Raw genomic sequence first — 52,956 nt, forward strand, 5'->3', positions numbered from 1 at the left:
TGGACGGGCGCGGCGAGCGCGATGGTGCGCGCCGCCGACGCCAGCACCTTCGACGAGCTGGAAAGCGCCATCGTGACCGTGGACGAGGGGACCGACGCGGGCAAGACGTTCCGGCAGACGCAGGTGAACGGCGCCATCGGCACGAACAACGTCGTCTGGGCCAGCTTCGGCACCGGCGCCTCCCAGGCCACCGAGACCCTCAGCGGCATCGCGGAGATCGCCACCCAGGCCGAGACGGACGGCGGCGCCGACGACCTGCGGTTCATCACGGCCCTCAAGCTCAAGACCTCGGTCTGGGCGGCCCGGGGCTTTACCGTGCTGTTCGGCGACGGCAGCGCGACCCAGTACGACCTCTCGCACCTGCTGGGCGGCGAGGTGCAGGTGTCGGTCTACGAGGTGGCGACCGGCGAGTACGCCGACGTGCGCAAGCGGCGGGTGGACGCCAACACCATCCGCATCAACGCCACCCCGGCGCCCGCCACCAACTCCATGCGGGCCGTCGTCAGCCGAATCGGCGGCTGAGCGTGAGCCGGGACCGCTTTCCCCGCGTCCCGGTGCGCGTGACCGAGGCGCAGCTTCCCGGCGTGGCGGCGCTGCTGGGCGCGGACGACGGCGGGGCCTGGGTCGAGGTCACCGACGGCCCGTCGCCCGGCTGGCGCCGCTGGACCGGGACGGCGTTCGTCGCCGTCGCCGGGGGCACCAGCGCGCCCGCCCCCACCCTGATCACGGCGGCCGAGGCGCTCTCGGCCGGGGACCTGGTCGCCGTGCTCCCCGAGGGCGCGCGGCGGGCGAGCGCGGCGCAACTCGGGCGGGAGGCGGCGGGCTTCGTGCTCCAGGCGGCCGCCTCCGGCGCGCAGGCCGCCGTCTTTTTCCAGGGCGTCAACACGGCGGTGACCGGCCAGACGCCGGGACCGGCGTTCCTCGACCCTTACGCGCCCGGGCGGACCACATCCACGCCGCCCACGGCCGCCGGGCACCTCCTCCAGCCGGTCGGGTGGGCCTCCAGCGCCACCTCGCTGGTGTTTCAGCCCGGCCGCAGCACGATGCTGTGAGCTGACCCTCTCCGGGAGGCCTTTTGAACGTCGTCCAGCAGAAACACACCAACCTGATCTCCACGACCGCCTACACCTCGCACGCCGTCACGCTGGCCGCGCCCGCCACCGCAGGCAACCTGCTGTTCGCACTGATCAGCGTGGACAAGGGGCCGACGGCCATCGCCACCCCGAGCGGCTGGACCCTGCTGGAGGCCTACACCACGGCGAGCACCTCCGCCGCCCTGTGCTACCGGGTCGCGGCGGGCGGCGAGACCGGGCTGATTGTCACCTGGGACGTGGGCCGCCTCTCCTCGTCCCTGTTCCTGCTGGAGGCGAGCGGCCTGACCGCCACGCCCACCTTCACCAGCCTGAACAGCGGCGAGAACAACGTCAACGCCATCGACTTTCCCCCGATGAATCTCCCCGGCGCGGGCACGGCGCTCGTCGCCTACGTGAACGACAGTCACGGCGCGGTCATCCCCACCTCCACGGGCGGCATCACCCGGCTGTCCTCGACCGGGTCGGCGGAGGGGGACCGGACCGCCTCCATTCCCGAGTGTTTCGTGGGCTACCACGACGCCGCGGCAGCCGAGACGTTCGACGCGGCGGTGGGCTTCCCCAGCGCGGCCACAGATCAGTCCTACGGGGCCATCGTGTTCTTCCCCGCCTCGGCGGGCACCCCGGCCGCGACCCTGCGCTGGGCCTGGAGCGGCGTCGGCACCCAGACCGGGGGCACGGTCGTCGCCAAGACCTCGGCGGCGGCCAGCGTGCGGCTGCGCTACAGCACGGCCGCCGACCTCAGCGGGGCGCAGGACACGCCCGCGGTGACGACCGCCGCGCCGGACCTCACGGCGCGCTTCACCCCTGGCGGCCTGACGCCCGGCACCGTCTATCACTACGGGGTGGTCATCGACGGGGTGCTGCAAGCGGCCCGGGGCAAGTTCAAGACCGCGCCCGCCGCGCCCGCCAGCTTCACCCTGGTCGCCTCCAGCTGCGCGGCGACCGGCAGCACATCCACCGTGTTCGCCCGCATCGCCGCCCGCAACCCGGACGTCATGTTGCAGATGGGGGACCTGCACTACAGCGACATCTCCGGCAACGATCCTCCCCAGTACCGGGCGGCCTATGACAACTCCGTGGGGGTCAGTCAACAGCAGGCGCTGTACCGCCAGGTCGGGACCAGCTATGTCTGGTCCGACCACGATTTCGGCCCCAACAACTCCGACTCAACCTCGCCGGGCAAGCCAGCGGCGATGGCCGTCTACCGGACGCATGTGCCGTCGCTGCCCCTGCCCGCAGAGGGCGTGTATCACACGTTTACCTGGGGGCGCGTGCAGGTCATCGCCACCGACCAGCGGTATTTCGCCACGCCCGCCACAGCCACCGACAACGCCAGCAAGACCAAGCTGGGCGCAACTCAGAAGCAGTGGTTCAAGGACACTTGCCTCGCGGCCAAAGCCGCAGGGCGCGCCATCGTCTGGGTGAATCCCGAACCCTGGATCGGCGCGGCGGGCACGGGCGAGGACCACTGGGGTATGTATGCCACCGAGCGGGCCGAGCTGGCGACGTTCTTCCAGCAAAACGGCCTGAATGATCGCCTGGTGATCGTCTCGGGCGACATGCACGGCCTGGCGCTCGACGACGGCACCAACTCCAACTACGCCGCCGCGCCTGCCGGGAAAGGCCCGCCCGTCTATCAGGCGGGCAGCCTCGATCAGTCCGGCTCGGTCAAGGGTGGCCCGTATACGGGCGGCTCCCTGGCGGGACCCGGGCAGTACGGCCTGCTGATCGTCACCGACACGGGCGGGGCGACGCTGACCGTGCAGTTCCAGGGCATCAAGCCCGACGAGACGGTCTGGAACAGCCACACGGCGACCCTCAGCGTGCCGCCCGTGCAGGCGCCGTATATGACGGTCGAGAACGGGCAGCAGCGCCTGGTGCCGTTTCCCGCCCTGGGCGGAACACCCAGCCCTCACGCGGCCAGCCACGCCGAGGGAGGCACCGACCCGATCACCCCGGCGAGCATCGGGGCGGCGACTACCGGGCACGTCCATAATGCCGCGACCACCACCGTCCCCGGCTTCCTGTCGGCGGCAGACAAAAGCAAGCTCGACGGCCTGAGCAGCTACACCGACGAGCAGGCCCAGGACGCGGCGGCTTCCCTGCTGACGACCGGCACGCACAGCGGCATCACCTTCGCCTACGACGACGTGGCGGGCAAGCTGAACGCCAGCGTCTCCGTCAGCGGCGGCGTCACGACCAAGGCGATCACGGCGAATACGGCGGCCAACACCACCGTCACGCCCGCGACGATCACCGGCCTGGATTTTCCCCTGCTCGCCAGCACCACCTACGGGTTCGAGTTCATGATCCTGTTCCAGTCGGCCGCCCCGGCCACCGGCATCGCGCTGAACCTGCTCACCACCAACACGGCGCAGCTCGCGGCCAACGCGGATATCCCGGCAGCGGCAGACGGCACCGCAGGGACCTTCCACGGCTGGATCACCGCGAGTGCCGACAAGGTGATCGGCACGGGCGTCCAGGCGGCGACCACCACCTATGTCGCCTTGATCTACGGCGTCGTGCGGACCACGGCTTCGGCCGGGACCATCGTGCCGCAGTTCAGCTCGGAGGTCGCGGGGTCAGGCATCACGGTCATGGCCGAGAGCCACGGGCGACTGTGGGCCGTGCGCTAACACGCCTCGACGACTGGCGTACCCGGCAACGGGCGCGGCGCAGACGCTGACTTCAGGCCCCCTCCTGCTCTGGCTGCGCGCCGGGGCGGGAGGGGGCTTTTTTCTTTGGGATCAGAGGAGAGGACGCTGTTCAGGAAACGCTGTGCCGGAGGGCGCTACCATCCCGCAGTGACCGACTTCCGCCCCGGCCAGCCCCTCCCCGCCGATGACCGCAGCACGCAGGAGCGCCAGCTGTACCACGCCCAACTCAAGAGTGGAGAGTGGGCGACCATGACGCGCGAAGAGTCCACCTGGCAGTGGCGACGGCTGCGGGGTGAGGACGCGGACGGCTACGGGCGCGGGGGCTGGCGCGAGATGCAGAAGTGGTTGCTGGAATGAAGGAAGGCGACCCGGAGGCCGCCTTGATTTCTCCCCCAGCGCCCGATCCTCAGCCCTTGACGAGCTGCTTAGCGGGGACCTGGAACACCAGCGGGTCCCCTTCCCGGCCTGCCAGCTCTCGGGGCCTCGCGCCCAGGTCAGGGGCTGCCCGGCGGTCGTGCACGCCGCCAGGGGCGAGGTGACGCGCCGCCTTAATCTTTCGGGCTGACTTGTGGAAAACCCTGTGGATAACCCGTAATCTGCCGACACAGACGCAACCCCTGGTGGACGTGGGCGCCGCCTTGCAGGGTCAGAAAGTCAAGACCTGCCGCGAAAGCGGCGCTTTTTCGTTCTGAATCCACTGCCTGGAGTGTTCCCTATGTCCCGTGCGTCCCTGTCCCACCAAGACTTCGCCCAGCGCTGGCATGAGCGCGCCGCCAAGGGCAAAGAGTCTGCCGACTATCCGCTCCACTGGACCGACCTCTGCCGCCTGGTCGATCACCCGACGCCCCAGGAGGCTCCCCCGGAGTGGGACTACGGCTTCCAGCGGAGCGTGCGGAAGGTGGGGACCCGGGACCAGGGCTTCGCGGACGTGTTCAAGGCGGGGCACTTCATCGCGGAGTACAAGGGCTTCGGCAAGGACCTGGGCGCCGCGCTCCAGCAGGCCACGCTGTATGCCCGCGAGCTGGGCAGCCCGCCCCTGATCATCACCTCGGACATGAGCCGCATCGAGGTCAACACCGCCTTTACCGGCACCAGCCCCAAGACGTACCGGGTGACGCTCGACGACGTCGCCTCGAACCGCGTGATCGCCGGAAGTGATTTCCACGCGCTGGACGTGCTGCATTCGGCCCTCTGGAAACCCGAGACGCTCGACCCCAGGCTTCTGCGCGAGCGTGTCACGACGGACGCCACCCGGCGCATCGGGGCTGTGGCCCGCGCCCTGACGGCCCGGACGAACGACCGGACGCGGTCCGCCCACCTGATGATGCGGCTGGTGTTCGCCATGTTCGCCGAGGACGTGGGCCTGCTCGAACGGGGGCTGCTGAGTCAGATCCTGGAACGCGCCCGGCAGTACCCCGAGCGCAGCCTGACCTACTTCCAGGAACTGTTCACGGCGATGCAGCACGGCGGCGAGTTCTGGGGCAAGGACGTCCGGCACTTCAACGGCGGGCTGTTCGACAGTGGGGACGCGCTCGCCATCACGGCGCAGGACGCGGAGGCGCTGCTGGCCGCCGCTCAGCTGGACTGGGCCGAGGTGGAACCCAGCATCTTCGGCGCGCTCTTCGAGGACAGCCTGGACACGGCGGTGCGCAGCAAGCGCGGCGCGCATTACACCAGCGTCACCGACATCGAGCGCATTGTGGACCGGGTCGTCCTGGAGCCGCTGTGGCGCGAGTGGCACGAGGTCAAGACGGAGATCGCCGTCCTGAAAAGGCCGCACAAGCGCGTGGAGCGCCTGCTGACGTTCCAGCAGCGCCTGGCGCAGGTGCGGGTGCTCGACCCGGCATGTGGCAGCGGGAATTTCCTGTTCGTCGCCCTGAAGAAACTGCTCGATCTGGAGCACGAGGTCCGGGCAGCGGCGTTCGTGAACGAGGCGGGGCCGTTCGACATCCCGCCCCTGGTGCACCCCCGGCAGATGCTGGGGATCGAGATCGAGCCGTTCGCGCATGAGCTGGCGAGCATCACCCTCTGGATCGGGTACTTTCAGTGGAAGCGGGCGCACGGGGGAAACTGGGAGACGCCGGTCCTGCAACGCCTGGACGGCCTTCAACGGCGGGACGCCCTGCTCACGCCAGAAGGGACGGAAGCCGCCTGGCCCGCGGCGGAGTTCATCGTGGGGAATCCACCGTTTCTGGGGGACAAGTTCATGCGCCAGCGCCTGGGCGGGGAGTACACCTTGGCCCTGCGCGGCGTGTACGGTGACCGGCTCCCGGCCCAGAGCGACCTGGCCTGCTACTGGCCGGAGAAGGCCCGGGCGGCCATCGCCGCAGGCAGCAGCCAGCGCGCGGGCTTCGTGGCGACCAACAGCATCCGGGGCGGCAAGAACCGGACGGTGCTGGAGCGCATCAAGGCGACGGGGGACCTGTTCATGGCCTGGCCGGACGAGCCGTGGGCACAGGACGGGGCGGCCGTGCGGGTCAGTCTCTTCGCTTTCGATGGCGGCCAGGAGCAGCTCAGGACCCTCAACGGTCAGGCGACCCCGGACATCAATGCGGACCTGAGTGCGCGGGCCGATGTGAACCGGGCCGAGCCGCTCGTGGAGAACCGGGGCACCGCGTTCGTCGGCGCCATGAAAAAGGGCAAGTTCGATATCCCTGGCGCCTTGGCCCGGCAGTGGCTGCAGCTGCCCAATCCAGACGGCGCCTGCAATGGGGACGTGCTCAAGCCGTGGGTGAACGGCATGGACCTTACGCGCACGCCCAGTGATCGGTGGATCGTCGATTTCAACCTGATGACCCAGGCGGAAGCGGCGCGCTATCTGGCGCCCTACGAGTATGTCCGGACACAGGTCAAACCGGACCGTGACCGCGTCGCCAACCGGCTGGAGCGTGAGCGGTGGTGGCAGCACGCCCGGACCGCGCCGGATCTGCGGCAGGCGATTCAACCCCTGCCACGGTTCATCGGCATCCCACGGGTTGCCAAGCATCTGCTGCCCGTCTGGCTCACGCCTCCCCGGGTGGTCGACGGGCAGGTGGTCGTGGTGGCCCGCGACGACGACTTCACTTTCGGCGTGCTGGCGTCCAGCATCCACCGGACCTGGGCCAGGGCGCAGGGCACGTATATGGGGGTGGGCAACGACCTGCGCTACACTCCCTCCACCTGCTTCGAGACGTTCCCCTTCCCTCGCCCGGCTGGGGACCAGCGTGCGGAGGTCGAGAAGTGGGCACGCTACGTCGTGCAGCTGCGCGAACACCTGCTGGCTCAGGACGAGGGAGCGACCCTGACCGGCCTGTACAACGCCGTCGCCCAGCTGCGCGCCGAGCCGGACGCCTCGCATCCCGCCGCCGCCCTGGCGACCGCCCACGACCGCCTGGACGCTTCGGTTGCCGCCGCGTATGGCTGGGAGTGGTCCCTGAGCGAGGACGAGGTGCTGGCCCGGCTGCTGGCGCTCAACCTGGAGCGCGCATCTGCGGTCACGGCTCCCGCCTGAGCCGGGTACCCTGCTCCGCATGACGGACCGCGAGCGTCACGACGCTGCCAACGCCGAGCAGGTCCGGCTGCTGCGCGAAGCTCTCGCTGAAGCTCCGGCCGAACCGAGGCCAGAGGACACAGAGCGGCCACCTCCTCTGGTCGCCGTCTTCGCCTGCTTGTTTGCAGCCCTCGGGCTAGGCCTGAACCTGCTGGGATATGGCGGTGAGGTCGAGGCGTTGGTGCCTGCGCTATGGCTGGGCGGGATGGTCGTGCTGGGGCTGGCTTAGGCGGTGTAGGGGCGGCAAGCCTCGGACAACACGAGCCGTTTTGGCCCCCTCTCGCCCCAGCCGAAACCGAGAGGGTCGGTCGTTTTTTGCGCTTGAGACGATGTTTTACCATACGGTGGGCAAATATGTAAACTCACATTACGAACTGCGTTACTGTAGGAACATAATGGCTAGCCCACAGACAGGAATTGAATGGACAGACCGGACGTGGAACCCCACCACCGGCTGTAACAAGGTCAGCCCTGGCTGCCAGTTCTGTTACGCTGAGAGCGTAGCGCATCGGTTTACCAACCATTTTCCAACTGGCTTCGAGTTCAAAGTTCGCCGGGAACGCCTCAACCAGCCCAAGAGTTGGCGGGCCCCCAGCAGAATTTTTGTGGATTCTATGAGTGATCTATTTCATGAGTCCATGCCATTGGACTACCTTCAAGAGATTTTCGAGGTCATGAGGGAATGCCCACGACACGTCTTCCAAATTTTGACCAAGCGTGAAAAGAGACTGGCAGAGTTGGCTCCACGACTGACCTGGCCTGAGAACGTCTGGCTCGGGGTCTCCGTAGAGAACCAGAAGTACACCAGACGAATCGACGTTTTGCGGGAGGTCCCGGCCCACGTCCGCTTCCTTTCCTGCGAACCACTTCTTGGGCCGTTGGATCTCGATCTCACAGGCATCCAGTGGGTCATCACAGGGGGCGAGTCAGGTCGAAAGCATCGTCCTATCGAGGAGCAGTGGGTGCTGGATATTCGGGAGCAGTGTCGAGAGGCAGGGGTGGCCTTTTTCCACAAGCAATGGGGAGGCATCACCCCCAAGTCTCGTGGCCGACTGGTCGAAGGTCAGACCTACGACGAAATGCCGCTTGCATGGGCAGAACACCAAGCGCGGTTCATGCCTACCGCTTCAATCTGATCCTATCTTTCTCCTCGATCACGAGGCCGAGCTTCCGAATTCTGCCGGGCCTCGTGATCTCAATTCTGCCCTCTCGCTCCAGGTCTTGAAACACGCGTCGGATTTCTCCATCCCACGTCAGATTGTCCTCCCAACGTCGTTGCCAGATCTCTCCAGCAACAGTCAGAGCGTCCATCTCTCCACGGGATTGCAGTAGATCCAGAACTAGGTCAGATGTCGGGTCCTGCTGTGTCATCATAAAAAACAGGGGTTCAATAGTCCCCAGATTAACGCCCTTCAAAACGGCAGTAGCTCTACGCTTAACTGCTGTCTCCATTTCGAATCTCGCCTTTGGGCTAGTCGAAAGGTGAACAAGATGATATATGCTTGAGCCATTTTGATCTCCCTTAATACCAATTGGGAAAACGATCAGATTGTGAATTCCCTGTTCCTTAGCAGCCTTAAGAAGGTTGGTACAATAGAGACGCACTACCTTCTCCTGCGTTTTTTCGTCCTTAACCTCTGAAATATCACGCCATTCCGGTCCGCCAAAAACCTTATCGTTCAGCGCTGCTTTGCCATCCACGCTGAGAAACCGATTGATCCATGAACTCATGAAGGTAGCAAATGACTCCGTACGGGGCCTCTTAAGGATGCTAATAACAGTATCTATGTCTACGCCATCATATCCAAATGGATCAATGAAAACGAATGTTGGCTCCCCTGATGGAATGGCTTGCAAGATTGGGTCAATTTGATCTGCGAAGGACTTATTATAGAGATTGATTCGAATGCTAGGGCATTGGGGGCGGGCTTTAGTCACCTCCTGGCTGAGGGAAAGGTAATTTTCCGGCTCCAGTTCGACAGCGTAGACACGCAACCTGGCGTTGCCATTCGTAAAGCCGTACAGCTCTTCGCCTGTCCGCATGGCGATGATCGGTGAGCCCGGTTCCCCACCCTGATAGACCCCCCGGCCAGCGAAGCCGTCTACAAAGTGAAAAGTGGTGGGCTGCCTCCGCCCCTGAACTGCCATATATGCCTTGAGGTAGTGCTCCAGAATCTGGTGTTTGACCTCGGTCTGCCGCTTCATCATCCAGCGCTTCGGGTCGGTATTGTCCTTTGTCATGGCTTCTCCAGGAAGATAGAAAGCTCGCTAGGGCGGGAACAGATGGATTCGAAAACTGTACGGCACCCCAGGAAGATCTGCACACGAATGTGTGGTCTATACCCCCAACGCCTGCAAGAGCTACACGCGGGGGCGAGAAATCTATTAACCCGAACTGCCAAATTGCGTCAAAATGTACAAGCGACTGACGCTAACAAGCATGCCAGCCAGTCAGGGCGAAGGCGGATTCATGAGCGAATTTCTTCCTGGCAAGCCGCTACCCGACATTGACACTGTGAACCTGGAGGAACGGCGGCTCTACCACCATGTCACCCCCTCGGGGGTCGCCATCACCGTCTAACGGGAGGTGACGCTCTGGCGCTGGCGGCTTCTACGAGGTGTAGAAGCAGACGGTTACGGCGAGGGCAGTATGGAAGAGTTCAAGGCCTGGCTGGAGGGGCTTTAGCGACCACGTGAGTCGGAGGCTTGGCTGGCAAGGGGACAGGTTACCCACAGGGTTGCGACGCGCCCCCTGCATCCAGCTCGACTTCGCACCTCTCGTGTACAGCCCGCATGGCTCAGGGTACCCTTCCTCCATGCGCCCCGCCGACCTGACCCCTATCGAGATCGCGGACCTGCTCGACGCCGCCTACCGGCAGGACCTGGGCCTGCAGGACGGTGGCCCTGATCCCGAGAAGCGCGCTGCGCTGGCCGACTACCTCGGCTGCCACGAGGAGGCGCGCGACGAGGCCTGGGCCGCGTGGACAGATCTGCTGGAGAACGACCTGGAGATGGACGTCGGCGAGGCCGCCTACTGGCTGGACGTCGAGTTTGTGGAGCCGTGCCCGGAAAATCAGCCCTAAATCAAGGCCGGATCTGCTCTATCAACCCCGGGCTGACTGACGACTGTAGGAAGCAAGTCAGTGCGTATTCGCTAGCGTGCGGAAATGGCAAGACGCAGGAGACGCTCGAAAAAGGCGAAGAAGGATGAAGCGGCTGGTGGCGCCCTCTTGGTAGCGGCAGTGGGAATCTTCTGGATCGGCAGCTGGATAGCTAGCCTCTCGCTCTGGGTTTCCATCCCACTGGGCGTACTTGTGATCACAGCCGCAGTGCTAATCATCAAAGCCGTCCATGACCGCAACCGTAAACGCACGCTGGCACTTCAGGACCTGCGCGCGCTCAGTCCGCGAGAACTGGAGTTACATGTCGCTCAGGTTATTTCTGCGCTTCCAGGGTGGCGGGCGGATGCCACACGGGGCAGCAGCGACCAGGGTGCCGACGTCATCGCGGTGAGCCCCCGGGGAGCGCGAGTGGCCATTCAGGTCAAGCACTACACGGGCAACGTCGGAAATGCAGCGGTGCAGGAGATCGTCGCCTCGAAGGCCCTGTACCGCTGCGTCCACGCGGCCGTGGTCACGAGTGGGCCAGGCTACACCCGCGCGGCGCAGGAGTTAGCCCGGGCAAACAGTGTCGTCCTCTGGGGACCGGAGGCGCTCTTTCAGCTTCAGGCAGCAGCGCAAGCAGGGACGGCCCCAAGCCCGGCGGTGCTGCCCGGATGAGCACTTCCTGGCTCCTTCATCGCCCCGCATAAGGGGGCACTGCCCAGAACACCAAAGTCAGGGCCCACTCTCCAGCTTGGAGCGGGCCTCTTGAGTTCGCCTCAGCACCTTGGGAGGCTGCTGCTCCGCGTCGGCGTGGTTTGAGCATAAACGGGCGTTAAACCCGCTGCTGCACGCCTTTACGGAGTGTGAAGCCATCGCCGCCAGTCCCGCCCGAGTTGCCGCTGTTCAGTCTGACCGAACACACCGTCTAGGACGGTGTTTTTCCAATTTCGGAGACTTTACTTCCCGACCTCCGACCTTCAGACTGCAGACATCCAAGAAGGCGAAAACGCCGTCTAGAACGGAGGAAACCACTATGACCAAGCTCCCCGTGACCGCCGCCGACAAAGACGCCCTGATCGCCTCCGCTGCCGCAGTCGGCATCAAGGTCACCCGGACCAGCAAGGACTTCTTCCTCGAAGACGGCGACGACAAGGCGCGCGTCACACCCACTGAGATCAAGCGGCTGATCGCCGACGCCCAGCTCCAGGCCGCACACGAGGAAGACGAGCGGGCAGAGGCGCTGGCGCTAGCCGACGAGATCCGCGAACAGGAAGCAAGCGGCGACGTAACGGATGAGGTCGAGGTGCTGCCCGGGGAGGCGCCCGCACTCCAGTCCGTGCCGGTCGAGGAGGCCGTCGAGGCACCCGCCGATCCCAAGACTTCCAACCACGCTCAGCGAGTGGGCGGCCTGCGTCCGATCAAGGAAGCCAAGCCGAAGACCGAGAAGGCTGCGAAGGTGGTCGTGAAGTGGGGTCCGCCCTGCGGCGGTGACCTGGGGGGCGTGCCCGCCGCGCTGCACGAGGAAGGACGCAACCCCATCGTGCACTTGAGCTTCACGCCCGCCTCGACGCACAAGAACAAGGAGGAAGCCGCGGCGGCCGCGCGGCGTGGCAGCACGGCGGGCTGGCTGGCCGCCCTTGCCCAGGACGTCGATGGCACGCAGTTCTGGATCGTAGCCACCACCAACGAGCGCGGCAACCTGGTGCTCGACGGCCAAGAGGTCCGGCTGGAGCTGCTGACCGGCAAGGAGGCCGAGACGTACCGCGAGAAGGTCAAGAACGCTCGCTTTAAGACCAAGAGCCAGTGGGTCGCCCAGGCGATCTGAACCCGCAGTAACGGCCCCGGCTGTAACCGGGGCCAGGAGGTTTCGAGATGCCCGCCCAACTCACCCAGCCGCACGTCCAGGCCTTCGACCTCGTCAACTGGCACGTTGAGGACAGCTACCAGCGCGTCGAAGTCACCGGTCCCCATAGCCTGACCAACCTCACCCTCAGAATCGCTGGGGAGCGCCTGACCTACGCCGAGGCCCACGCCCTGGCCACAAGCGCCTGGACGACCGGCAAATGGGGGGAGTGGGAGTGCAACGGGATCACCGTCGAACCCAGCTGGAGTTGAGCCAGCACACAGGAAAGCCCCCGCCCAGCTTCGACTAGGGCGGGGGCTTCAGCGTTGTTCACAGGAGCCTGTGGATGACCTCGCTGTCAACCGCTGGTGGACACGTCCTCGTCCGGGCGGCGCAGCTCGTTGGGCCTGGCCATCATCTGCATCCCCCGGGCGCCGCCCTCCAGAATCTTCACGCGGACGTTCTTGGGGCCGACCCGCAGGACCTCGACCTTCCCGTACCGGCTGCTGAGCAGCACGTCGCCCTTCTTGTAGCTGGAAGAGGGGGCGAAAGGCGCGGGTGCCAGCCCCTCCAACCGGGCACGCTCGAAGGCCAGCCGCAACTCCAGGTGCTCGGCCCAGCGGCGCCAGTGGGCCGCACTCCGGTCCCACGATGCCTGCCGATCCGGCGTGGGTGGACGCGCCTCCAGATCCGCGAGCGACCGCTGCACCCGCCGCAGCTCCGCCTCCAGCTTCTCGATCCGGCGCCGAACCACGCCAGGGTCCGACTTCTGCCGGGCACGTCGCTCGACACCTGCCGCCCGCTGCTGCCAGTACTCGGCCTTGCGGCCCTCCTCCACCGCCTTTCGCATGTTCTGTTCACTGCGTTCGATGGCCCGGCGGTGCCGCCCCTCCGAGTGGTGCCCGACCTTGATCGGCTCGCCCATCGGGGGCAGGCCTGCGGACGCGGCCTGGCGCCTCTCCCCTGCCCGCCCTTCGGCAGCAGCGGCGCGGCCCGCGAAGCGGGTGAGCCTGGCGTCCGGGTCGTCGGGGTCGGTCTCGTGCTCGATGGATTCCACGAACTCCAGCAGGAAGTCCTCGCGTTCGGGCGTCCAGGTGGCGACCCAGGCCTCCGACCCGCGCCACCACCGGAACCCGGCCTCACGGGTCCGGGCGTACTCGTTGGCGTCCAGGCGGGCGCCGGGCGTCCAGCGCAGGGTGTCATCCTCAACGTTGTAAACCGCCGTGCCCAGCGGCTCGCGCTCGCCGGTCATGGCTCGACTGTCCACGCGCGCATGACCAGGCCCTCGGCCTCGTCGATCTCCACGTCCACGCGGTGACCCATGATGCGGGCGAGGTGGACGGCCTCGCGGATGGCGGGCACCGCCGTCTTCAAGGCGTGGAGGTCTAGGACCTCGCTGCCCGCTTCGACGATCAGCGCGAACGGCTCGCGCCAGTCCTCAGGGATGATTACCTCGACGTCGCCCAGGGTGCGGCGACCGGCACTGGGGTCTGGTAGGTCCGAGCGCCGGACCACGACCAGCCCGGCGGCCTCCAGCTTCTCCAGGGTGCGCTCGGCACCCCGGCCCAACGCCTCAAGGGCCGCCGCACGCGCGGCGGCCAAGTCAGGACGGGGCATCAGGCAACCGCCTGCTGATCAGCCAAATCCTGCTCGACGTACAACAGCGCCGCGTAGCCGTCGAGACTGCGATCCAGCGGGTAGACCTCGCCATCGGTGCCGGTGACGGTCATGGCGGAGAGTTGCACGCTGGCAACCGTCAAGCGCGCAGGTTGGTAGCCGCGGTTGCGGGTCGCCTGCATTCCGACGATTTCCCACGTCACGTGGTCCATGCGCCGGGCCTCCCAGAAGACAAGGGGCTGGTTCACGCGGCCCGACCTGTCTGCGCGTAGGCGTAGCTGCGGGTCAGGGCCGCCTCTTCGGTGGTAAGCGCAGCCAGGCTGGGCACGGATACGCCCAGGACCTCGGCCGCAAGTGCGTAGTGCGTGGCGCTGCGGTAACCCAGGACGCCCAGCTCGCGGTGCAGCTGGCACGCGGCGGCTTTGCCGATGGGAAGCAGGATCTCGTGCAGCAGCTCGGTACGGGTGGCGTTGTCGAGAATCCAGGTGGCGTCCGCGTAGCCCCTGAGCTGGCCGTCCACTGTTGCAGAGAGTTGACCGAGACCGTCGCGGGTCAGGGTGACGACTTGATGGGAGATGCTGCGGACCACGCCGTACTCGGTGTCTACGGTGATGGCCTTCCAGGTGCGGGTCTTGGCTCGGGGGGTGGTAGTGTCCACGGTGATCTCCTGCTGCGGGGGATTTCAGTGAAGGGCGCGGTCGTTCTTGGCGGTTCGGACGCGCCCTTCACTGATATCCAGATTATAACCGACATGGTTATAATAAGCAATATGACTATGCCCAGCTATGATGCTTCCATGCCTGCTGCGCTCTCCCCCACTGACCAGCGGATTCGTGACGCCCTGCGCGCTGCAATGGACGGCTCGTCTCCCCGCGTCACTCAGCAAGCTCTGGCGGATCGCCTGGGCGTCAGCCAGCCTGCGGTCGCCGCCATGCTGGCTGGACGACGCGGGCAGGTTCCGCAGAGTCTGATCGACATGCTGGAGGCCCTCGGACTGGAGATCGTGGTGCAGCCGAAGCAGCAACCCGTGCAGCAACACCAACCTTCTCCAACCCGCTCAGACCTGCCGTAATCCCTGCAAACCTTGACCAGCACGCGGAGAAACCACTCCGAACATTCCCAACCCTGCTTAAACGACCGTCCCGAATGAGATTGGGGTGGTAGGGGTCGTGAGTTCAAATCTCGCCGCCTCGACCAGCACAGACTCCCTCCCAGAGGGAGTTTTTTCGTTGTGTGGTTGCCAGCTGGGACGCCGTTTCTGAAAAGACGACGAGCGCGGGCGACCGGGCCTCGGAGAACCGGGCGCGGACGCAGGGGGGCCGGCCCTCCGGGGTCCCCAGGGGGGTCAGTTCACCCGGTCCAGAATCAGCGGCTGGGCCTGGGGCGCCTGGGCCGTCACCGTCAGACCCACTTCCAACAGCGCGCGGGCGGCGTCCAGGCCCCGGCCCTCCCGGTGGTAGAGCCGCAGCACCGCCTCTCCCGCCTGCACAGCCTCGCCGGGTTTGCGGAGCAGCTCGACGCCGACCCCGTGGTCGATGGCCTCGCCCTTGCGTTCGCGCCCGCCGCCCAGCACCAGGACGGCGCGGCCCACCGAGAGGGCGTCGATGCGCTCCACGAAGCCGGAAGCGGGGGCCACGATCTCGGCGCGGCCGGGCGCCACGTCCAGCCGCTCGGGGTGGTCCACCCGCGAGGCGTCCCCGCCCTGGGCGCCCACAAAAGCGCGGAACTTCGCCAGGGCCGAGCCGTCTGCCAGGGTCGCGCGGGCGCGGGCTTCCGCCTGGGCCGGGTCCTCCCCGTACGCCGCCAGCGCCTCGACGGCCAGGGCCACACACAGCTCGGTGAGGTCCTCGGGACCTTCGCCGCGCAGGGTCATGAGGGCTTCTTGCACCTCCAGGCTGTTTCCGGCCAGGTGGCCCAGCGGCGTGTCCATGTCGGTCAGGACCGCGCGCACCTGCCGCCCGGCGCGGGTGCCGATGTCCACCATCGCGCGGGCAAGTGCCCGGCCATCGTCCAGCGTCCGCATAAAGGCCCCGGCGCCCACCTTCACGTCGAGGACGACCGTGTGCGCTCCCGAGGCCAGTTTCTTGCTCATGATGGAACTGGCGATCAGGGGCAGGCAGTCCACGGTGGCGGTCACGTCGCGCAGGGCGTAGAGCTTGCCGTCGGCGGGCGCGAGGTCCCTGGACTGCCCCACCAGCGCGAGGCCGATCTCACGGGCCTGGGCCAGAAAGCGGTCCTCGGGCAGCTCGGGCGTCCAGCCGGGAAAGCTCTCCAGCTTGTCGATGGTGCCGCCCGTGTGCGCCAGCCCGCGCCCGCTCATCTTGGCGACCGTGAGGCCCAGCGCCGCCAGCATCGGCGTCAGGATCAGGCTGGTCTTGTCGCCCACCCCGCCGGTCGAGTGCTTGTCCACCGTGCGCGGCAACGTCCCGAGGTCCATCTGGTCGCCCGAGTCGGCCATCACCAGCGTCAGGTCGGCCGTCTCCTGGGGGGTCATCCCGCGCAGGTACACGGCCATCAGCCACGCGCTGATCTGGTAGTCGGGCACCTCGCCCCGGGTGTAGCCCAGGATCAGCCCCTCGAGTTCGGCGCGGCTGTGCTCTGAGCCGTCGCGCTTCTGGCGAATCAGGTCGGGCACGTGCAGAGAGGAGGAGGGGGAAGTCATAGGCCAGTGTACGGCGGGCGCCCGCAGACGGCCCGGCCCGGCATACTGCCCCCATGGCCCCGCAACTCATCCTCTCCGTGCTCGGCGGCGCGGCGCCCACCCGCTTCGCCGTCGCCCAGCTCGCCCCGGACGCGCCCCTCCCCGCGCCCGGCGGCGCCTTGTTCAGCCTGACGCGCACCCCGGACGAACTCTCGCTGGTGTGCGAGGAAAGCCTCGTTCCGGCGGGGGCCGGGCACCAGGACGGCTGGGCGGCCCTGAAGCTGCACGGCCCCTTCGACTTCGGGCTGACCGGCATCCTGGCCGCCGTGCTGGACCCGCTGCGGGACGCCGGGGTGGGGATCTTTGCGCTGAGCACCTTCGACACCGACTATGTGCTGGTCCCGGCGGCGCGGCTCGCGGAGGCGCGGGCGGCGCTGCGGGGGGCGGGCCACACGGTCACGGACTAATCCCGCCGCGCCCCGTCCGCCTGCTGCCCTTCTTCCGGGTGGCCGTCGCCGCGCTGATCCGGGGGCGCTTGACCGCCAGGCTGGTCACTCTTCCAGCCGATGCGGGCGTGGGTGCCGTCGCAAAAAGGCTTGTTTCCGCTCGCGCCGCAGCGGCACAGGGCGGCGCGGACCTCGCGCAGCTCGCCCGCCGGAGTCTGGAGCCGCAGGTCGCCGCGCAGGGTCAGGGGGCCGTCGGTGACCGGGGTGATGGTGGTGGGCACGGCGGGCGCCTCGGGGGGAGCGCCGTGCAGCGCGTAGTGCAGCGCGCCCGTGGGACAGGTCCGCACGACCTCGGCCACCCGCGCGGCGTCGGCCTCGTTCCAGACCTGAATCCAGGGACGCTCCCTGGGCCGGAACACGGCGGGGAGGCCGCGCACGCAGTTGGCGACGTGGACGCAGCGCGGCGCGTCGTAGTAGACGGTCACTTCGTCGCCCGCATACGCCTTGCCGCGCGCGAGGTCATCCGGCAGCGGGCCGCCCTGCACAGGGTCCTGGGTCATGGGCCAGTGTATGCCCGGCCTGCGCGGCGGCGCAGCGCCCGGCCAGCCGCCCGAACACCTCCCGCAGCTGGGGCGGGCTGTCCACCCGGAAGTCGCAGCCCAGGCCCAGCACAAAGGCGGCGAACCCCTCCAGGTCCTCACGCTGGGTCTTCAGGCGGGCGCCGCCGCCTTCGGGCGTGAGGTCGGTGTGCCACGGCGAGACGCGGCCCGCCAGTTCCCCCGGCGGGGAGGCCAGCCAGACGCTGATCTCGTGGGTGGGCGGCAGATCGCTCAGGGTGGCGCGCAGGTAAGCCAGGGCGTCAAAGGCCTCGGGCGGGGTGAAGCTCTCTTCCTGCACGCTCAGCCCGCGCATCCGGTCCAGCCGGAAGCAGCGCCGCGCCCCGCGCAGGTGACACCAGCCCACGGCGTACCAGCGCCCGCCCAGGTGAACGGCGCGGTACACGTCCACGGCGCGCGCCGTGGCTTCCCCGTGCAGCGAGACGTACTCGAACCCCACCGTCCGCGCGGCCCGCACTGCCTCCAGCAACCGCGCGAGCAGCGCCGCGTCGGTCGTGACCACCCCGGGCGAGGCGCCCAGCTGCACCGCGTCTTCCAGCGCGCCGACCAGCTCCCGCAGGGGGTGCGGCAGGGTCCGGCCCAGCTTGGCACCCGCCGCCTGCGCCGCCGGGGCCAGCGCCTGCAACCCCAGGTGCCGCAGCGCCTGCAAGCCCAGCGCCAGGCTGAGCGCCTCTTCCCCCGTGAACATCAGCGGCGGCAGCCGGAAGCCGGGTTTCAGGCGGTAGGCGCCGCCCACCCCCCGGCGGCCCTCCACCGGAATGCCCAGGTCTTGCAGCCGCGCCACGTAGCGCTGCACGGTGCGCGGACTGACCTCCAGCCGCCGCGCCAGTTCCGCGCCCGTCACGGTCTCCCGCGCTTGCAGCAGTTCCAGCACGGTCAGCACCCGCATGGAGGGGTCGTACATAGGCCCATCATCGCATTCAAATGCGTCTGACCCTGACGCAAATCCCGTTTACGCTGCGGACGGAGGCCGAGATGACGACTACGCCCACAACCGACAGCGCCACCATCCTGAGTCCCGCCGCCTTTCTGGCCCACTGGCAGGGCCACCGCGCCCTGACCCGCCGGGTGATCGAGGCCTTTCCGGAAGAACAGCTCTTTACCTTCAGCGCCGCGCCCCCCATGCGCTCCTTTGGACAGATGGCGTGGGAGATGCACGGCGTCGCGGAGTACACGCTGGGCGGGCTGGTGACCGACAGGTGGCCGACCCCCGACTGGACGGCGGACGGTCCCCCTCCGCAGGAAAGGGCCGCGCTGCTGGCCGCCTGGAACGCCCTCACCGCCCGTCTGGACGCCGAGTTGCCCGGCGTGCCTGCCGCCCGCTACCCGCAGACCAAGGCCCTGTCCTGGGGAGAGATGACGGCCTTTGACGCCGCGATCTACGCCATCGACAACGAGATTCACCACCGCGCCCAGGGCTACGTGTACCTGCGGGCGCTGGGGCTGGAGCCGCCGCCCTTCTGGGAGCGGTGATGGAGTTCAGCGGCCCGCTGTGGTTCTGGCGCGGTCCGGCCCCGTGGTATTTCGTGACCGTTCCGGCCCAGCACGGCGGCTCGCTGAAAGCGGCCTCCGGTCTGGTGACCTACGGCTGGGGCATGATCCCGGTTCGCGCCCGGGTGGGCAGAACCGAATGGAAGACCTCGCTGTTTCCCAAAGAGGGCCTCTATGTCCTGCCGGTCCGGGCCAGCGTCCGGCAGGCTGAAGGGATCGGCGAGGGAGACCTCGTGACCGTCCGAATGGAGATCGGAAAATAGCCACAGCAGGAATCCAGCGCCGGGTGCCCTGGATTCCTGACGTGATCGGAGACCTGCATGAACGAACCTGACCTGCTGCTCGAAGCCTTCCGCCGCAACGGGCGCGTGAACGGGGTGCTGCTCGCCGCCCTGACGCCCGCCGACTTCGACCTCAGCGACGGCCGGGGTGGCTGGACAGTCGAGCGGCACCTGCGGCATATGGCGGGCTTTCGCGTCGGCTGGCTGTGGAACCTGTCGCGCGAACACGCGGGCCCACTCCTCGACCACACCCAGAAGGACGCGGACGGCGACCCCCAGTGGCGCTGGCACGACTGCCCGCCCACCGAGCTGGCCGCCGCCTTCGCTGCGGGTGACGAGGCCGCCGTGAAGGCGGTGCAGGCGCACCTGGCCTCCGGAGAACCCTTCGCCGACCCCTGGAACGAGGGCGCCTACCGCTCCAACCCCGCCCACTTCCTTCAGCACACCATCGTCCACGACAGCCACCACCGGGGCCAGATGATGGCGCTGCTGCGGCTGGGCGGCCGGACGAGAGAAGAGATGGACGCGCTGGAGGGGCACTGGGCGATCTGGCGGGCATGATGGATATTCCTGGAACCTACGCCTACCTCGTCCGCGCCCGCCGGGACCTGTGGGCCACGCTGGAGGCCGTGCCCGACGAGGTGCTGTCGCGCCCGCTGCTGAGGGGTGAGCGCTTCCATTCCATCAAGGACCTCGTGGCCCACACCGCCCGCGTGGAGGACGGCTGGATTCACCACACCATCCTGCGCGACGCGCCCGTGGAAGACGCTTTCCCGGCGATCCAGGCCGCCGGGGACGGCCCGGTCTACGCGGGGTTCCCCCTGGCCGAGTTGCTGGCCTACTGGCGGGCGGTGGAGGCGAGCACCCTGGCTTACCTCGCCACGCTGACCGGCGACGACCTGGCGCGTGTCGTGGAGGACACGCCGGAGGAACACTTCCGGTTGGACGGCCTGCTGTGGCACGTGATGCTGCATGAGGTCCGGCACACGGCACAGATCGCCGCGCTTCTGCGCACACAGGGCCTGCGGCCGCCCTCGCTGGACCTGTTGTTCTACCTGCCGAACCTCCGCCAATCCTGACCCGAACAGGCCCAGCAAAAACCCCCGCGTCTGGGCGGGGGCTTCGGGCTTGGGGCGGGGAATCAGGCGGTCGGTTGCGGCGTGGGCTGCGGGGTACCGCCCGCGCGGGCCACGGCCTCGCGGACCACGTCACCCGTGATCAGTTCCTGGGTCAGCAGCGCCTCGGCGACCTCGTGCATGGCGGTGCCGTACTCGGTGACCAGACTCTTGGCGCGGTCGTAGGCGCGGTGCAGGATACGCTTGACATCCTCGTCCACCAGCTGCGAGGTGTGCTCGGAAAAGGCCTTGGGCTTGGCCATGTCCTCGCCCAGGAACACCGGGCCGGAGTCGGTGGTCAGGGCCATGTTCTTGAAGTTCTCGCCCATGCCCCACTCCAGCACCATCTTCCTGGCGATGTTGGTCGCCTTGCGGAAGTCGTCGGCGGCGCCCGAGGTCACGCTGCCCATAAAGACCTCCTCGGCGGCGCGGCCTCCCAGCGACACGACCAGCTGGTTTTCCAGCCGCTCCTTGCTCATCAGCACCTGCTCCTCGGGCAGGTAGAAGGCCGCCCCCAGCGCCCGGCCACGCGGGATGATGCTGACCTTCTGGAGCTTGTCGCTGCCGGGAATCACGGCCGCCGTGATCGCGTGCCCGGCCTCGTGGAAGGCGATGGCGCGCTTTTCCTCGGGGCTGATGGTCAGCGAGCCGTTTTCCAGGCCCAGGGTGATCTTGTCGAGCGCCCGGTAAAAGTCGCTCATGTCGATCTGGGTCTTGCCGATGCGGGCGGCTTCCAGCGCGGCCTCGTTGGTCACATTCTTGAGGTCGGCGCCCGAGAAGTACGGGGTGCTCTTGGCGATCTCGGGCACGTCCACGCCCTCGCCCAGCGGCTTGTTGCGCAGGTGGACCTTGAGAATGGCTTCGCGCTCCTTGAGGTTCGGCAGGTCGATGGTCACCTGACGGTCGAAGCGGCCGGGGCGCAGCAGCGCGGGGTCCAGCACGTCGGGGCGGTTGGTGGCCCCCAGCACGATCACGTTGCTGGCCTTGTCGAAGCCGTCCATCTCGGAGAGGATCTGGTTGAGGGTCTGCTCACGCTCGTCGTGACCGCCGCCGATCCCGGCGCCGCGCTTGCGCCCGATGGAGTCGATCTCGTCGATGAACATGATCGCGGGGGCACTCTTGCGGGCGTCCTCGAAGAGGGTCCGCACCCGGCTGGCGCCCACGCCCACGAACATCTCCATGAACTCGGAGGCACTGACACTGAAGAAGGGCACGTCCGCCTCACCCGCGATGGCGCGGGCCAGCAGCGTCTTACCAGTCCCGGGAGGGCCGACCAGCAGCACGCCCTTGGGAATCTCGGCGCCGATCTGGTGGTACTTGCCGGGATTTTTCAGGAAGTCGACGACCTCGATCAGCTCGCGCTTGGCCTCCTCGTGCCCGGCCACGTCGGTGAACTTGGTCTGCACGCGGTTTTCCTTGCCGTACTTCTTGGCCTTGCTCTGGCCGAACTGCATCACGCCGCTCTGGCCGCCCTGGGCGCGCATGAAGAAGAAGTACATCAGGCCGATGAGGAGCAGGATGGGCAGGAAGTTCAGCAGGATGCCGAGCCACTGGCTGGGCGCCTCGAAGCGGTAGTCCACGCCCTGGGTCTCGAGCTGGTTGATCAGCCCGCTGTCGGGGGTGGCCTGGTTGCTGGGCAGCCGCACGCTGAAGCCGGGCACCTCGCGGGGTTCGGGGGCGCCGATCACCTCGACGCTGGTGGGCTGGGTCAGCGTGACCTGCGCCGCCCCGTCCCGCACGACGACCCGCTCGACGCGGTCTTGCGCCAGCAGGTCCTTGAACACGTTGTAATTGACACTGGCCCGCCCGCTCGTGGGTGCCTGAGAGAACATCAGGAACAGCGCCAGAACGAACAGGACAATCAGCCAGGGATTGAGCCGCCTCAAGTGTGACCCTCCAGGGAAAAGAGAACGTTCGGGACGGTGTCCGTCCCACCGGACTTGAGTCTACCAGACTCAAGATGTGTGGGCGTATCCCGCGTCACACCTGGGCTTGATTCGGCCGAAAGTTAAGGCCCCCGCGCCTGGGGTCGCCGCACCCAGACGGCGAGGAGAACCGCCAGCAGGGCGGCGGGCAGCCCGAACAGGAGCAGCAGGGGCAGGAAGTTCAGCAGCAGGCCGGGCCACGCTCCTGGCGCCTCGAAGCGGTAATCGACCCCCTGCCGCTCAAGCTGCGAGATCAGGGTGGGGTCGGGCGTGCCCTGGCTGGACGGCAGCCGCACCCCCATCCGCCCCGGCTCCGGCGGTCCCAGGGTCACCTCGGCCCGCTTCCAGCAGCCGCGTGAATTCGGCGTAGGACAGGGCGGAAGGTCCCGCAAAGACCGTCCGCAGCAGCCACAGCCCGAGGAGGGAGAACACCAGGAGCGGCAGGGCGAGGGTAAGAACTTGGGCAGGGCGGGTCAGTCGCATGGGGAAACCTCCGGAATCAGCCGGAGTTCATCACACGGGGGACGGGGGGGGGGAGTCGTCCGCCGAAAGGTCGCCCCCCTCCCCGCCCGCGCTATCCTGAGGGGTGATGATCGATGTCGCCACCACCTGGCAGCAGGCTTGCACGGCGCTCGCGGGGGACGACTACGACACGGCCTTCAGCGTGCTGACCGGCGCGATGCACGAGGCCGCCAAGCCCACCCGGGCGCGGCTCGCGCTGTACCTGGCGAGCGTCCACGCGCTGTACGGCGACGCCGCGCTCGCGGAGGTCGGCGCGGCCTTGCAGCAGGCCCGCACCCTCGACCCGGCGCTGCGGGGAGACCCCCTCTACCTGGCCCTGAACGCCGAGCTGGGCGCCCGCACCCTGGGCGCCGAGGCCGCCCCACCCGCGCCCGAGGTGCGGGCGGCGGCCGATCCGCTGGCCCGCTATCACGCCCTGGCGGCCCTCTCGCTGGCCGAGCAGCCCCAGGGCGCGCTGGACCTCGAACTGGCGCTTTCCGAGTTGCCCCGCCACCTGGGCTGGCGGCTGCGCAGCTGGCAGGCCGACGCGGAAGAGCAGCTCGGCCACACCGAGCAGGCCGCGCACCTGTACGCAGAAGCGGCCCACCACGCGCAGGGCCTCAACCGCGCGGTGATGCTTCAGGAGGGAGCGGCCTTGCAGTTGCAGCTGGGCGACCCGGCGGCGGCAGCCACGTTGCTGGAGCAGGCCCGGGCGCTGTACACCGGCCGCGACCCCGAGGAGGAGGGCCTGAATCTGGCGACCTGGCACTACCTCCAGGCGCAGGCGCTGCTGAACCTCGGCAAGCCGGAGGAGGCCCTGAGCGCCGTGCGCGAGGCCGACCGCCTGGAGCGCACCCACGGCGACCCCAGCTACGGGGTGGCGCTGGTGTGGGGGCAGGTGCTGACCCACCTGGGCCAGCACGAGGAAGCGCTGCGGCATTTCGAGCGGGCGCTGGCGCTGGCGCAGGGTCCCGACCGGCCCTACGCCCAGCACGAACTGGGGGTGGCGCTGCTCGACCTCGACCGTCCCGTGGAGGCGCGCGAGCGGCTGGAGGCGGTGCTCTCGGACCCCGAGTACCCCTATGCCCCCGAGGTCCTGGCCGACCTGGCCGAATGCGACTACCGCCTGGGCCGCTTGCAGGAGGCCCAGACCGCCGCCGAGCAGGCGCTGGCGCAGGGCGCGGTGATTCCGGCCAGCCTGGTGCTGGGCAGCGTGGCGCTGGAGTATTACCACCTTGACGAGGCGCTGGAGCACTACGAGCGGGTGATTCGCGAGGCGGCCCCCGAGAGCCGCGACTGGGTCACCGGGCACCAGATGGCCGCCGACGTGATGGCCCAGCAGGGCTTTCTGAACCCCGCCGCCGCCTACGCCCACGCCCAGCAGGCGCTGGCCCACACCCCCGAGAGCGACGACTGGCACAGCACCCTGCGCGACCACCTGACCAAAGCCGAGACGCTGATGGGCCAGGGCGGCGGGCGAATGCTGAATTGAGCCGAGCAAACAGGCCAGGAGAGCGGAGGGCTGCGCCGTCTTCCGCTCTCCTGGCCTGTGGCGGCCTTACTTGCAGCGGATGTCTTCCCCGAAGTACTTCGTGGAAATCTTCTGGTAGGTGCCGTCGGCCATCACGCCGCGCAGGGCGGTGTTGACGGCGCCTCGCAGCGGGGCGTTGCCCTTCTTCACGGCGATGCCGATCTTTTCCTGAAAGAGCATCTCGCCGAGTTTGAGGTTGGCCTGCGGGAACTTCTTGCGGGCTTCGAGCGCCACGAAGCGGTCGGTCACGAAAGCGTCGGCCCGCCCGTTCAGCACCATCTGGAGGGCGTCGGCGTTGGTGGGGTAGGTTCTGACGCTGCCCAGGCCGGGGAGCTTTTGCGCCCGCTGCGCGTAGGTGGTCCCCAGTTGTACGGCGACCGCCTTGCCCTTGAGCGCCGCGACGGTGAGGGGGCCACTGGCCTTGGCCAGCACCACCCCGCCCGAGCAGTAGTGCGGGTTGGCGAAGTCCACGGCCTTCTGCCGCTCGGGGGTGATGCCGTGGCTGGAGACCACCAGGTCGAAGCGGTCCCGGCTCAGCCCGATCAGCAGGGTGTCGAAGCCGCTGGGGCGCCACTCGACCTTGACGCCCAGCTTGCGGGCGAGCGCCTCGGCGAGTTCGGCCTCGAAGCCCACGACCTTCTTGCCCTGGGTGTAGGTGAAGGGCGCGTAGGTGGGTTCGGTCCCCACGTACAGCACGCCCGACGCCTTGATCGCCGCGAGGTCACGGGCCGAGGCGCTGCCGAGGGCACAGGAGAGGAGGGTCAGGGAGGCGAGCGCATACTTATGCATCAACCTGGGGTTATAGCGCATGAGGCTGACGCGTCTCTGTGGGGGGCCGGATAGGCGGGACGGGGAATAGAGTACGGGCACCATGACCAGAATGACCCTGCCGCTGGCGGCCTTGCTCACGGCGTGTGCCAACACTGACCCCATCGAGGTTCCGGTGCCCTCCGGGCAACACGTCCTGCACGGCACTTGGGCGGGGACGGCCGAGTCCAACGATCCGGCCGCCTCACCACGCACCTTCCCGGTCACCCTGACCTCAAAGGCCACTTACGTCTCGGCCACCGAGTACCGCATCGAGGGCACCCTCAGCTTCCGCAACGTGACCTACACCCTGACGGGCATGGCGCAAGGCAAAGATGGGGCGACCTTCCGCCCGCAGTACACGCCCGCCACGGAACCCTCCCTGGTCTGGAAAGCAAATTTGTCGCTGAACAGCGAGGAGGTGGGGACGATTCAGGGCTATGCCGACCCCAGAGGGGCTGTCCAGCACAAGTCGCTCCTCGTCATGCAGGGGGATGCCTACACCACGCGGGTGGACTTCACCCGCCGCTGAGCGCCTCCCGCAGCGCCGCCGCCACCCGCGCGGGGTCGGCCTTGCCGCCAGTCGCCCGCATAACCTGCCCGGTGAAAAAGCCCATCAGCGCCGCCCTGCCTCCCCGGTAGGCCTCCACCTTGTCAGGGTTGGCGGCCAGCACTTCAGCGACCGCCGCCGCCAGCGCCTCGTCCCCCAGGGCCGCGTTCAGCCCCTCGCGCTCGACGATCTCCAGCGGCGCCTCACCGGACGCCGCCGCGCGGGCCAGCACGTCGCGGGCCACGCGGGTGGTCACCGTGCCGGAAGCCAGCAGCCCCGCCAGCGGCGCGAGGTCGGCGGCGGACACCCGCACCTCCCCGGCCCGCAGGCTGGCGGCGAGGTCGTTCACGGCCCACGACGCGACCTGTCCGAAGGTGCCGTCCTGCCGCGCCCCGGCCAGGAAGGCCAGCAGCGCCGGGTCGCGGGCAACCGTGCGCGCCTCCGCCTCGGCGGCCCCGAGCGCAGCCAGGCGGGCGACCTCGGCCTGCTGCTCGGGGGTGAGGGGGGACACCTGGGGCTTCTGGGCTGCCGCCGCCTGGAGCGCCTCGGCCTTCGGGGCAGGCCTGGGCGCCCCGGCGGCGGCCTTGGGTGTGTCCTTGTGTGCCTCGCTGGCCCAGGCGTCTTTCAGCGTGATGATTCGCCCGAACACCAGCGCGTCCTCGCGGCTGTCCACGGGATCGCGCCAGAAGTAACCCTGCCGCTCGAACTGGTAGCGGGTGTCAGCGGGGTCGTGCGCCACGCTCGGCTCGACGAACCCGCGCGTGACCCGCAGGCTCTGGGGGTTGAGGAAGCGCAGAAATCCGGCGTCCAGCGGCGCGGCCTCGTTCTCGTGGCTCATGCGCTCGGGGTCGAAGTCGGGGGCGATGTCGTCGGGGTTCTCCCCTTCGGGGTGCGCCACCCGGAACAGGCGGTCGTAGAGGCGGAACTCGGCGGGCAGCGCGCGCGCGGCGTCCACCCAGTGAATGACCCCGGCGGCTTTGGCGCCTTCCTCCAGCAGGGTCGCGCGCACCAGTGTGACCTGCCCCGCCGCGTCCGTCTCCACCCCGTCCGCGCGCAGGATACCCGCCCCGCGCAGGCGCACGGTGCCGCCCACCGTCAGGCGCTTGAAGCCCTTGGGGGGGTCGAGCGAGAAGTCGCCGCGCTCGATGTACAGCTCGCGCGAGAAGGGCACCTCGCGCACGGCCCGCTCGGGGGCCACCCGCTCGCCGCTCGGCAGGGCGACCCGGCCGTCCGGCGAGTCGCGGATCACGTCGTGGGGCCAGTACGGCAACGTGAGGGTCCGCGTCTCCCCTTCCGGCAGGTTGGTCACCACGACCCGCAGGGGGTCGGTGACCGCCATCACGCGCGGCGCCCGGTGGTTGAGGTCGCCGCGCACCGCGTTCTCGTACACGCTGATGTCCACCGTGCGGTTGGTGCGGCTGACCCCGATCTGCGAGGCAAAGGCGCGCACGGCCTCCGGCGTCACGCCGAGCCGCCGCTGGGCGCGCAGGGTGGGCATCCGGGGATCGTCCCAGCCGGTCACCCGGCCTTCTTGCACCAGCCGGCGCAGCTTGCGCTTGGAGACCACCGTGTATTCCAGGCTGCGCCGCCCGAACTCGTACTGGTGCGGGCGCGGCGAGAAACCCAGGCGCTCCATCAGCCAGTCGTAGATCGCGCGGTTGTCCACGAACTCCAGGCTGCACATGGAGTGCGTCACGCCTTCAAGCGCGTCTTGCAGCGGGTGCTGAAAGTCGTACATCGGGTAGATGCACCACTCGTCCCCGGCGCGGTAGTGGTGGCCGCGCAGGATGCGGTAGAGCACCGGGTCGCGCAGCTTCATGTTGGGGCTGGCGAGGTCGATCCTCGCGCGCAGGACGTGTTGGCCGTCCGCGAACTCGCCCGCGCGCATCCGCCGGAACAGGTCGAGGTTTTCCTCCACGGGGCGGCTCCGGTACTCGCTGGGGGTGCCGGGCGTGACCGCGTCGCCGCGCAGCCGGGCCATCTCGTCCGCGCTCACCGAGTCCACGTAGGCGTCGCCCTGGGTGATCAGCTGCTCGGCGTACCCGTAATACTTCTCGAAGTTGTCCGAGGCGTAGTACAGGTGGTCGCCCCAGTCCCAGCCCAGCCAGCGCAGATCGTCCTGAATCGCCTGGGCGAACTCCACGCTCTCGCCTTCGGGGTTGGTGTCGTCGAGCCGCAGGTGGTAGCGGCCCCCGTACTGCACGGCAGTCTGGAAATCGAGGAAGGAGGCGAAGGTGTGCCCCAGGTGCAGGTACCCGTTCGGCTCGGGCGGAAAGCGGGTCACCACGCCCGGGTACTTGCCGCTCTCCAGGTCGCGCTCGATGATCTCGGTGATGAAGTTGGGCGCCACGCGGGCCGCGCCCGGAGCGGCGCCCGCGCTGGCACTGGAAGGAAGGGATTCAGGCCCGGTCATACCGGCAGGATAGCGGCCTGTCCGCAGTGACCACGGCCGTGGCGGGCCTTCGTTCCTCCCCTCTCGTGCCTACCGCTGTCCTTGGGCAACTCGCCTCCGCTCGGCACAGGTTCAAGGCCCTGCCACTTGTCCGGCCAGCGCGCTGAGCGTGTGCGCCGCCCGGTTGGGAGGGCGCCCCGGCCGCTACCGTGCGGGCATGACCCCGCCCGTGAGCGTCCGCCGCGTGACCGACCCCGAGGACCCGGCCCTGGCCGAGTTCGGCCGCATCCAGCAGGAAAGCTACTACGCCCCCGAGATGCTGATCCCGCCTGAGGTCTTTCCTCACCTCGTCTCCGGCGGGGGCCGGGGGGCGCGTCAGGACCGCATTCTGGTCGCCCAGGACGCGGACGGACCCGTGCTGGGCGGCACCGTCTACCACCTGCTGCCGGAGGCGGGCTTCAATTCCTTCCTGGCCGTGGGGCGCGGGGCGCGGGGCCGGGGGGTGGGCCGCGCGCTGCACCGGGCGACGCTGGAGGAGGTGCGCGGGCGCGGCCTGCCCGGCATCTTCGCCGACAGCGTCTTCCCGGACCGCCAGGACGCCGCCGACCGCGAGGCCGAGGCCCGCACGGGCGTGGACCCCGCCGCCCGCCGGCGGGCGCTGCACGCCCTGGGCCTGCGCACCGTGGACCTGCCCTACTGGCAACCCGTCGGCGGCCCGAACGGCGGCCCCCTGACCGACCTCGACCTGCTCTTCCATCCGCTGGACGGCGCCGCCACGGTGCCCACTGCCCTGGTCACCGGGACCCTGCAAGCCTACTGGGGTGCCTGGCTGGGAGAAAAACGCGCCCGGCAGGAAGCGGAAGCCCTGGCCGGGCGGGCAGGCCGCGATACCCTGCGCCTGCTCCCCGCCACCGAGACGCCGGGGTACTGGAGGGAGCGCGAGCAACGGAAACAGAATGCAGAGGCCTGAGCTTCTCCAAAAACGGGCACAGCAGACGCCGCACAGGTGTGGGCAGAAAGAGTTCGCACCGCCTTTCCCACGCCTCAATCGCAACGCGAGACGGTGGTCGCAGTGAAGATCGCACCAAGATCAAACGTTGCCGCCGAGGACGACGCCCACCAGCGCCGCCCATCTGCCCTTGCCGAGCGCAGCGCTTCTCTCCCCTTGCCCTTTGGGTAGGGGGCAGGGGGGTGGGCCAACCCCGCCGGGAAGCGCAAAAAACATCACGCCCCCACCGGAAGCGTGACGCCCAAGCTTCAACCTGTCAGGCGGCGGGCTGCTCGCTCCCCCCACCGTCCGCCTCCGCCTCGGTCCCCCGGCGTCCCCGCCCCGGCCGCTGCTCGGGAGCCGCCTCGGCCGCCGGAGCTGCCGCGCCCACGCCGATCCGCACCAGCGTCTCCCCGAAAGCCCGCATCGCGTCGCCCGCCTCCAGCTCCGCGACCGCCCGGGCGTTGAGCGCCTTGAGTTCCTCGCGGGTCACGGCGTACTCGGGCGCGTCGTGGCCCTTGAGGGTCCGCAGCACGCTGTAGGCGTTGGCGGCCTCGACGGTGGCGCCCTTGCTGGTGGTCACGCTGGGGTCGGTGGTCATGTCCGCGCCCACCAGCGTGATCGCTTCCGGCGAGATCAGGGTCACGCGGTCGCCGCGCTCCTCCATGTGCGCCGCGAGTTGCAGCAGCCCGCGCAGGTGCAGCATGTGGGTGAAGAGGTCGAGGTGGGCGAGCATCGCGCCCGCTTTTTTCAACAGGTTTTCCATACCTGCATTTTTCTGTTTTGGACAGAATTGTCAAGTCCGTTTTGTCTTCATGATCGTGCCCTCCGGCTCGGGTCGCGGAGAAACGCCGAAAAAAGAGGAGAGAGGCCCGTGGCCCCTCCCCCTTTGCCGGGACGCAGCGGTCTTCAATTGCGGACGCGGACGGTCGAGCGCGCCACCAGGGTGAGCTTGACCTCGATGGGCTTGTCCGCGCGCAACACGCTCAGGGTGATGGTCTGGCCCGGCTGGTAGCGCCGCACGGCGTACTGGAAGTCCGAGAAGTTGGTGACGCGCTGGCCGTTGACGGCCGTCACGATGTCGCCCGAGGTGCGGTTGCCGTCCGCGTCGTAGTCGAGCGGTTGCAGGCCTGCGCGGGCGGCGGGGCTGCCCGGAGAGACATCGGTGAAAAAGGCGCCGGGCGTCGTGCCCAGATCGAAAACGCGGCTGAACTCGGCGAAGTTCTCGGCGGGCAGCGCCGTCACGGGCGACAGCTCGGGGGGCAGATTCAGCGTGATGCCGATGATCGGCGCCTCGCGCTTGACCCCCCGGCGCAGTTCGGCCAGTCTGGGGTCGGTGCGGGTGACGGGCACCGCGTAGGACGTGATGCGGTTGCCGCGCGACACGCTGATATAGCTCACCACGCCGATGGCCTCGCCGCGCGCGTTGATCACCGGGCCGCCGCTGTCGCCGGGAACAAGCTGGGCGTTCAGTTCCAGCGTGCCGGGCGGAAAGTCCGCGCGTCCCGCGTCGCTGTCCAGGCCGGTCAGGCGCCCGGTCTTGAGGGTCAGGAACTCCCCGCCGCCGTTGCCGATGGCGAGCGCGGCGTCACCCACCGCCGGGCGGGCGGCGGCCAGCGGGAAGAAGGGAGTGTTCGCCGGAACGTTCACCCGGATCAGGGCCACGTCGGACTGGTCGTCGAAGCCCACGATCTGCACGGCGTACCGTTTGCGGTCCAGGGTCTGGGCACTGAGGGTCCTGGCGCCCTTGACCACGTGGTAGGCGGTCAGGGCGTAGCCGTCCCCGATCAGAAAGGCGCTGCCCACGCCGTTGGGATCCGAGCAGTCGTTGGGCGGGCAGTCCTCGATCCGCAGGGTGGCGGGGCGCAGTTTCTGGTACAGGGCGCGCAGGGCCGCCGTCTCTGCCGCGCTGAGAGGCGCCGGGGCCGCCCGCTGCGGGGTGCTGGGGGAAGCGGCCTGCGCCAGCACGCTCTGCGCGGTCTGGTCCTGGAGGGCCTGCTTCTGGGAGGTCTGGAGCGGGGCCGGAATGCTCTGGAAGGCGGCAGGCTGGGCGGGAGCAGTCGGGGCCGCGAGCAGCAGCGCGGCCGTGAGGATCAGGCCGCGCGCAGCGGCAGTCCGGACGGCGTTCATAGCTCAGTGTGCCCGCTCTGGTCGCCGCTGTATGTGCCTGGCCTTGCCTTCGGCGCAGGCCCGGGCCGTCCCTCGGGCAGCCCCAGCTTGCGCTCGATCAGCGCGCCCAGCCGGGTCAGGATGCCGGGGCCGCTCCAGCCGGTGATGCAGGCGGCGGCCAGCAGCAGCGCCGGAGCCGGGGGGGGCCGCAGCCACACGCTCAGCAGCGCCGTCACCGTCAGCGCCGCGATGCCGGCCGCCGCCGCGAGCGCGAGCAGTCGGCGCAGCGGCGGCGCCTCGGGCCGGGCCAGCTGGCGGGCGAGTTGCGTGACCGTCCCCGCCAGCAGCGCCGGGCCAAGCACCGGCAGCAGAGCGGCAAAGGAACTGGACAGCGGCAGTGGATCGGTCATGGCAGCCTCCTCCAGACCGGGGCCTGGGCCGTGGGGCAGGAAAGACGAAGAGGACAGGCAGCCCGGCGCCGAGGACGCTGGCGGCGGGCAGGAAGAGGCGCGAAAGCGGCGGCTCCGAATACGCCCTCAGCATAATATGCCCACAGGCATTTTGTCAACGAGACGTATTCCACTCTGGGGGGGTGCGGTGCCCTAGAGTGGCCGCATGGCTTCTTCTCTGCCCGAGCTGTCCGGCTGGCTGCGTGAGCGGCGGCGGAGCCTGGGCCTGCGCCAGGACGAGGTGGCGCGGCGCACCGCCGAGGGGGGCGGTGAGGCGGGCGGGGTGACCCAGCCGTACCTCAGCCGCCTGGAACGCGGGGAACGGCCGCTGTCGGCCCTGACCCCGGCGCGGCAGGACGCGCTGCGCCGCGCGCTGGAGATCAGCGCGGGCGAGTGGGCGGCGCGCACGGGCCTGCCGCTGCTCTCGCCGCTCTCCCCGGAAGGCCAGGTGCCGGGGGGTGAGCTGCTGACCCGGCTGGAGCTGTTCCGGGTGCCGGTGCGGGCGCTGGCGACGGCGGGCCTGCCCCTTTCCGAGGATTCGGGCAGCGTGATCGACCTCGAACTGGTGCCCGCGCGCGACCACCGCCCCGGGATGCTGGTGCTGGAGGTGCAGGGCGACTCCATGACCGACCCCAGCGGCGGCGGCATCCGCCCCGGCGACCGCGTCTATGTCGATCCCGGCGACCTCGACCTGCGAGAGGGCCGGGTGTACGTGCTGCACGTGCCCGGCCTGGGCCTGACCGTCAAGCGGCTGCGGCGCTACGGCGAGCACCTGTGGCTGACCAGCGACAACCCCGACCACCCCCCGGTGCGGCCCGAGGAGGCGACCGTGGTGGGCCGGGTGTACTTCCACCAACCGCGCGGAGTGCGGCTGTGAGGAGTGCGGCCGTGAAGGGCGGCCGAAGCGCTGGCCCGGAGCGCCCGGCATCTTCCCCCCTGACCCGCGTCTTCGTCTACGGCACCCTGCGGCCCGGCGAGCGCAACGCGGAGGTGGCCGCCCGGGGAGGCCCGTTTGGGGCGGTCCCCGCGCGGCTGACCGGCTTCCGGCTGCTGCACCTCTCCCCCGAGGCGTATCCGGGGATCGTGCCCGGCCCGCCGGACGGGGTGGTCGTGGGGGAAGTGCTGACCTACGCGCCCCGCGACTGGCCGCGCGCCCTGCTCCTGCTCGACGCGCTGGAGGGCGTCCACGACACGCCGCCGCTCTACCGCCGCGCGGCCGTGACCGTCACGCTGGAAGGCGGCGCAAGCCAGGCCGCCTGGACCTACGTCTACGCGGACGCCGACCGACTGACCCGCCCCGGCGCCGTCCTCCTGCCGGGCGGCGACTGGCGCGCCTGGCCTGACCGCGAGCGGCCCGGCGTGGGCGAGCGCTGAGGTTCAGGGCGTAGGCCACAGAAAGCCGCCCCCGCGCTGGGCAGGGGCGGCCATCCGGGAGCCGAAATTAGCGGACGATGCGCTGGCCGCGGCGGATGCCGAGGCGGTCGGTCAGGGCGATGTACTCGTCGTAGTTGGTGCGCTCGAGGTACTTCAGCAGGCGGCGGCGCTGGCCGTTCATCAGCTGGAGGCCGCGCTGGCCGTGCTTGTCCTTCTTGTTCTCGCCCAGGTGACGCGAGAGGTTCTGGATGCGCTCGGTCAGCAGGGCGACCTGCACGGCGGTGCTGCCGGTGTCGCCTTCACTCTTGGCATAGGTCTGGATGGTCTGTTTCTTGTCGATCACGTTGTCCCTCTCTTGTTGTGAAGTCCCGCGCGCAGCAGCCGGGGCCAAAAAGCCAGCGTTCAAGCCGCAGGCGGCCCCACCGCTCGCGGCGGCAAACGCCACGCTAGCACGCCCGGCGCCCCCAGGCCAAGAGGCCCGCAGTTGACAAGCCCGTGGGGTCCACCTATCATTCCTTTCGCTTCACCACTGCTGGGGTGGCGGAATTGGTAGACGCACTAGCTTGAGGTGCTAGCGCCGCGAGGCGTGTGGGTTCAAGTCCCATCTCCAGCACCACCGGGCCGCCGGACTCTTCACAGGGTCCGGCGGTGCGCTTTGGCGGCCCGGCCCCCGGCCCAGGTCTGGGCGCCCGCACCGCGCCGGGGGTGTGCTACACTCCGCAGCGCATTGCTGGCGCAACGCAGCGGGAACGCTCGAATCTGGTCAGGGCCGGAAGGCAGCAGCCATAAGGGATGATTCCTGGGTGCCGTTGCTTCCCGGCAATGCTTTTTTGTGCCGCGAGCCAACGCCGTGGCACCATCAGCCATGTCCCGCACCCGCGCCGCCACGCCGGAAGATGCTCCCGCGATCACCCGCATCTACAACCAGGGCATCCGCGACCGGGTGGCGACTTTTGAGACCCGCGAGCGGCAGGAGGAGGAAGTGCGCGCCCGGCTAGCCGGAGCCTCCCCCGCCGCCGTGGCGCTGAACGGCGCCGGGGAGGTCGTGGCCTTTGCCTGGTGCGGCCCCTACAGCGCCCGGCCCGTCTACGCGACCATCGGGGAGCACAGCGTCTATACGGCGCGGGAAGCGCGGGGCCAGGGGTACGGCGAGGCGGCGTTGCGAGCGCTGCTCGGCGCGGCGCGGGAAGCTGGGCTGCACAAGCTCACCAGCCGCATCCTCACGGACAACGCGGCCAGCCGCCGCCTGCACGCGCGTTGCGGCTTCCGCGAGGTCGGTGTGCAGCTGCGCCATGCCCGCCTGGACGGCGAGTGGCGCGACGTGGTGACGGTCGAGGTGCTGCTGGACGGGCCAGCCACCCCCTGACCCGCCCCCTCAGCGCGTCTTGGGGACCAGCACCAGCGCCTGCGTTTCTTTCACCACGGCCAGCTCGCGCAGCCGCTCGGGGTCGAGGTCGCCCGCCTTGGCGAGCGCCTCGGCCTTTTTGCGGTCGATGGTGGCGGCTTCCAGCGCGGCGGCGTCTCCGAACACGTCGCGGAAGCGGTCCAGGGGATACTCGACCCGGCGCGAGACCTTGAGGTCGGCGCGGTAGAGGTCGGTCTCGGCGTGGGCGCCCGAAGCGAGCGCCGCCTTGATCTGCGCGGCGAGGTCGTCGCGTTCGAGTTCCAGGCCCAGCAGGGTGTCGCGCAGGGTGGCGTAGCGTTCCAGCAACTCCTCCAGGGTGGGGGGCACGCTCGGGTCGGTCATGCCCAGACCATAGCGGTGCAGGCCCTGGCGGTGCAGGCTCCCGGGAGCCGCCGGATAACATGGCAGGCATGAGCCAGCCTCCCGCCGCCGCCCTCGACCCGGCCGACCTCGAACGGCGCATTCTGGACGCGATTCGCCGGGGCGCGAGCATGGAGGACATCGCCGACTTGCGCCCCAGCCGCGTCGTCTCGCCGGAAGACGCCATCGAGGCGCTCAAGGACGGCAACGCCCGCTTCTTTTCGGGGCAGGCCACCCGTCCCGAGGCCGACGCCAACCAGCGCCGCGCGCAGATTATGGGCCAGACGCCCTTTGCGGCGGTGCTGGCGTGCAGCGACAGCCGCGTGCCGGTCGAGATCGTGTTCGACCAGGGCCTGGGTGACCTCTTCGTGGTGCGGGTCGCGGGCAACGTGGTGGGCGAGACCGGGCTGGGCACGCTGGAATACGCCACCGAGCACCTCGACGTTCACCTGATCGTGGTGATGGGCCACGAGGGCTGCGGGGCCGTCTCGTCGGCGATGTTGCCGGACGAGGCGCTGGCGGCGGAACCGGAAAACCTGCGCCGATTGATCGCCCGCATTCAGCCCAGCGTGCGCGGGCTGCCCCCCATCCGCGACAAGAAGGCCCGGATGCGCGAGGCGGTCCTGAGCAACGTGCGCTATCAGGTCGCCGCCCTGCGCGAGCAGCCGGTGATCCAGGCGGCCGAGGCGCGCGGCCAGATCCGGGTGATCGGCGGCTTCTACGAGATCGGCTCGGGCGCGGTGGACTTTCTGACGGAAGAAGAGGACCTGCGGCTCTGAGCGAGAGGCAACAAAAAACCGCCCGGGCAGGGGCGGTGGGCACTTCAGCGGGAGGAACGAGGGGCTTTCACCCAGGCAGAGGCCGCTGACCGACTTCCGTGAGGCTGTGCCCAAACAAAGCGCAACACGCCAGCGACACCAGGCCGATGAAGTCTCGCCACGTCCAGGGACGCTTTGTCTTCCCCTTCGGCTGACGTTTCGGCTTGGGTCGTCTTGCTGGTGTGCTGTGGTTGCGGCATAGCAACACCGGGCCGGACACCCTCTTCCCAGGGCGTCCGGCCACTTCCTTTCCTTTTTGAGAGGTGAGGTCGTGGGCTGACGTGCGCCCCGCCCGCTTCCCGGGTCTACCGGAGAGGCCGCGCTAGAATGCGTCCCAACACGCGCCCCCGGCCTCCCGAGCGGGCGCGGTTTTACCGTAAGGAGACACTGAACATGGCCGGTCACAGCAAGTGGTCACAGATCAAACGCAAGAAGGGCGCCAACGATAAGAAACGCAGCGCGATGTACTCCAAGCACATCCGCGCCATTCAGGCCGCCGTGCGCTCGGGCGGCAGCGGGGACCCCGCCGGGAACCTGGGCCTGAAAAACGCCATCGCGGCGGCCAAGGCCGACACCGTGCCGGTGGACAACATCGAGAACGCGATCAAGCGCGCGGTGGGTGCGGCCGAGGGCGCGGCCGAGTTCAAGGAGGTCACCTACGAGGGCTACGGCCCCGGCGGCACCGCCCTTTTCATCGAGACGCTGACCGACAACGTGAACCGCACGGTGGCCGACATCCGCGCGGTGTTCAACAAGCGCGGCGGGGCGCTGGGCACGGGCGGGAGCGTCGCGTGGCAGTTCGAGAAAAAGGGCGTGATTCTGCTGCCCGACGCCTCCGAGGCCGCGCAGGAGGCCGCCATCGAGCACGGCGCCGAGGACTTTCAGGAGTCCGAGGACGGGCTGGAGATCAGCACCGCGCCGAATGACCTCTACGCCGTGCAAGACGGGCTGGCAGCGGCAGGCTTCAAGGCCGAGAGCGGGCAGATCACCATGATTCCCACCAACACGGTGGCCGTGAGCGGCGACGACGTGCGGCGGCTGCTGACCCTGATCGACGCGCTGGAAGACCTGGACGACGTGCAGAACGTGTATTCCAACGCGGAGCTGCCGGAAGACGTGGAGGCGTAGGCCCTGACCCCGGCCTGACCCCCAGGACCTAGGATCGTCCCACAAGGGGGCTGAAATGACCGGAATCCTGGTGCTGGGCCTTTGTCTGGGTGTACTGGCTTTCTTCGCGCGCAGGCAGGAGCGCCTGAACCGCGTGATGGACGCGATGGACGGTACCCGGCGCGGGCCAGGGCACGTCGGTCCGACCCTGCCCGGTCCCGGCGGCACGACCGGGTTGTAGGTGGGAGGGGGAAGGGCCGGGGGGCAACGTTGCTCTCCCCGGCCCTTCCCCCTTCGGCCTGCTCTAGAGCACCAGTGCCCGCGCCGTGCCCCCGACCCGGTCCCAGAGGGTAAAGGCCGCCCGCGCCCCGGGCCGGATGATCCCCTCGTCGTCCCACCCGGCGGCCAGGGCAGGACCCCGGGTGTGCGCCCACAGGACTTCTTCCTCGGTGAGGGCCTCGGACGCGGCGAGCGGCTGGCCCGCGTCGTCGCGGCGGGTGATCGCGGCGGCGAAGTTGGCGCGGTATTCGGGCGGCGCGACCGGGGCATCGGACCCGAAGGCGAGGATGGCCCCGGCCGCCTTCAGCGAGCGGAAGGGATAGGAGGTGCCCTCCAGGTGGGGCAGCAGTTCCCGGATCATCGGGCCGTCGGCCTGGAGGTGGATAGGCTGCACGCTGGCGGTCAGGCCCCGGAAGCGGGGAATGTCCTGGGAGCGCAGGTGCTGGGCGTGCTCGATTCGCAGCCGCACGCCTTGTTCGGCGGCGAGGGGGCGCAGGGCGTCGTACACGTCGAGGACCTCGGTGTTCGCCCGGTCTCCGATGGCGTGGGTCACGGGGGTAAGGCCGAGTTCCAGTGCCTCGCGCCCGCGCTCGCGGATCAGCTCGGGGGGGTCGAGGGGCATCCCGGTGCCCGACCCGTCCGCGAACCCCGGCGCGTGCAGCCAGGCGGTGCGGCTTCCCAGCGCCCCGTCCGCGAAGAACTTGACCCCGCCCCACTGGAAGAGGCCGCCGGGCGTGAGGCGCAGCCCCAGGTCGCGGGCGTGCGCGAGGCGGTCGTGCGGCAGGGTCGCCCAGACCCGCAGCGGCAGTTCGCCCCGCTGGGCGAGGAGTTGCACGGCACGCGGCGCCTCGACCGGCTCGAAGGCCATCGTGTGGGCACTGACGTAGCCGCGTGCGGCCAGATCGTCGGCTCCGGCTTTCGCCGCCGAGAGGTACTCGGCCTCGCTGGGCGTCGGGCGCACCCGCGCGACGAGACCGCTGGCACTTTCCAGCAGCGTGCCCAGCGGGCGCACGATGCGGCCGCCCTCGGGGTCGGGGGTCGCTTCCGTCACGCCCGCGAGGCGCAGCGCCAGCGAGTTCGCCCAGCTCAGGTGCATATCCCGCGAGTACAGCAAGACCGGGTGGTGCGGGCTGACCTCGTCGAGCAGGGCGGCGGTAGGGTAATCGGAGAGGCCGAGTTCGGACAGCAGGAAGCCCCCGCCGCGAATCCAGGTTCCGGCGGGCGTGTTCATGGCCCGCTGCGCGACCCGCGCCTGCACCTCGGGGACGCTACGCGCGCCGTGCAGGTTCAGTTCGGACAGCGAAAAGCCGTAGGAGACGAGGTGGACATGCGCCTCGGCCAGCCCCGGCGTCAGGATCAGGTCGCGGTGGTCGAGGACCCGCGCGCGCGGGTCCTGCGCCGCCACGTCCTCGCGGCTTCCGGCGGCCAGCACCCGGCCGCCGCCGACCAGCACGGCCTCCGCCTGGGGGCGGGTCTCGTCGAGGGTCCGGGTGGTCGCGTGAATCACCGTGAGGGGAGCGCCGGGGGCTGCGGTCATGCGCCCAGCCTAGCCGAGCCAGGGACACACCGCGAGGGTGAAGTTTCGTACTGGTCATTCTCACCCGGCTGCTACACTACCCTCATGCCGCGCATCCTCGTCGTGGATGACGACGCCGCCATCCTCAAACTCGTCAGCGTGATTCTCAGCCGGGCCGGACACGAGCTGCGGACCAGCAGCCATCCGGTCGAGGCGCTCGACCTGCTTCAGGTGTTCACCCCCGACCTCGTGATCAGCGACGTGGTGATGCCCTACATGACCGGGCTGGAATTCCTGGAAAAGGTGCGCGCGCACGACAAGCTGGGCGCGATGCCCTTCATCCTGCTGTCCAGCCACGCCGAGCGCGACGATGTGCGCCGGGGCATGAACCTGGGCGCCGACGACTACCTGCCCAAGCCCTTCACCCCCCAGGACCTGACCACCGCCGTGGACGCGAGGCTGCGCCGCGCGGGCCTGACCCTGCAAGGGGAGAGCGGCATGTCGGCCCGCGCGCTGGGCACGGCGCAGGTCGTGTGGCAGGGCACGGCGGTGTCGTGGGTATCGCGCAAGGCGCTGGAGCTGTTTTTCTACCTGCTCGAACACCGCGAGGTGACCTCCTGGGAGGCCGCCGAGGCGCTGTGGCCGGAAAAAGACGAGGCCCGCGCCAGCAGCCTCTTTCACACGACCCTGCACCGCTTGCGCCGCAGCCTCAGCGGCGAGGCCGTGGTCAGCGCCAACCGCCGCTACGCCCTGAGCACCGACCTGCGCCCGGACTACGACGTGGCGCGCTTCGAGCTGCTCTCGGCGCAGGCCGAGCAAGGCAGCCTGGGCCTGGAGGAACTGCGCGAGCTGACTGGCATGTACGGCCACTTTCTGCCCGGCGCCGACAGCCCCTGGGTGGACGAGGTGCGCGCCCGGCTGGAGCAAAAGCAGCTCAGCGTGCTGGGTCTGGCCGCCCAGGCCGCCGCGCAGGCAGGCCGCGCCAAGGACGCCGCCCAGTTTCACCAGCGCGCCCTGGCTATTGACCCCATGAGCGAGCTGGACTGGCAGGGCCTCTCGCGCGCGCTCGACACCATCGGCGACCCCCGCGCCCGCCTGGCCGCCCGCCGGGAAGCGTGGTGGGCCGTGGACTTGGACTGAGGGTTCAGGCTTCAGCGAGCAAGCGAGAAAATCCGGGGAGGAGGGCGGGCAGGTCCACGGTCACGACCTGATGCCGGATGCCCACATCAGTCCGGAAGTTCCCAGGGGACGCTGACGTTTCGCGGCGCCCGCAGCTGTGCCCACGACAGGTCGGGGGCGCCCGGGCCAATTGCCGCTCTCCCCCACCGCGCTAGACTCTGCCGCATGACCGGGCCGCTGACCACCGCTGAAATTCGCGAGAAATACCTGCACTTCTTTGAAAGCAAGGGGCACCTGCGCCTGCCCAGCCACTCGACCATCGCGCCCGATCCGACCACCCTCTTCACGGTGGCGGGGATGCAGCCTTTCAAGCCGCAGTTCATGGGCGCCCCCGCCAAGTTCCCCGGCCACGGCGAGAACAAGCGGGTGACCACGGCGCAAAAATGCCTGCGGGTGGGTGACATCGAGAACGTGGGCCGCACCCTGCGGCACTGCTCGCTGCTGGAGATGCTGGGCAACTTCTCCTTCGGGGACTACTTCAAGCGCGAGGCCCTGACCTGGGCCTGGGAATTCCTGACCAGCCCCGAGTGGATGGGCCTGGACCCGGAGAAGCTGCACGCCACGATCTACCAGGAGGACGAGGAAGCCTTTCAAATCTGGACCCAGGAGATCGGGCTGCCGGAAAGCCGACTGCTGCGCTTCGGCGCCGACGAGAACTTCTGGCCCGCCGACGCGCCCAAAGAAGGCCCCAACGGTCCCTGCGGCCCCTGCTCGGAGATCTTCTACGACCGTGGCCCGGCCTACGGCGACGACACCTGGGCCGACTACGCGCAGACCCGCGAGAGCGCCCGCTACCTGGAAATCTGGAACTGCGTCTTTCCGCAGTACGACCGCCAGGACCCAGCAGAAGACGGCACCCCTGTCCTGGCTGACCTGCCCTTCAAGAACATCGACACCGGGATGGGCCTGGAGCGCATCGCCACGGTCGTGCAGGATGTCTACGATTTTTATTCCAACGACGTGTTCCGCCCGCTGGTGGAGCGGGTGGCCGAGCTGAGCGGCAAGCCCTACGAGGGGCCGCAGAGCCTGTCGCACCGGGTCGTGGCCGAGCATATCCGCTCGGTAAGCATGGTGATCGCGGACGGCGTGGCCCTGAGCAACACCGGGCGCGGCTACGTGATCCGCAAGATCCTGCGCCGCGCTTCCCGCCACGCCTACCTGCTGGGCCTGCGCGAGCCGACGCTCTACAAGCTGGTGCCCCTGGTCGTCGAGAAGATGGGCGGCGCCTACCCCGAACTCGTGGGCGAGCAGGGTCGGGTCGAGGCCGCCATCCGCGCCGAGGAGGAACGCTTCCTGAAGACGCTGGAGGGGGGCATTCAGCGCCTGAACGGGCTGCTCTCGGGCCTCTCGCGGGGGGCGTCGCTGCCCGGCGAGGAAGCCTTCCTGCTGTACGACACCTACGGCTTTCCCCTGGACCTCACCAAAGAAATCGCCGAGGAATACGGCGTCACGGTGGACGAGGCGCGGTACGCCGAGAGCCTGGAAAACGCGCAGGAGCTGGCCCGCGCGGGCAGCAAGTACGGCAAGTCCGAGTTGTTCGGCGGCACCCAGGAGGCGCTGGGCGGCCTGCCCGCGACCGAGTTCGTGGGCTACGACGAGCTGGAGGCGGGGGGCGAGGTACTCGCGCTCGTCGGGGCCGGGGAGCGCCTCTCTCACCTGCCTGCGGGCAGCGAGGGGGCGGTGGTGCTCTCCCGCACCCCCTTCTACGCCGAGGGCGGCGGCGAGGTGGGCGACACCGGCACGCTGGAGTGGCCGGGGGGCCGCGCTGCCGTGCGCGACACCCGCAAGACCCCGGCGGGCGTGTTCCTGCACGACGTGGTGGTGGAAGAAGGCGAGCTGCGCCCCGGCCTGGAGGTGCGCGGCGTGGTGTCGGGTGAGCGCCGGGCCACCGAGCGCCACCACACGGCTACCCACCTGCTGCACGCCGCGCTGCGGGCGGTGCTGGGATCGGGGGTGCGGCAGGCCGGGTCGCTGGTCGCCCCCGAGCGGCTGCGCTTCGACTTCTCGCATGGGGCGGCCCTGAGCGCCGACGAGATCGCGGCGGTCGAGCGGCTGGTGAGCCGCTGGGTCAGCGCCAACTTCGCGGTGAGCTGGCAGGAGATGCCCATCGAGGCGGCCAAGGCGGCGGGCGCCACGGCCCTTTTCGGGGAAAAGTACGGCGACACCGTGCGGGTGGTCAGCGTGGAGGGCGGCGTGCCCTTTGGGGGCCAGACGGTGACCAGCAAGGAGCTGTGCGGCGGCGCCCACGTCCGGCGCACCGGGGACATCGGCGCCTTCGTGGTCGTGTCCGACGAGAACGTGGCGGCGGGCGTGCGGCGCATCGAGGCCCTGGCGGGCGAGGCGGCCACCGCCTGGGTGCGCGAGCGCCTGCACAGCGCGGGCCGGGTCGCGGGACTGCTGAATACCGGCCTGGACGGCCTGGAAGCGCGCGTGCAGGGCCTCCAGGCCCAGCTCAAGGCGGCCGGGCAGGAAACGGCCCAGGTCCGGCGCCAGCTTGCGGAAGCCCAGATGGGCGGCGGGGGCGGCGCGGCGCAGCAGGTGCGCGAGCTGGGCGGCTTCAAGGTCGCCGCGCTGAGGCTCTCGGGCATCGAGGGCAACGAGTTGCGCGGCGCGGCCGACAAGCTGCTCGACACCAGCGGCGCGGACCTCGCCGTGATCGCCAGCGACAAGGGTCTGGTCGTGAAGGCGACGAAAGACGCCGTCTCGCGCGGGGCGCACGCGGGGCAACTCGTGGGCAAGCTCGCGGCGGCGGCGGGCGGCAAGGGCGGCGGGCGGCCCGACATGGCCCAGGCGGGGATTCAGGACCCGGCAGCCGCGCTGGAGGCGCTCGGCACCGCGTTCTGAGGTCAGGACGCGGAGGCGGGAGCCAGATTCATCTCTGGCTCCCTTCCCGCTTCAGCCCTCCAGTTCCGCCCGCTGCGCCCGCGTCAGGCCAGCGACGACCAGGGCGTAACTGCCCTTCAGCAGCTCGCCCACCACCCTCTGCGGCACCGTCCCGTTCAGCGTCACCGTGACCCAGTGGCGTTTGTCGAGGTGGTATCCGGGCCGAACCCCCGGGTAGGCCGCCCGCAACGCCTCGCCGTCCCCGGGCCGCACCTTGAGCGAGAGCGTGGGCGGGTCCGCCGTGAGGTCGGTCAGGGCGTACATCTTGCCCGCCACCTTGAAGACCAGGGTGGTGGCGTCAAAAGGGAACGTCTCACGCGAGCCGGGCAGGAGCGCGCACGCCCTGCGCACGTCGGTAACCAGGCGCATGCCCCGAGAATGCCGGGCTGCCCCTTCCCCGTTCAAGGGCCGCGGTCGGGGTCCCGGCCCTCCGCCTCCGCCAGGGCGCGGTTGGCCCCGGTCGCCGCAGCGCCCTGGCCGAGCAGGGTGCCCACCTCGGCGGCGCCGAGGCCCCCGGCAGAAGGCGGCGGGACCGGAGGGGCCGCGCGGCCGGCCAGATCGGCGGGCGCCGGAGACTGCCGGACCCGCAGGCTGGGGACGACGGGCAGGCCCGGACGGTCATCGGGGGTCATGCTCCAGGATGGCGCCGGCGTGTCAGGGGCGCTCCAGGCCGCGCAGCTCCCCGGCCTCCCCCGACCGGCGGCGCTGCATGAGCGCTCGGCGCCCCGCCCATTCATCAAGTCCCGACCTGCGCCCATGACGCCGGGAGGCACACTGGGGCATGACACAGGGACCCAAGGACAGCTCTTTAAAGGACACCTCGCCCCTCGGCAAGTCGGTCGAGGAGATCGAGGCCACCACCGAGAACCGGGTGAACTCCTCGACCCCCGGCGAGCAGCGCGCGGAGGGCGACGGCGCCGTTCAGGGCGTCGTCCCGGCCGTTCCGGTGGCGGCCACCGCCGGACTCGGCGTCGGGGGGGGCGCGGCGGTGGGCGCCGCCCTGATCACCGAGGACCTGGGCCAGGACGAGACGGGCCGCCAGGACTGACTGGCCCCGCCCCGCCCCTTCCAGACGGGCACCGGCTGTGAGGTGCCCGCTGTTGTGCTGGGCTGGGGCCGCGCTAGCGGGCCGCCCCGAATTGCCCGGCGTGCTGCCGCACCCAGTCTTCCAGGGGGGTCTGGGGCACCGGAAGCTGGGCGAGGACCCCGGCCATGTCCACCACCATCGCGTCCAGTGGCGCGGCGGCCCCGGCGCGGTAGGCGGCGACGATACCCGCCTCGGCTTCCGGCCCCATCACGCGGCCCATGATCGCCCCGAAGTCCTCGGGCGAGATCGCCTCGTAGCGGACCCGGCGGCCCAGCGCCCGGGAGAAGGCCCCGGCGATCTCTGCCCCGCGCAGCGCCTGCGGCCCGCCCAGGTCAAAGGCCTGCCCGGCGAGGTCAGGTCGGCCCAGCGCCGCGACCGCGAAGCGTCCCAGGTCCTGGGCGGCGATCCAGGAGGTCGGCCGCGCCTCTTCTACCGGATACGCCAGCACGTCCTCGGCCCGGAGGCGCGGCAAGACCCAGGGACCCAGGAAATTTTCCATGTAGGCGGTGGGCCGCAGGATGATGTTCGGCACACCGCTCTCCCGCAGGGCGCGCTCCAGCTCGATGCGGTAGTCCAGCATGGGCAGGCCGGTCGGGCGCCTGGGCGTCTGCCCGCTGGTGTTCAGGACCAGCAGCTCGACTCCCGCCTCGCGGGCCGCCGTGACCGCGTTGTGGGCGTACTCCAGCGGGTTCCCGCCCCCCGAAAAGGGCAGCATCAGAAAGACCCGCCTGACCCCTTCGGTCGCCCGGCGCACGCTCCCGGGGTCGGCCAGGTCGCCCGCCACCACCTCGGCGCCCGCCTCGGCCAGCGCGCGGTTTTTGTGCACGTCGCGCACCAGCGCCCGCACCCGGTAGCCCGCCTCCAGCAGCCCGCGCGCGACCGGCGCGCCCTGCGCCCCACCCGCACCGTAGGTCAACACCAGCTCGTTCATGAACGCCTCCCCCCTCCCCGCTCGCCGGGTCTGGACCGGCACGCTAACACCGGCACTTCCCCCGTGGAAGACGTTTCCAGGAAGTGCCCCCGTTTCCTTTTGGGAAGTGAGGCGGCGCCCTCAGCGGATCCCGAACGCGTAGACGGTGCGCGAGGTCAGGCGCTGGCCGGGGTCGAGAATCACGCTGGGAAAGTGCGGCTGGTTGGGCGAGTCCGGAAAGTGCTGGGGTTCCAGACACAGGGCCGAACGGTGGCCGTAGGCGGCGCCCCCCTTGCCCCGGACCGTGCCGTCCAGGAAATTGCCCGAGTACACCTGAAGTCCTGGCTCGGTGGTCAGCACCCGCAGTTCACGCCCGCTGACGGGGTCATGCAGCGTCGCGGCGGGTTTCAGTTCAGTTCCTCCGCGCAGGACGAAGTTGTGGTCGTACCCCCCGGCAACACGCAATTGCTCGTCGTCGGCCCCGATCTGCTCGCCGACCCGGCGCGGCAGGCGGAAATCGAAGGGCGTGCCCGCGACCTCCTGGAAGGCCCCGGTGGGAATCAGCGAGGCGCCCACCGGCGTGATCTGGTCCGCGAAGACGGTCAACTCGTGGTCGAGGATGGTGCGGCGGGGGTCCCCGGTCAGGTTCCAGTACGAGTGGTGGGTCAGGTTGACCGGCGTGGGCGCGTCCGTGAGGGCCTGGTAATCGATCTGGAGTGCCCGCTGGGCGGTCAGCGTGTAGGTGACCTGCACCGCCAGCGTGCCGGGATACCCCTCCTCGCCGTCGGGGCTGAAGCGCGTGAACTCGGCGGCGGGACCGTCCGGCCCCACGAAGACCCGGCTGGCCCACACCCGCTGATCGAAGCCGCGCTCGCCGCCGTGCAGCGCGTTGGGACCGTTGTTCTGCGCGAGCGCGTAGCTGCGGCCGCGCAGGCTGAAGCGCCCATGCGCGATGCGGTTGGCACAGCGCCCCACCGTCGCCCCGAAGTACGGCGAGCGGGCGCGGTCGGTGTAGGGTTCCAGGGTGTCGTGGCCCAGCACCACATCCTCCAGCCTGCCCTCACGGTCAGGGGCCAGCAGGCGCACCAGCACCGCCCCGTAGCTGCTCAGCTCGGCGCGCAGGCCGCCGGGCAGGCTCAGGGTGCACCGCTGCACATCCTCTCCCTCCGGCGCCCTTCCCCAGAACTGTTGCGTGGCCGTTCCCGCCCCCTCGCGCTCGTGTCCGCTCATACCCGAGTCTCCCACGCCCCAGGGCCGGGTCGTCCGCGCCGGCAATAGGAGAGCGCCAGGGAGGAAGCTGTGGCGCCGGGCAGCCACTTCACCCCGCGCCTCCCGACCACCGCCCTTGTGCCCTGGGAGGGAGCCTTAACGTGGACGCAGCGGGGCGGCTGGAAGCATAGAAGCGCGAGCGGGCGCAGGGGCGGGCGGAGGGGTCGCGGCTGGTGGGCCGGTCCCAGGACCAGCCGCCCTGGGCCGCGGCGCTCCAGCCTCAGTGTCGGGGCCTCAGGGTCGGCGGGGCGCCTTGGTCGGGGGGGGGCCGTCCAACCTGAAAACAAAAAATCCCGCGCTGGGCGGGACTTCTCTCTGGAGCCAGAGGTCGGATTTGAACCGACGACCTACTGATTACGAATCAGTTGCTCTACCCCTGAGCTACACTGGCAATGTCTGGCGGGGGTGCAGGCAAAAATGCTGCACGCACAAGGGTAGACGATGGGGCGCTCGGTTGTCAAACCGGCCTTCGCGCGCCTCCCACGCCGGACACCCCGGCCTCTCCAGACCGCGCTGGACAGGGAAGGCGCCAGCTCAGGCCAGCGTCTTCACGTCCGTTTGCAAGGTGTCCAGGCGGGCGCGCAGCTCGGCGGCGCGGGTCCGGGCCTGTTCCAGCCTGGCTCCTTCCTGCTGGGTAAAGCGGGTGTAGGGGCTGATCGCGTCGCGCAGGCGGGCGTCCGCGCGCTCCTGCTCGCGCTCGTACTCGCGGCGCACGATCTGTTCGAGGGCCACCCGCAGTTCCGCGATCTTGCGCCGCAACTGGCGGTGGGCCTGAAGCCGCTTGTTGGGCAGCACGAACAGGCCCAGGCTCCCCAGCGTGAGGCCCGCCAGAATGCCGCCCGTGAAGTCCAGCGCCGTCGCCCCGATCAGGGCGCCGATGCCCGCCCCGATGCCGATGCCCCCGGCCAGCCCGCCCACGGCCCCCTTGAGGGCGTCTTCGGCGTCGCGCGCGAGCTGACGGCCAAGCTCTTGCTCGGTGGTCGTCTCCAGATGCTGCCGGGCACTTCCGGCAATGCCCTCCAGCAGCGCCCCCCGGTCGTAGGAAAAGCGGGTGCGGGCCACCGCCCCGGCCGGCTGGCGGCGGATCAAAAAGGCCTGCACGTCCTCCCAGAAGTGCAAGTTGGCCTCCACGAAGCGGTCGATCATGCTGCCGAACTGGCGGTCGATGGCGTCCGGCAGGTCCGCCACCGCCTCGCGGCGAAAGGCGTCTTCCAGCTCGCGGCTGTTGATCAGGCCCCGCAGGTTGGAGAATCTCAGCTTGTCGTCGATAAAGCGGTCGGCCCGCACCTCGAATTCCCCGATGAGTCGGCCCACCCGGTTGAGCTGGCCGTCCAGTTCACCCAGCATGGTGACCCGGTGGCGTTCGCGCTGGTCTTCGAGGTCGCGCAGGATGCCCAGGTCTTCGGTCAGGGTGCGGCGAGCCGCCTCGGCGCGGGTCTCCTCGCCCGCGAGAATCTCGGCGGCGGTGCCCAGCGGGCTTTGCAGCTTCAATCGGGTGCGCTCGGTCTCCGAGAGGCGGGTGCGCAGCATCTCGCGCAGCGCCGCGAAGCCCGGGTCGCCGCCGCGCTGCTCGCCCCGCGCGGAGATCAGGGAGACCGGCGGCGTCAGGCCCAGCACGCCACGCGCGCCCGTCTCCACGAAAGCGCGCACCTGCTCACGCTGCCCTTCGGTCTCCAGCAGGTCGGCTTTGTTCACGACCAGCACCACGCTGCGGCCCCAGCGGGCGGCCAGCGCGAGAAATTGCCGCTCGGACTCGGTAAAGGGGCGGTCCGCCGAGGTCAGGAACAGCACCAGGTCCGCGCGTGGGAGAAAGCCCTCGGTGAGCGCCTGGTGCTGGCGGATGATCGCGTTGGTGCCGGGCGTGTCCACCAGCGCCACCCCCTCCAGGCTGGGCAGCGGGTAGGTCAGGCGGCTCACGAAGGGGTCGCGGGTGGGTTCCATCTGCCCCGGCGTGTCGCCGTGAACCAGCACGTAGATGCGGTCGGTGGTGGGCGTCACGCCCTCCGGAAGCACGGCCGCGCCCAGCAGGGCGTTCACGAAGCTGCTCTTGCCCGCGTTGAACTCGCCCACCACGACCAGCAAGAAGCTCTCGTCCAGCGAACGGACGGCCCCCCGGGCGTACTCGACGGCCTCGGGGGGGGCACCCTGCGTTTCTAGAAAGGCCTGGAGGTCCGCGAGCAGTTCGCGTTCGCGTGAGAGAAGGTCCTGAACCCGGGCGGTGACCAGCATGGGGGTAGGGTACGCCGGGGGCCTCGGCGCGGGCGTTGGGGAATTCTCCATCCGGGTCGGGCACCCCCCCTCCGGCGGCAGGCTCAGCGCTCGAACTTGCGGGTAAAGTTGTCCTGCTTGAGGTACACGAACCGGGGGGTGAGGGGCGGCAGGTTCTCGGCGCGCCGGAACGCTTCCTCGAAGGCCCAGTCGCGCCGGGGAGGCTGGTAGCGGTTCTCGCCCAGCACGAACTGCCCGAAGGCGTGCCGGGGCTGGGCCAGGCTGACCAGCGACCCGCTGTAGCTGTAGGTCACGGCACCGTGGGGGTAGGTCTGGTTGCCGTCGTTGCTGCCCCAGTCCTCGTGAAAGCGCATCATGTTGTGCACGCCGCCGCTTTGCGGCCCCAGGTCCAGGGTGCCCTCGCCCGCCGCGCCCCCCGAAGTCGTCGTGTTGGCAAGGATGGCGGCCCGGACAGTCGTCGCGGCGGCGGGACGGCAAAACAGCGGGACCTGAGATTTGGCGTCGTTCGTGCCTGGAATCGTCTCGGCTTTGGCGGCGTCGCTGTAGGCGTACCAGATCTCCCCCTGGGCCAGGAGGCTTCCCGCGCTGTTGCTGAGCAGCGCCCGGTTCATGGCGAAGGTCGAGTTGCCGAAACGGGCGCGGCACAGGGTCGGCTTGTCCCAGTTCTCGGACAGGACGTTCACGGTGTCGGCCATCACTGCCGCAGGAATCCATCCCGCAGCGGCGTCGGCCCCCGCGTTGTAGTTCCCCTGGAGAAAGACCGCCTGATCCGAGACCACCGTAAGGCCCAGCGGCCGGGGGTGCGCGGCGTTGTTCGAGCGCAGCAGCGCCCCGCCCCGCAGGCGCACGGCGTAGTGGTTGGCCCCCTCGCGGGCGATGCCCCCGGCGCCGTCGTCCACCGTGGTGTAGACCACCAGCCCGCCGTCGGTGCGGTTCGCCAGGCCGCCTTCCAGGCCCAGCACCGCCGCGTTGGCGGCCGAGCCGATGCAGGTCAGCAGGGCGCGCATGTCGAGGTCCAGGGTGCGGCGGGTGGCGCGGGTGGGGTCGGCCGCCCCGTTGCGGTCCCGGCCGTTGGTGGGCGCTTCCCAGTACTGCGCCTCGCGGTTGTCGCGCAGGGTCTGTGAGGTCGCGGTCGCGGCGGCGCACCCACTGCCGGTCAGGGTCAGCGGGAGGCGGCTGGCGTTCACGAACTGCGGCGCCCAGGTCGCGCCGGTCCTTTTCAGCACGATGCGCACGTCCGCGCGGTCCCAGTACAGGGCGCCCGGCTCGGGAGCGAACAGTTCCGGCCCGGGCAGCGACACCTTCTCGACCTTTTTCAGGCGGCCCCGGGTCGCGGTGAGGTCGGCGGGCGTCACCGCGCGGCGTCCGCCCCCGGCGCAGTTGAGCTGGTGGGTGTCGCCACTGTCGCTGCTGCGGTTGATTCGCACGTTGCCGCCCGTGCAGCCGTTCTCGTGCTTGACCCCCCGGTAGAGCGTCCCGGCGGCGGTCGTCTGGCCGCGCAGCTGGAGGGTCGCCCCGGTTCCGGCGTCCAGAAAGAGGTTGCCGTTGGTGTGCACCGGCCCGCTGAGGTCGAGGTTGGCGGTGTTGGTGAATTCCAGATCCTTGTCGAAAAAGACCGCGAACTGAAACAGCGGCACCAGGCGGCTGCGAAAGGTCAGCTCGGTGATCGCCTCGGGGTTGCCGCTGGCGCCCAGCGCCTCACCGCGCACGGTAAAGGGCGTCTCCTCGGCGCTGAGATTCTCGAAATCCTCGCCCGGCGGGATGGTGAGGGGCGTGGGGCTGCCCTGCACGACGTAGCTGGTGACGCGGCGCCCGGCGACCTGCGAGGTCACGCAGCCCAGGTCGCCGCTGCCCCGGTTGCCCGCCAGGCAGGCGTCCGCCTCGGCTGGCGAGGTGCCGCCGGGCACCTGAAAGCCCTTGAAGGTCAGGCGAATCCGCTCGGCGCGCACGTTGAGCGCCGCCTCGGCCGCGTAGAACCCGGCGCTGCCGCTGGCGCTGCTGGCGGCGGTGCGGCTGTTGTTCACCGTGACGACGGAATAGGTGGTCAGGATGATGATCAAGATGGCGGCCAGACTCAGCGCGGCCACCAGCGCGAAGCCCTGCGTTCGGTGCGATTCTTTCCTCATTGCTCAGTTCCCCCGCGAGGACTCGACGTTGCGGGGAAAGACCCGCGCCGTGAAGGTCCGGACGTTCTGGCGACCCTGGCCGCCGCTCCCCGCTTTCAGGGTCAGCTCCAGCTGCTCGATGCGGGTCCAGGGGCCGGTCAGGCTCATGCTGCTCACCGTCTGGGCCGGGTCAACCAGGGTGGCCGTTACCGTGAACGCCTGAATGTCGTAGGCGACGGCCTGCGCCTCGGCGTCGGTCTGTCCGGCCAGCGCCAGGCGCAGGGTGCCCTGGGCATCCAGAAAGTAGCGCCGCTCGTCGATCAGCATCAGCATGGTGGTGTCCTTGGGCGTGAAGCGGGCGTCGGCCGCCGCGCGCAACCGCACCGCGACCTGCTTGTACTTCCTGCCTTTCACCGTCTCCTCGGTGGGCGGCTCGACCGACTCCACCACGACGCTGTGAATCTCGCGGCTGCTTGCCGCGCTGCACTCCTCACAGTACAGCAGCCCCCTCTGGGCGGCCCCACTCTGTTCGGCAAAGTACCCGTCCCAGCGCTCGGCGTTGACGTCGCTCGCGGCGCAGGCCGGGGTGGGGTCCTTGCCCTTGCCCCTCTCGGGTCCGGCCACCTGAATCTCTGCCCTGTTGGCGGGCCGCCCGCAGACCGGCAGGCGCTGCACCTGCACCTCGGCGGGGATGTTGCGGCGGATGGTCAGGTACCCCCGCCCCGGCGCGAGGCTGCCGAACTCGATGCCCGAAACCTCCAGGTTCGGCCCCGTGACCGTCATGTTCTCCCCGGCCTGCCGGGCGTCGTTGACCAGCAGGTCCAGGGCGGTCTGCCCGTTTTGCAGGGCCATCACCCGGCCGGTATCGCTCTCGACCAGGCGGCTGCTGCCCGCGAACAGCTGCGCGGCGACGGTGATCACCACCACCGCCAGGGCCAGGGTCACCAGCAGCTCGACCAGGGTCAGGCCGTGCTGGCGGCGGGTGCGCCGGGACTGGGTGCGCTGGGACTGGGTGCCCGGGGCCGGGGTGCGGCGCGTCTCGTTCATGGGGTCACCTTCCCGAAGGCCGTGTAGTAGGTCTCGGCGCGGTGCAGCTCGCGGCCGTCCAGCCCCACGCTCAGGCGGATAAACACGGCGCTTTCGCTGCACTGCATCTCGGGTGGCCGGTCGGCGGGGCAAAAGGTCGTCTGGACCCGGTAGCTGCGGCCCGCGCGCACCACGTCCCGGGCCTCGGCGCCCTGGGCCGCCAGCTGGCCGTAGCTCCCGACCTGGCGGTAGCCTTCCAGCACCTCCTCGCTGACCCGGATGGCCTCGGCGCGCTCGACCACCCGGGTGTTGACGCGGGTGTTGGAAATCAGGGCGGTCAGTACGCTGCTCATCACGACCGTGAGGACCATCAGGGCCACCAGCACCTCGACCAGGGTCAGGCCCGCCTGGTGGGGGGCCGGGCCGGGAAGGCGCCTCCCAGCTGCCGGAGCTGGGCGCGGCCCCGCCTCACGCCGCCTGGGTTCACTCCACACGGGTTCTCACCGCCCCGTTCAGCGCGACTTCGAGGCGGTACGTCCGCTTGTGGTCCCGCAGGGTCAGGAAACGGGCCGCGCCGTCACCGCCGCCAGGTTCGGCCAGGCCCCGGGGACCGAAACAGACCACCAGGCGCGTGTCCCCCGGCACCGTCGGGTCCGGGGGTAGCGGCCCGGCGGCAGCCAGCGTGACCTGGTTGCTGGGCGGCGGCAGCGTCACCCCGCCCAGGCGGGTCCAGCGGCTCTGGTCGGTCTCGCTGCACCGCAGCGCCGACTGCAAGACCAGCTCCTGGCCGGCGGTCAGCACCAGTCGCCGCGCCTGGGTGTTCGACATGGCCTGGCTGCGCAGGGTGAGCAGGTGGGCATGGACCGTGCGGGCGGCGTCGCGCGCGGGGGTCCGGGCCGCGAGGTAACTCCAGACCCCCAGCGCCGCGATGATCCCCAGGATGGCCAGCACGACCAGCACCTCCAGCAGGGTGAATCCGGCCTGCCGGGGCGGGACGGGACCAGCAGCGCCGCGGGTGCGCGGGCGGCCAGCGGCGGACCGGGAACAGGGCGGCGGGGCGCCGGGCGACAGCGGAGAAAAACGGGGAGGCAGCAAGGAGGCACCGTCCTGGACAAGAGAGAACCAGCGCGAGCTGGCAGCGTGAGCAACCCCTCCTCAGCACTGGCAGCGGTCCAACGCTGCGGAGAACGCTTCAGCCAAGCACACCGGGTCTTACTGTGGTCTTTCTCACACCGTCAGCCGGGGGTCAGCCTGCCCTCCGTGGACCGCCCTAAAGACTTCTTCACGCCGCTGTGGCCGCCCCCTCGCAAAGCTGGTCCAGACTGCCTCCATCCCCACCCCAGGAGGTGCCTGCCCATGACCGGACCCTACGACCGTCCGCCCGCGCCCGCCACCGAGCCGACCGACACGCCCGCTCCCATTCCCGAGCGGATGCCCGGCGGCAGCGACAGCGGCCCCATGATGGACCCGCCGGTCAATCCTGACCTCCCCGGAATGCCGGACCCCGACCCCACCAGCAACCCCGACACGCCGGGCCTGCCCAGCCCCACGCCGATGCCCGCGATGTAGAACCGGGCCTCGCTGCTCACCGCCGACCTGTGACCGGTCGGCGGCTCTCTTGAACATCAGAGGGTGGTCAGGGTCGCCCCGTGTTCCTTCAACCACGCGCGCCACCTCGCATGGTCCGGCATTATTCGGCCGACCTGCGCCCAGTAGCGCGGC

At 69.7% G+C, this 52,956-nt stretch carries 58 protein-coding genes, 2 tRNA genes and 1 other RNA gene (2 of these 61 running past the window's edge); 32 read left to right on the forward strand and 29 right to left on the reverse strand.

Annotated elements, in window-relative coordinates:
- The 7 genes from HNQ09_RS09530 to HNQ09_RS09560 form a co-directional block, all read left to right on the forward strand.
- Positions 1-522: the 3' portion of a hypothetical protein gene (locus HNQ09_RS09530; RefSeq protein ID WP_184028388.1), read on the forward strand. The gene continues 273 nt to the left of window position 1, outside the view; the window shows 522 of its 795 coding nt (coding positions 274-795); its start codon lies off the left edge, out of view; the stop codon is at positions 520-522.
- A 2-nt stretch (positions 523-524) separates the two neighbouring features.
- Entirely contained in the window at positions 525-1,052 is a 528-nt protein-coding gene (locus HNQ09_RS09535) for a hypothetical protein (protein WP_184028391.1), read from the forward strand.
- Between the two features lie 23 nt (positions 1,053-1,075).
- Positions 1,076-3,730 carry an alkaline phosphatase D family protein gene (locus HNQ09_RS09540; protein ID WP_184028393.1) on the forward strand — a complete coding sequence of 885 codons (2,655 nt, stop codon included), beginning with the start codon at positions 1,076-1,078 and terminating at the stop codon, positions 3,728-3,730.
- A 168-nt stretch (positions 3,731-3,898) separates the two neighbouring features.
- Positions 3,899-4,108 (forward strand): hypothetical protein, encoded by a 210-nt coding sequence (locus tag HNQ09_RS09545; RefSeq protein WP_184028396.1) that lies wholly within the window; start codon positions 3,899-3,901, stop codon positions 4,106-4,108.
- A gap of 358 nt (positions 4,109-4,466) precedes the next feature.
- The gene (locus HNQ09_RS18885; RefSeq protein WP_184028399.1) at positions 4,467-7,241 is read left to right on the forward strand and encodes a class I SAM-dependent DNA methyltransferase; all 2,775 of its coding nucleotides are present in this window, start codon (positions 4,467-4,469) and stop codon (positions 7,239-7,241) included.
- A gap of 19 nt (positions 7,242-7,260) precedes the next feature.
- Positions 7,261-7,509, forward strand: a complete 249-nt coding sequence (locus tag HNQ09_RS09555; RefSeq protein WP_184028402.1) for a hypothetical protein — start codon at positions 7,261-7,263, stop codon at positions 7,507-7,509.
- A gap of 166 nt (positions 7,510-7,675) precedes the next feature.
- The gene (locus HNQ09_RS09560; protein ID WP_184028404.1) at positions 7,676-8,416 is read left to right on the forward strand and encodes a DUF5131 family protein; all 741 of its coding nucleotides are present in this window, start codon (positions 7,676-7,678) and stop codon (positions 8,414-8,416) included.
- Here HNQ09_RS09560 and HNQ09_RS09565 read toward each other — a convergent pair.
- Complete coding sequence (locus HNQ09_RS09565) at positions 8,400-9,521, reverse strand: three-Cys-motif partner protein TcmP (protein ID WP_184028406.1); 1,122 nt, start codon at positions 9,519-9,521, stop codon at positions 8,400-8,402. The genes HNQ09_RS09560 and HNQ09_RS09565 overlap by 17 nt on opposite strands.
- A gap of 575 nt (positions 9,522-10,096) precedes the next feature.
- Here HNQ09_RS09565 and HNQ09_RS09570 point away from each other — a divergent pair.
- The 4 genes from HNQ09_RS09570 to HNQ09_RS09585 all read left to right on the forward strand — a co-directional run bounded on the left by HNQ09_RS09570 (position 10,097) and on the right by HNQ09_RS09585 (position 12,499).
- Positions 10,097-10,363, forward strand: coding sequence for a hypothetical protein (locus tag HNQ09_RS09570; RefSeq protein WP_184028411.1), 267 nt, complete (start codon positions 10,097-10,099; stop codon positions 10,361-10,363).
- Between the two features lie 84 nt (positions 10,364-10,447).
- Entirely contained in the window at positions 10,448-11,059 is a 612-nt protein-coding gene (locus tag HNQ09_RS09575; RefSeq protein ID WP_184028414.1) for a restriction endonuclease, read from the forward strand.
- A 358-nt stretch (positions 11,060-11,417) separates the two neighbouring features.
- Positions 11,418-12,209: a hypothetical protein gene (locus tag HNQ09_RS09580; RefSeq protein ID WP_184028417.1), complete on the forward strand. Its 792-nt coding sequence runs from the start codon at positions 11,418-11,420 to the stop codon at positions 12,207-12,209.
- A gap of 47 nt (positions 12,210-12,256) precedes the next feature.
- Positions 12,257-12,499, forward strand: a complete 243-nt coding sequence (locus HNQ09_RS09585; protein WP_184028420.1) for a hypothetical protein — start codon at positions 12,257-12,259, stop codon at positions 12,497-12,499.
- Positions 12,500-12,585: 86 nt separating this feature from the next.
- Here HNQ09_RS09585 and HNQ09_RS09590 read toward each other — a convergent pair whose 3' ends face one another.
- From HNQ09_RS09590 to HNQ09_RS09605, 4 genes are read right to left on the reverse strand one after another with little or no spacing between them, the layout of a single operon-like run.
- Positions 12,586-13,479 carry a DUF3560 domain-containing protein gene (locus HNQ09_RS09590; RefSeq protein WP_184028422.1) on the reverse strand — a complete coding sequence of 298 codons (894 nt, stop codon included), beginning with the start codon at positions 13,477-13,479 and terminating at the stop codon, positions 12,586-12,588.
- The gene (locus HNQ09_RS09595; protein WP_184028425.1) at positions 13,476-13,844 is read right to left on the reverse strand and encodes a hypothetical protein; all 369 of its coding nucleotides are present in this window, start codon (positions 13,842-13,844) and stop codon (positions 13,476-13,478) included. The genes HNQ09_RS09590 and HNQ09_RS09595 overlap by 4 nt, the downstream gene beginning before the upstream one ends.
- The gene (locus tag HNQ09_RS09600; protein WP_184028428.1) at positions 13,844-14,056 is read right to left on the reverse strand and encodes a hypothetical protein; all 213 of its coding nucleotides are present in this window, start codon (positions 14,054-14,056) and stop codon (positions 13,844-13,846) included. Before HNQ09_RS09600 ends, HNQ09_RS09595 begins: the two co-directional genes overlap by 1 nt.
- Before the next feature lie 32 nt (positions 14,057-14,088).
- Positions 14,089-14,502, reverse strand: a complete 414-nt coding sequence (locus HNQ09_RS09605; protein WP_184028431.1) for a hypothetical protein — start codon at positions 14,500-14,502, stop codon at positions 14,089-14,091.
- A gap of 138 nt (positions 14,503-14,640) precedes the next feature.
- On the opposite strand from HNQ09_RS09605, the gene HNQ09_RS09610 reads away from it, so the two are divergent.
- A complete protein-coding gene (locus HNQ09_RS09610) occupies positions 14,641-14,916 on the forward strand; it encodes a helix-turn-helix domain-containing protein (protein WP_246363264.1) in 276 nt (91 codons plus the stop codon).
- 273 nt (positions 14,917-15,189) lie between these two features.
- Here the strand turns inward: HNQ09_RS09610 and HNQ09_RS09615 are convergent, their stop codons facing one another.
- Positions 15,190-16,506 carry a thymidine phosphorylase gene (locus HNQ09_RS09615; RefSeq protein WP_184028434.1) on the reverse strand — a complete coding sequence of 439 codons (1,317 nt, stop codon included), beginning with the start codon at positions 16,504-16,506 and terminating at the stop codon, positions 15,190-15,192.
- A 53-nt stretch (positions 16,507-16,559) separates the two neighbouring features.
- On the opposite strand from HNQ09_RS09615, the gene HNQ09_RS09620 reads away from it, so the two are divergent.
- Positions 16,560-16,952, forward strand: a complete 393-nt coding sequence (locus HNQ09_RS09620; protein WP_184028437.1) for an ACT domain-containing protein — start codon at positions 16,560-16,562, stop codon at positions 16,950-16,952.
- Here the strand turns inward: HNQ09_RS09620 and HNQ09_RS09625 are convergent.
- Together HNQ09_RS09625 and HNQ09_RS09630 are read right to left on the reverse strand one after the other, a co-directional pair.
- Positions 16,949-17,491 carry a (4Fe-4S)-binding protein gene (locus HNQ09_RS09625; RefSeq protein ID WP_184028440.1) on the reverse strand — a complete coding sequence of 181 codons (543 nt, stop codon included), beginning with the start codon at positions 17,489-17,491 and terminating at the stop codon, positions 16,949-16,951. The genes HNQ09_RS09620 and HNQ09_RS09625 overlap by 4 nt on opposite strands.
- Positions 17,451-18,452, reverse strand: a complete 1,002-nt coding sequence (locus HNQ09_RS09630) for a helix-turn-helix transcriptional regulator (protein ID WP_184028443.1) — start codon at positions 18,450-18,452, stop codon at positions 17,451-17,453. The genes HNQ09_RS09625 and HNQ09_RS09630 overlap by 41 nt, the downstream gene beginning before the upstream one ends.
- Positions 18,453-18,472: 20 nt before the next feature.
- Between HNQ09_RS09630 and HNQ09_RS09635 the strand changes: the two genes are divergently transcribed.
- The 4 genes from HNQ09_RS09635 to HNQ09_RS09650 are packed head-to-tail and all read left to right on the forward strand — an operon-like array spanning position 18,473 to position 20,399.
- Positions 18,473-19,021 carry a DinB family protein gene (locus HNQ09_RS09635; RefSeq protein ID WP_343057720.1) on the forward strand — a complete coding sequence of 183 codons (549 nt, stop codon included), beginning with the start codon at positions 18,473-18,475 and terminating at the stop codon, positions 19,019-19,021.
- Positions 19,021-19,302 (forward strand): DUF1905 domain-containing protein, encoded by a 282-nt coding sequence (locus HNQ09_RS09640; protein ID WP_184028445.1) that lies wholly within the window; start codon positions 19,021-19,023, stop codon positions 19,300-19,302. Before HNQ09_RS09635 ends, HNQ09_RS09640 begins: the two co-directional genes overlap by 1 nt.
- Before the next feature lie 57 nt (positions 19,303-19,359).
- Positions 19,360-19,881 (forward strand): DinB family protein, encoded by a 522-nt coding sequence (locus tag HNQ09_RS09645; RefSeq protein WP_184028448.1) that lies wholly within the window; start codon positions 19,360-19,362, stop codon positions 19,879-19,881.
- On the forward strand, positions 19,878-20,399 hold the full coding sequence (locus HNQ09_RS09650) for a DinB family protein (RefSeq protein ID WP_246363265.1): 522 nt from the start codon (positions 19,878-19,880) through the stop codon (positions 20,397-20,399). The genes HNQ09_RS09645 and HNQ09_RS09650 overlap by 4 nt, the downstream gene beginning before the upstream one ends.
- Positions 20,400-20,461: 62 nt before the next feature.
- On the opposite strand, the gene ftsH is transcribed toward HNQ09_RS09650, so the two are convergent.
- Positions 20,462-22,321 carry an ATP-dependent zinc metalloprotease FtsH gene (gene ftsH / locus HNQ09_RS09655; RefSeq protein ID WP_184028451.1) on the reverse strand — a complete coding sequence of 620 codons (1,860 nt, stop codon included), beginning with the start codon at positions 22,319-22,321 and terminating at the stop codon, positions 20,462-20,464.
- A gap of 122 nt (positions 22,322-22,443) precedes the next feature.
- The gene (locus HNQ09_RS09660; RefSeq protein WP_184028453.1) at positions 22,444-22,692 is read right to left on the reverse strand and encodes a hypothetical protein; all 249 of its coding nucleotides are present in this window, start codon (positions 22,690-22,692) and stop codon (positions 22,444-22,446) included.
- A gap of 257 nt (positions 22,693-22,949) precedes the next feature.
- Between HNQ09_RS09660 and HNQ09_RS09665 the strand changes: the two genes are divergently transcribed.
- Entirely contained in the window at positions 22,950-24,353 is a 1,404-nt protein-coding gene (locus HNQ09_RS09665) for a tetratricopeptide repeat protein (protein ID WP_184028455.1), read from the forward strand.
- A 66-nt stretch (positions 24,354-24,419) separates the two neighbouring features.
- Here the strand turns inward: HNQ09_RS09665 and HNQ09_RS09670 are convergent, their stop codons facing one another.
- Positions 24,420-25,181 (reverse strand): ABC transporter substrate-binding protein, encoded by a 762-nt coding sequence (locus HNQ09_RS09670; protein WP_184028457.1) that lies wholly within the window; start codon positions 25,179-25,181, stop codon positions 24,420-24,422.
- 82 nt (positions 25,182-25,263) lie between these two features.
- Between HNQ09_RS09670 and HNQ09_RS09675 the strand changes: the two genes are divergently transcribed.
- Positions 25,264-25,731, forward strand: a complete 468-nt coding sequence (locus HNQ09_RS09675; RefSeq protein ID WP_184028460.1) for a hypothetical protein — start codon at positions 25,264-25,266, stop codon at positions 25,729-25,731.
- Here the strand turns inward: HNQ09_RS09675 and HNQ09_RS09680 are convergent.
- Positions 25,718-28,162, reverse strand: a complete 2,445-nt coding sequence (locus tag HNQ09_RS09680; RefSeq protein ID WP_184028462.1) for a glutamine--tRNA ligase/YqeY domain fusion protein — start codon at positions 28,160-28,162, stop codon at positions 25,718-25,720. The genes HNQ09_RS09675 and HNQ09_RS09680 overlap by 14 nt on opposite strands.
- Positions 28,163-28,358: 196 nt before the next feature.
- Between HNQ09_RS09680 and HNQ09_RS09685 the strand changes: the two genes are divergently transcribed.
- A complete protein-coding gene (locus HNQ09_RS09685; RefSeq protein WP_184028465.1) occupies positions 28,359-29,111 on the forward strand; it encodes a GNAT family N-acetyltransferase in 753 nt (250 codons plus the stop codon).
- 295 nt (positions 29,112-29,406) lie between these two features.
- On the opposite strand, the gene HNQ09_RS09690 is transcribed toward HNQ09_RS09685, so the two are convergent.
- The 3 genes from HNQ09_RS09690 to HNQ09_RS09700 all read right to left on the reverse strand — a co-directional run bounded on the left by HNQ09_RS09690 (position 29,407) and on the right by HNQ09_RS09700 (position 31,648).
- Positions 29,407-29,895: a multidrug DMT transporter gene (locus HNQ09_RS09690; protein ID WP_184028468.1), complete on the reverse strand. Its 489-nt coding sequence runs from the start codon at positions 29,893-29,895 to the stop codon at positions 29,407-29,409.
- Positions 29,896-30,038: 143 nt separating this feature from the next.
- Positions 30,039-31,259, reverse strand: a complete 1,221-nt coding sequence (locus tag HNQ09_RS09695) for a S1C family serine protease (RefSeq protein WP_184028469.1) — start codon at positions 31,257-31,259, stop codon at positions 30,039-30,041.
- Complete coding sequence (locus HNQ09_RS09700) at positions 31,256-31,648, reverse strand: hypothetical protein (RefSeq protein ID WP_184028472.1); 393 nt, start codon at positions 31,646-31,648, stop codon at positions 31,256-31,258. Before HNQ09_RS09700 ends, HNQ09_RS09695 begins: the two co-directional genes overlap by 4 nt.
- 205 nt (positions 31,649-31,853) lie before the next feature.
- Between HNQ09_RS09700 and HNQ09_RS09705 the strand changes: the two genes are divergently transcribed.
- Positions 31,854-32,564 (forward strand): XRE family transcriptional regulator, encoded by a 711-nt coding sequence (locus HNQ09_RS09705; protein WP_184028474.1) that lies wholly within the window; start codon positions 31,854-31,856, stop codon positions 32,562-32,564.
- 11 nt (positions 32,565-32,575) lie between these two features.
- Positions 32,576-33,061, forward strand: coding sequence for a gamma-glutamylcyclotransferase (locus tag HNQ09_RS09710; RefSeq protein WP_184028477.1), 486 nt, complete (start codon positions 32,576-32,578; stop codon positions 33,059-33,061).
- Between the two features lie 67 nt (positions 33,062-33,128).
- Here HNQ09_RS09710 and rpsO read toward each other — a convergent pair whose 3' ends face one another.
- Positions 33,129-33,404 (reverse strand): 30S ribosomal protein S15, encoded by a 276-nt coding sequence (rpsO, locus tag HNQ09_RS09715; RefSeq protein WP_184028480.1) that lies wholly within the window; start codon positions 33,402-33,404, stop codon positions 33,129-33,131.
- A gap of 188 nt (positions 33,405-33,592) precedes the next feature.
- On the opposite strand from rpsO, the gene HNQ09_RS09720 reads away from it, so the two are divergent.
- From HNQ09_RS09720 to HNQ09_RS09730, 3 genes are all read left to right on the forward strand, one after another.
- Positions 33,593-33,677: transfer RNA gene (locus HNQ09_RS09720), tRNA-Leu, on the forward strand.
- Positions 33,678-33,788: 111 nt separating this feature from the next.
- An RNA gene (ffs, locus tag HNQ09_RS09725) (signal recognition particle sRNA small type) lies at positions 33,789-33,887 on the forward strand.
- A 39-nt stretch (positions 33,888-33,926) separates the two neighbouring features.
- Positions 33,927-34,427 (forward strand): arsinothricin resistance N-acetyltransferase ArsN1 family A, encoded by a 501-nt coding sequence (locus HNQ09_RS09730; protein WP_184028484.1) that lies wholly within the window; start codon positions 33,927-33,929, stop codon positions 34,425-34,427.
- A 9-nt stretch (positions 34,428-34,436) separates the two neighbouring features.
- Here the strand turns inward: HNQ09_RS09730 and HNQ09_RS09735 are convergent, their stop codons facing one another.
- Entirely contained in the window at positions 34,437-34,808 is a 372-nt protein-coding gene (locus HNQ09_RS09735; protein WP_184028487.1) for a hypothetical protein, read from the reverse strand.
- Positions 34,809-34,876: 68 nt separating this feature from the next.
- Between HNQ09_RS09735 and HNQ09_RS09740 the strand changes: the two genes are divergently transcribed.
- The 3 genes from HNQ09_RS09740 (at position 34,877) to HNQ09_RS09750 (ending at position 36,992) form a co-directional block, all read left to right on the forward strand.
- On the forward strand, positions 34,877-35,605 hold the full coding sequence (locus tag HNQ09_RS09740; RefSeq protein ID WP_184028490.1) for a carbonic anhydrase: 729 nt from the start codon (positions 34,877-34,879) through the stop codon (positions 35,603-35,605).
- A 432-nt stretch (positions 35,606-36,037) separates the two neighbouring features.
- Entirely contained in the window at positions 36,038-36,772 is a 735-nt protein-coding gene (locus HNQ09_RS09745) for a YebC/PmpR family DNA-binding transcriptional regulator (protein ID WP_184028493.1), read from the forward strand.
- Positions 36,773-36,827: 55 nt separating this feature from the next.
- Positions 36,828-36,992 (forward strand): hypothetical protein, encoded by a 165-nt coding sequence (locus HNQ09_RS09750; protein ID WP_184028495.1) that lies wholly within the window; start codon positions 36,828-36,830, stop codon positions 36,990-36,992.
- Positions 36,993-37,055: 63 nt separating this feature from the next.
- Here HNQ09_RS09750 and HNQ09_RS09755 read toward each other — a convergent pair whose 3' ends face one another.
- A complete protein-coding gene (locus HNQ09_RS09755) occupies positions 37,056-38,567 on the reverse strand; it encodes an amidohydrolase (RefSeq protein ID WP_184028497.1) in 1,512 nt (503 codons plus the stop codon).
- Positions 38,568-38,651: 84 nt separating this feature from the next.
- Between HNQ09_RS09755 and HNQ09_RS09760 the strand changes: the two genes are divergently transcribed.
- Together HNQ09_RS09760 and alaS are read left to right on the forward strand one after the other, a co-directional pair.
- A complete protein-coding gene (locus HNQ09_RS09760; RefSeq protein WP_184028500.1) occupies positions 38,652-39,686 on the forward strand; it encodes an AfsR/SARP family transcriptional regulator in 1,035 nt (344 codons plus the stop codon).
- A 204-nt stretch (positions 39,687-39,890) separates the two neighbouring features.
- Positions 39,891-42,569 (forward strand): alanine--tRNA ligase, encoded by a 2,679-nt coding sequence (alaS, locus tag HNQ09_RS09765; protein ID WP_184028503.1) that lies wholly within the window; start codon positions 39,891-39,893, stop codon positions 42,567-42,569.
- Between the two features lie 51 nt (positions 42,570-42,620).
- Here the strand turns inward: alaS and HNQ09_RS09770 are convergent, their stop codons facing one another.
- A complete protein-coding gene (locus HNQ09_RS09770) occupies positions 42,621-42,977 on the reverse strand; it encodes an MmcQ/YjbR family DNA-binding protein (RefSeq protein WP_184028505.1) in 357 nt (118 codons plus the stop codon).
- 32 nt (positions 42,978-43,009) lie between these two features.
- Positions 43,010-43,240, reverse strand: a complete 231-nt coding sequence (locus HNQ09_RS09775; RefSeq protein ID WP_184028508.1) for a hypothetical protein — start codon at positions 43,238-43,240, stop codon at positions 43,010-43,012.
- A 149-nt stretch (positions 43,241-43,389) separates the two neighbouring features.
- Between HNQ09_RS09775 and HNQ09_RS09780 the strand changes: the two genes are divergently transcribed.
- Positions 43,390-43,656 carry a hypothetical protein gene (locus HNQ09_RS09780; protein ID WP_184028511.1) on the forward strand — a complete coding sequence of 89 codons (267 nt, stop codon included), beginning with the start codon at positions 43,390-43,392 and terminating at the stop codon, positions 43,654-43,656.
- Between the two features lie 73 nt (positions 43,657-43,729).
- Here the strand turns inward: HNQ09_RS09780 and HNQ09_RS09785 are convergent, their stop codons facing one another.
- From HNQ09_RS09785 to HNQ09_RS09820, 8 genes are all read right to left on the reverse strand, one after another.
- Positions 43,730-44,626, reverse strand: a complete 897-nt coding sequence (locus tag HNQ09_RS09785) for an SDR family oxidoreductase (RefSeq protein ID WP_184028514.1) — start codon at positions 44,624-44,626, stop codon at positions 43,730-43,732.
- A 120-nt stretch (positions 44,627-44,746) separates the two neighbouring features.
- Positions 44,747-45,835, reverse strand: a complete 1,089-nt coding sequence (locus tag HNQ09_RS09790) for an aldose epimerase family protein (RefSeq protein WP_184028516.1) — start codon at positions 45,833-45,835, stop codon at positions 44,747-44,749.
- Positions 45,836-46,190: 355 nt separating this feature from the next.
- Positions 46,191-46,265 (reverse strand) — tRNA-Thr (locus tag HNQ09_RS09795).
- Positions 46,266-46,408: 143 nt separating this feature from the next.
- Complete coding sequence (locus tag HNQ09_RS09800) at positions 46,409-48,103, reverse strand: dynamin family protein (protein ID WP_184028518.1); 1,695 nt, start codon at positions 48,101-48,103, stop codon at positions 46,409-46,411.
- 83 nt (positions 48,104-48,186) lie between these two features.
- On the reverse strand, positions 48,187-50,229 hold the full coding sequence (locus HNQ09_RS09805; protein WP_184028520.1) for a hypothetical protein: 2,043 nt from the start codon (positions 50,227-50,229) through the stop codon (positions 48,187-48,189).
- A 3-nt stretch (positions 50,230-50,232) separates the two neighbouring features.
- Positions 50,233-51,255: a prepilin-type N-terminal cleavage/methylation domain-containing protein gene (locus tag HNQ09_RS09810; protein WP_184028522.1), complete on the reverse strand. Its 1,023-nt coding sequence runs from the start codon at positions 51,253-51,255 to the stop codon at positions 50,233-50,235.
- Positions 51,252-51,728, reverse strand: coding sequence for a prepilin-type N-terminal cleavage/methylation domain-containing protein (locus tag HNQ09_RS09815; RefSeq protein ID WP_184028524.1), 477 nt, complete (start codon positions 51,726-51,728; stop codon positions 51,252-51,254). Before HNQ09_RS09815 ends, HNQ09_RS09810 begins: the two co-directional genes overlap by 4 nt.
- A complete protein-coding gene (locus tag HNQ09_RS09820) occupies positions 51,718-52,329 on the reverse strand; it encodes a prepilin-type N-terminal cleavage/methylation domain-containing protein (protein WP_380003198.1) in 612 nt (203 codons plus the stop codon). The genes HNQ09_RS09815 and HNQ09_RS09820 overlap by 11 nt, the downstream gene beginning before the upstream one ends.
- Positions 52,330-52,590: 261 nt before the next feature.
- Between HNQ09_RS09820 and HNQ09_RS09825 the strand changes: the two genes are divergently transcribed.
- Complete coding sequence (locus HNQ09_RS09825) at positions 52,591-52,803, forward strand: hypothetical protein (RefSeq protein ID WP_184028528.1); 213 nt, start codon at positions 52,591-52,593, stop codon at positions 52,801-52,803.
- 56 nt (positions 52,804-52,859) lie between these two features.
- Here HNQ09_RS09825 and HNQ09_RS09830 read toward each other — a convergent pair whose 3' ends face one another.
- Positions 52,860-52,956 carry the 3' portion of a M48 family metallopeptidase gene (locus tag HNQ09_RS09830; protein ID WP_184028530.1) on the reverse strand. Its footprint extends 617 nt past the window's final position, so only the last 97 of its 714 coding nucleotides appear in the window; the start codon falls outside the window, past its right edge — the gene reads right to left on this strand; it ends in the stop codon at positions 52,860-52,862.

Origin of the sequence: Deinococcus budaensis (assembly GCF_014201885.1) — a bacterium.
Taxonomy (GTDB): Bacteria; Deinococcota; Deinococci; order Deinococcales; family Deinococcaceae; genus Deinococcus; species Deinococcus budaensis.

Bases quoted from the DNA above. Each gene is read 5' to 3' on its own strand.
- HNQ09_RS09775 (WP_184028508.1), bottom strand. From the start codon at position 43,240: ATGACCCCCGATGACCGTCCGGGCCTGCCCGTCGTCCCCAGCCTGCGG.
- HNQ09_RS09610 (WP_246363264.1), top strand. From the start codon at position 14,641: ATGCCTGCTGCGCTCTCCCCCACTGACCAGCGGATTCGTGACGCCCTG.
- HNQ09_RS09685 (WP_184028465.1), top strand. From the start codon at position 28,359: ATGACCCCGCCCGTGAGCGTCCGCCGCGTGACCGACCCCGAGGACCCG.
- HNQ09_RS09740 (WP_184028490.1), top strand. From the start codon at position 34,877: ATGAGCCAGCCTCCCGCCGCCGCCCTCGACCCGGCCGACCTCGAACGG.
- HNQ09_RS09790 (WP_184028516.1), bottom strand. From the start codon at position 45,835: ATGAGCGGACACGAGCGCGAGGGGGCGGGAACGGCCACGCAACAGTTC.
- HNQ09_RS09695 (WP_184028469.1), bottom strand. From the start codon at position 31,259: ATGAACGCCGTCCGGACTGCCGCTGCGCGCGGCCTGATCCTCACGGCC.
- HNQ09_RS09595 (WP_184028425.1), bottom strand. From the start codon at position 13,844: ATGCCCCGTCCTGACTTGGCCGCCGCGCGTGCGGCGGCCCTTGAGGCG.
- HNQ09_RS09575 (WP_184028414.1), top strand. From the start codon at position 10,448: ATGGCAAGACGCAGGAGACGCTCGAAAAAGGCGAAGAAGGATGAAGCG.
- HNQ09_RS09585 (WP_184028420.1), top strand. From the start codon at position 12,257: ATGCCCGCCCAACTCACCCAGCCGCACGTCCAGGCCTTCGACCTCGTC.
- HNQ09_RS09745 (WP_184028493.1), top strand. From the start codon at position 36,038: ATGGCCGGTCACAGCAAGTGGTCACAGATCAAACGCAAGAAGGGCGCC.
- HNQ09_RS09625 (WP_184028440.1), bottom strand. From the start codon at position 17,491: ATGACCCAGGACCCTGTGCAGGGCGGCCCGCTGCCGGATGACCTCGCG.
- HNQ09_RS09750 (WP_184028495.1), top strand. From the start codon at position 36,828: ATGACCGGAATCCTGGTGCTGGGCCTTTGTCTGGGTGTACTGGCTTTC.
- HNQ09_RS18885 (WP_184028399.1), top strand. From the start codon at position 4,467: ATGTCCCGTGCGTCCCTGTCCCACCAAGACTTCGCCCAGCGCTGGCAT.
- HNQ09_RS09730 (WP_184028484.1), top strand. From the start codon at position 33,927: ATGTCCCGCACCCGCGCCGCCACGCCGGAAGATGCTCCCGCGATCACC.
- HNQ09_RS09615 (WP_184028434.1), bottom strand. From the start codon at position 16,506: ATGACTTCCCCCTCCTCCTCTCTGCACGTGCCCGACCTGATTCGCCAG.
- HNQ09_RS09680 (WP_184028462.1), bottom strand. From the start codon at position 28,162: ATGACCGGGCCTGAATCCCTTCCTTCCAGTGCCAGCGCGGGCGCCGCT.
- HNQ09_RS09670 (WP_184028457.1), bottom strand. From the start codon at position 25,181: ATGCATAAGTATGCGCTCGCCTCCCTGACCCTCCTCTCCTGTGCCCTC.
- HNQ09_RS09675 (WP_184028460.1), top strand. From the start codon at position 25,264: ATGACCAGAATGACCCTGCCGCTGGCGGCCTTGCTCACGGCGTGTGCC.
- HNQ09_RS09630 (WP_184028443.1), bottom strand. From the start codon at position 18,452: ATGTACGACCCCTCCATGCGGGTGCTGACCGTGCTGGAACTGCTGCAA.
- HNQ09_RS09665 (WP_184028455.1), top strand. From the start codon at position 22,950: ATGATCGATGTCGCCACCACCTGGCAGCAGGCTTGCACGGCGCTCGCG.
- HNQ09_RS09770 (WP_184028505.1), bottom strand. From the start codon at position 42,977: ATGCGCCTGGTTACCGACGTGCGCAGGGCGTGCGCGCTCCTGCCCGGC.
- HNQ09_RS09760 (WP_184028500.1), top strand. From the start codon at position 38,652: ATGCCGCGCATCCTCGTCGTGGATGACGACGCCGCCATCCTCAAACTC.
- HNQ09_RS09565 (WP_184028406.1), bottom strand. From the start codon at position 9,521: ATGACAAAGGACAATACCGACCCGAAGCGCTGGATGATGAAGCGGCAG.
- HNQ09_RS09810 (WP_184028522.1), bottom strand. From the start codon at position 51,255: ATGAACGAGACGCGCCGCACCCCGGCCCCGGGCACCCAGTCCCAGCGC.
- HNQ09_RS09825 (WP_184028528.1), top strand. From the start codon at position 52,591: ATGACCGGACCCTACGACCGTCCGCCCGCGCCCGCCACCGAGCCGACC.
- HNQ09_RS09570 (WP_184028411.1), top strand. From the start codon at position 10,097: ATGCGCCCCGCCGACCTGACCCCTATCGAGATCGCGGACCTGCTCGAC.
- HNQ09_RS09700 (WP_184028472.1), bottom strand. From the start codon at position 31,648: ATGACCGATCCACTGCCGCTGTCCAGTTCCTTTGCCGCTCTGCTGCCG.
- HNQ09_RS09690 (WP_184028468.1), bottom strand. From the start codon at position 29,895: ATGGAAAACCTGTTGAAAAAAGCGGGCGCGATGCTCGCCCACCTCGAC.
- HNQ09_RS09600 (WP_184028428.1), bottom strand. From the start codon at position 14,056: ATGGACCACGTGACGTGGGAAATCGTCGGAATGCAGGCGACCCGCAAC.
- HNQ09_RS09780 (WP_184028511.1), top strand. From the start codon at position 43,390: ATGACACAGGGACCCAAGGACAGCTCTTTAAAGGACACCTCGCCCCTC.
- HNQ09_RS09635 (WP_343057720.1), top strand. From the start codon at position 18,473: ATGCGTCTGACCCTGACGCAAATCCCGTTTACGCTGCGGACGGAGGCC.
- HNQ09_RS09800 (WP_184028518.1), bottom strand. From the start codon at position 48,103: ATGCTGGTCACCGCCCGGGTTCAGGACCTTCTCTCACGCGAACGCGAA.
- HNQ09_RS09705 (WP_184028474.1), top strand. From the start codon at position 31,854: ATGGCTTCTTCTCTGCCCGAGCTGTCCGGCTGGCTGCGTGAGCGGCGG.
- HNQ09_RS09590 (WP_184028422.1), bottom strand. From the start codon at position 13,479: ATGACCGGCGAGCGCGAGCCGCTGGGCACGGCGGTTTACAACGTTGAG.
- HNQ09_RS09645 (WP_184028448.1), top strand. From the start codon at position 19,360: ATGAACGAACCTGACCTGCTGCTCGAAGCCTTCCGCCGCAACGGGCGC.
- HNQ09_RS09620 (WP_184028437.1), top strand. From the start codon at position 16,560: ATGGCCCCGCAACTCATCCTCTCCGTGCTCGGCGGCGCGGCGCCCACC.
- alaS (WP_184028503.1), top strand. From the start codon at position 39,891: ATGACCGGGCCGCTGACCACCGCTGAAATTCGCGAGAAATACCTGCAC.
- HNQ09_RS09805 (WP_184028520.1), bottom strand. From the start codon at position 50,229: ATGAGGAAAGAATCGCACCGAACGCAGGGCTTCGCGCTGGTGGCCGCG.
- HNQ09_RS09785 (WP_184028514.1), bottom strand. From the start codon at position 44,626: ATGAACGAGCTGGTGTTGACCTACGGTGCGGGTGGGGCGCAGGGCGCG.
- HNQ09_RS09580 (WP_184028417.1), top strand. From the start codon at position 11,418: ATGACCAAGCTCCCCGTGACCGCCGCCGACAAAGACGCCCTGATCGCC.
- HNQ09_RS09640 (WP_184028445.1), top strand. From the start codon at position 19,021: ATGGAGTTCAGCGGCCCGCTGTGGTTCTGGCGCGGTCCGGCCCCGTGG.
- HNQ09_RS09735 (WP_184028487.1), bottom strand. From the start codon at position 34,808: ATGACCGACCCGAGCGTGCCCCCCACCCTGGAGGAGTTGCTGGAACGC.
- HNQ09_RS09555 (WP_184028402.1), top strand. From the start codon at position 7,261: ATGACGGACCGCGAGCGTCACGACGCTGCCAACGCCGAGCAGGTCCGG.
- HNQ09_RS09650 (WP_246363265.1), top strand. From the start codon at position 19,878: ATGATGGATATTCCTGGAACCTACGCCTACCTCGTCCGCGCCCGCCGG.
- HNQ09_RS09560 (WP_184028404.1), top strand. From the start codon at position 7,676: ATGGCTAGCCCACAGACAGGAATTGAATGGACAGACCGGACGTGGAAC.
- HNQ09_RS09755 (WP_184028497.1), bottom strand. From the start codon at position 38,567: ATGACCGCAGCCCCCGGCGCTCCCCTCACGGTGATTCACGCGACCACC.